The sequence below is a fragment of the Pseudomonas sp. NPDC088444 genome, assembly GCF_044900175.1.
Classification (GTDB): Bacteria; Pseudomonadota; Gammaproteobacteria; order Pseudomonadales; family Pseudomonadaceae; genus Aquipseudomonas.
Window position 1 is genome coordinate 339,967 of record NZ_JBJDNK010000004.1, and the last position, 57,040, is coordinate 397,006.

The window sequence follows — 57,040 nt, forward strand, 5'->3', positions numbered from 1 at the left end:
AGCAACTTGGCCTGTAGTGCAACGGCGATGTCTTCGGTCAACTGGCGGGCGCGGTACTGAATGTCCGCCGTGTCTGTAAACGCCACTTTCAGCCGTTCGATGTGTCGGGCCAGCCGCTTGTCGCCATGGCCATCGCCCAACTCGTCGAACAGCGCATCCAGCACGCCCGGCTCCTTGGACAACGCCCGCAGCACGTCCAGACACTGCACATTGCCCGAGCCTTCCCATGTCGAGTTGACCGGCGCTTCCCGGTACAAGCGCGGCAAAATCGTATCTTCGACATACCCCGCGCCACCCATGCACTCGGCCGCCTCGTTGATCATCGCGGGGGCGCGTTTGCAGATCCAGTATTTACCCACCGCCGTCACCAGCCGGGCGAAACGCGCTTCGTGGGCATCGCCCAGACGCTCCAGCGAACGCCCCATGCGCAGACTCAATGCCAGCGCCGCCTCGCTTTCCAGCGCCAGATCCGCCAGCACGTTTTGCATCAACGGCTGCTCGCTCAATACACGTCCGCTGACACTGCGATGTGCGCAATGATGCGCCGCCTGGGTCAGCGCCTGACGCATTAATGCGCTGGAGCCGGTCATGCAATCGAAGCGGGTCATGGCCACCATTTCGATAATGGTCGGAACGCCGCGCCCCTCCTCACCCACCATCCAGGCCAACGCGCCGCGAAACTCGACTTCACTGGAGGCGTTCGACCAATTGCCCAGTTTGTTCTTCAAGCGCTGTATGTAGAACTCGTTGCGGGTGTCGTCCGGGCGATGGCGCGGCAGCAGGAAACAGGTCAGGCCTTTGTCAGTCTGTGCCAGGGTCAGGAAGGCATCGCACATCGGCGCGGAACAGAACCACTTGTGGCCGACCAATTCGTAAGCCTGACCGGGGCCTGGCTGGCCCACCGGGTAAGCGCGTGTCGTGTTGGCGCGCACGTCGGTACCGCCCTGTTTTTCGGTCATGGCCATGCCGATGGTCGCCCCCGCTTTGTGGGCGATGCCAACGTTGCGGGGGTCGTATTGCGTGGCGAGAATTTTCGGCAGCCAGACCTCAGCCAGATCGGGTTGCAGCCTGAGCGCAGGCACGCTGGCGAAGGTCATGGTCAGCGGGCAACCGCTGCCCGCTTCGGCCTGGGAATGCAGATAGCTCATAGACGCCCGGGCCACGTGCGCGCCCTCGCGAGCGTCGGTCCAGGGCAATGATGGGATGCCGTGCTCGACGGCGGTTTGCATCAGTTGATGGTAAGCCGGGTGAAATTCCACCAGATCGATGCGGTGCCCGTAGCGATCATGGCTGGCGAACACGGGCTTGTTCTGATTGGCGAGAAACCCCGCTTCCATCAACGGACCACCGGCGAGCGCGCCGTATGCATCGATTCTCGACTCGGCCCAGCCAGCGCCAAATCGCCGGGCCCACTCCTGCAACGGCAGGTCGATGCGGTAGAGGTTGGTGCCGTCCAGCGATGGCGGCTGGTTGGTGACCTCGTGGGTCTCGGCGAACTGATGCAGGTTCATGGAGGGCTCCGGTCCGTTCGGCAGATAAGCGCCAGTGAAACACGCACCCGAACCCGAAAAAAGCGCCATAGACGACTAAATCACGGCGCTTTTGCCCTCTTTAGCGCGCTCCATTTCCACGCTCAAACGGAACTGGCTGCCATTACCCGGTTCGGACTGATGGCTCAGACGACCGCCCTGCAACTCGATCAACTGCCGACAGATTGCCAGCCCGATGCCCAGCCCGCCGTATTCCCGGGTCATGGAGCCGTCCACCTGATAGAAATTGGCGTAGAGGGTTTCTTCGTCCAGCCGGTTGAAGCCAATGCCCGTGTCGATCACGTCAACCAGCAGCCGCACCTGTCGATCATCGGTGCAATGACCGCTGACTCGAATACGGATCGACCCGGCCTTGGTGAACTTGATGGCGTTATCCATCAGGCAGTCCAGACACTGACGCAATCTGAAGGCATCGCCGTGCAGGCCGTCGGGCAGACTTGCGTCCATATCGATGTTCAGCGAAAGCGATTTGGCTCGCGCCAGAGGCTCGAAGGTGCTACGGACCTGGAACAGCAGATGACGCAGGCTGAACGTCGCGTTCTGTACCGCAATGCGCCCGGCCTGAAGCTCGGTCAAGGTCAGAATTCCGTTGACGATGCCCATCATGTTTTGCGCAGATTCCGCCGCTGTCTGGCGATACAGTTCCATTTCGCCCTCATCGCCGTCCATTTGCATTAGCTCAAGAGAGCCGATCACGCCGTTCATCGGTGTGCGCAGTTCATGGGTCAATGTGGCAAGGAACTCGTCTTTCAGGCGATTGCTGACCGCCAATTGCTGATTGAGCTTTTCAAGGTCGCGACTCGACTGAGCCAGAATCTGGGCCTCGCGATCGCGCATGGTGTTGATGCGATCCGCCAGCGCCAGAGACAGCAGCGCCACTTCCACCACCGAACCGATCTGGCTGGCGTACATGGTCCAGAAATTGTTCGGCAGGTGGCCGAGCAACATGGTGGCGTTGATCACCCCGCCCAGCAGAAAGGCGGACCAGGCAAAGATGAAATAGCGCGCCACACGACGCCCCTTGAGCCACGCCACCACACCAATCAACAGAATCACTGGGGTGAACACCAGCACCAACGCGGTGACCAGCCGCAGCGCGATGCCGTAGTCCATGCACAGCGACAGGACCATGATCACCGCCGCGCAGGCCATCATCAGCCACAGTGGCGCATCCAGCCACCACCCCAGACGCGAGGTTTGCAGGAACTTGCGGGCGAACTGGCTGGCGAAGAGGATCGCCGCCGCAATCAGAAAGGTCGTGGAGGTGTTGGCCCACCAGGGGTTGTCAGGCCAGAAATACTCGATCCCCGCGCCATTCACCGACACTTGATACAGGCCGAAACAGGTGATGTAGAGGATGTAATAGAAGTAACTGGTGTCTCGGATGCTCAGATAGATGAACAGGTTGTAGACCAGCATGACCACCAGCACGCCGTAGATCATGCCGAGAATGTATAGCCTCGCGGGTTGTTCTTCGATGTAGGCGTGGCTGGACCAGAGATTAAGAGGCGCCTGCACCGAGCCATGACTGGCCACCCGGATATAAGCCGTCTTGGTGTCATGGGGTTGAAGATTCAGATCGAAAAGGTAGTTGTTCTGTTTTATCTGACGGCTGGAGAACGGCAGCATGTCGCCGGTCTGCCAGGTCAGGCTTGGCGAGACACCATCACTGGCCAGGTACAGATCCACGTGATCCATCGGCGGGTAGGCCAGCTCCAACAACCAGTCGGCGGAGGCCACCGGATTGAGCGGCCGATAGGTCAAATCCACTTTCAGCCAGTACGCCGAGCGCGAATAGCCGGCATTCAGGGAACTGGCGTCCAGCGCATGAAACTTCGCCAGCCCCGAGGCTGACGACACCTCTTCAATGGTCGCCTCGCCAGTCGGGTCCTCGAACACCATCGTCGCCCGCCCCAATGGCAATGTGCGCGTGTGCTCGTCGAAATCCAGCGCGCTGGCCAGCGTCGGCAAGAGAACCAACAGCAACGTCAGAAATATACGCATGCGAAACCGCCCGTTTGATTGTGGGCGGCGTAGTGAATCCCCCAGTCCATTGGAGACGACATTTCAATCCGGGCAGCCCCGGCCAACTGGGTTAACGGGCAACGCACTTGCATTCACTCTTATGGAGGGGAAACAGAATCTGACCGAAAGCATAGCTTTTGATAGCTAGATGACACCATCTAAATCGTCACATTCCAAGCTTTCGTGAGTCTTTCATGACGATCGGCATGTACCAACCTGAAACCACCGGGCTAGAGCGGTCCCATCCTAATCCGCGAAATTTCCCCCAGCGACCAGCGGTCCGGCAAAAACTTTAGTGGTAAGCTCGCGCACCATGAATATCTATAGCTCCCGCCCCGTTGTCCTCTGTCTCTCCGGCCACGACCCCAGTGGCGGCGCCGGTCTGCAGGCAGATATCGAAGCCCTGCTCGCTCAGGGTTGCCATGCCGCGCCTGCGGTTACCGCATTGACGGTGCAAGACACCGTGAACGTCACTGACTTCCGGGTGCTGGACCGCGAGTGGGTATTGGCGCAAGCCAACGCCGTGCTCAACGATTCGAGCGTTGCAGCCGTGAAGCTGGGCATGCTCGGTTCGCTGGAAATGGTCGACACCGTTGTCGAACTGCTACAGGCCCATCCGCACTTGCCACTGGTCTGCGACCCGGTTCTGCGTGCAGGTGGCGGCGGTCGTCTGGGCAAGGATGAAGTGGGTTACGCCATGCGCGAACGCCTGCTGCCGCTGGCGACCATCGCCACGCCGAACCTGCCCGAAGCGCGCATTCTGGCCGAACTGCCGGAAGGCACCGCAGACGAATGTGCGGAAAAACTGCTGCCGTTCTGCGAACACCTGCTGATCACCGGCGGGCATGGCGACGAACACGAAGTCCACAACCGCCTCTACATCCGCAACGGCCAGTCACGCACCTTCACCTGCCAGCGTTTGCCGGGCAGCTACCACGGCTCAGGTTGCACACTGGCCAGCGCCTTGGCGGGTCGGCTGGCCCTTGGGCAGGACGTGATCAGCGCCGTGGAAACCGCGCTGGACTACACTTGGCGCACGTTGCGCGACGCCGAACAACTGGGCAAAGGCCAGTTCGTTCCCCGTCGTCTGCCGCTGGATTTTTGCTCGTAACGCCACGAACAAGAGGCACCCCTGATGAAACTGCGTGGCTTGTACGCCGTTACCGACAGCCAACTGTTGGCCGGAAAATTCCTGTCTTACGTCGAAGCCGCTCTCGATGGCGGCGTGACCCTGCTGCAATACCGTGACAAATCCGGTGACGAGACCCGCCGCCTGCGCGAGGCCTCGGAACTGCTGAAACTGTGCGAACGCTACAAGACCCGTCTGATCATCAACGATGACGCCGAAGTCGCCGCGCGTTTGGGCGTCGGGGTGCATTTGGGTCAGACCGACGGTTCACTGCCGGACGCCCGCGCGCTGCTGGGTCACAAGGCGATCGTCGGTGCGACCTGCCACGCCCAGCTCGAACTGGCCGAAAAAGCCAAGGCCGATGGCGCGACTTATGTGGCTTTCGGCCGCTTCTTCAATTCCAACACCAAGCCCGGCGCACCGGCGTGCAGCCTTGAGATGCTGGCCGAAGCGCGCAAGCGCATTTCGCTGCCCATCGCCGTCATTGGCGGTGTCACGCTGGAAAACGCCGCGCCCCTGGTGGCTCAGGGCGCCGACCTGCTGGCGGTGGTGCACGGCCTGTTCGGCGCAGACACCGCCCAGGAAGTCACCCGTCGCGCCCGCGCGTTCAACGATCTGTTCAAACCCGCCTGATCCTGCATCGGGCCGGTTCACCTCATTCGATTCAAACAGAGACCTCATCAATGTCCCGTTCTGAAACCCTCTTCGCCAATGCACAGAAGCACATCCCCGGTGGCGTCAACTCGCCCGTTCGCGCGTTCAAGAGCGTCGGTGGCACACCGCTGTTCTTCAAACACGCCGCTGGCGCCTACGTCACTGACGAAGACGACAAGCGTTATGTCGATTACGTAGGTTCGTGGGGTCCGATGATTCTCGGCCACAGCCATCCGGACGTGCTGGACGCGGTGCGCAAACAACTGGAACACGGCCTGTCCTATGGCGCGCCGACCGCCATGGAAACCGAGATGGCCGATCTGGTCTGCTCCATCGTGCCGTCGATGGAAATGGTGCGCATGGTCAGCTCCGGCACTGAAGCAACCATGAGCGCGATCCGTCTGGCCCGTGGTTTCACTGGCCGTGACAGCATCATCAAGTTCGAAGGTTGCTACCACGGCCACTCCGACAGCCTGCTGGTCAAGGCCGGTTCCGGCGCCCTGACCCTCGGCGTGCCAAGCTCGCCGGGCGTACCTGCCGCGTTCGCCAAACATACGCTGACCCTGCCGTTCAACGACATCGATGCCGTCAAGGCGATGCTCGCGGAAGTGGGCCAGGAAGTGGCGTGCATCATCGTCGAACCCGTGGCAGGCAACATGAACTGCGTGCCACCCGCTCCGGGTTTCCTGCAAGGCCTGCGCGAAGAATGCGACAAACATGGCGTTGTGTTGATTTTCGACGAAGTGATGACCGGCTTCCGCGTTGCCCTCGGCGGTGCGCAGGCTTACTACGGCGTCAGACCTGATCTGAGCACCTTCGGCAAGATCATCGGTGGCGGCATGCCGGTGGGCTGCTTCGGCGGCAAGCGCGAAATCATGTCCCACATCGCCCCGCTTGGCCCGGTTTACCAGGCTGGCACGCTGTCGGGCAACCCGCTGGCGATGGCCGCAGGCCTGACGACGCTGCGTCTAATCAGCCGTCCGGGTTTCCACGACGAACTGACCGCCTACACCACCCGTCTGCTGGAAGGCCTGCAACAGCGCGCCGATGCAGCGGGCATTCCGTTCACCACCACCCAGGCGGGCGGCATGTTTGGTCTGTATTTCACTGATGCGAAGAGCATCGTGACCTTCCAGGACGTGATGAGCAGCGACGCAGAGCGCTTCAAGCGCTTCTTCCATCTAATGCTGGACGGCGGCGTGTACCTGGCGCCGAGTGCATTCGAGGCCGGTTTCACCTCCATCGCCCATGGTGATGCCGAACTGCAACTCACCCTCGATGCGGCCGAGAAGGCGTTCGCCCAGTTGAAGTAACCCCGCCAGACCTTGTGGGAGCCGGCTTGCTGGCGAAAGCGCAGTGTCAGTCACTAAAAGTTTGGCTGACACGACGCCTTCGCCAGCAAGCCGGCTCCCACAATAGAGCTGCGTAACGCCTGACGCATTAACGGTTGATTTGAGTTGTTTCTGCGTTATTTTTGTTGAATCGTTATATCCGCACAGCGGATTGAGCGCCTGAAGTCAGGCCCATCAAGCCCGTGCGGCAGAATTTGAGCAAAGACTTTGTAAGGTTGGCCCTGCTTATTTCATAATGCGCAGCCAGCACGTTTTAGCTGGACGGGCATGCCCGCACCTTTTTTAGAGGTAAGTCGACTTCCATGAATCGCACCGGCCGCACCCTTGCATTGGGCTGCCTGTTGCTTCTTCATCCCCTGCTGGCAAATGCAGGTGGCAACTCGTTGTTAATCCCAGCGGTGGGTCGCTGCACCCTGAATACCCAGCCAGACAACCTGCCAGCCGCGTTGGCGGCCTGCCAGCAGGCGGCGCAGAGTGGGGATGCACAAGCACAATACGAGTTGGGACAGTTCTATTACGACGGCAAGAATGCGCCGCGCGATCTCTCTCAGGCACTCACTTACTTCGAACAGGCCTCATTGCAAGGCCATGCACAGGCGCAATATCAATTGGGCCTGATGTTCTTTAAGGGCGAAGGGGTTCAGGCCAATAACATCCAGGCGTATATCGTGCTGAAGATGGCAGCGGTCAACGGTTCTGAAGATGCACTGGATCAGGCCGACGAAGTGTCCGCGCAAATGAAGAAGGAAGACCTGGACGTCGCCAGCCAAGTGCTGGGGCAAATTTTCCGCAAATATCTGCTGGAATTGCAGACCGCTGAAGGGCGCACGCCTTTCGCACCCTTCCCGGACACCAGCAAGCCCTGATCGAGCCGGTTACTTTTCCGGCATCGGCATAGGAAACGGCATGACGTTTCCGGCCGGACGCGCCTCACTGATCTTCGCCGTCCCCATCCGCTCGACTTCGTCGATACGCACGATCGAATGCATCGGCACGAAGCTGCGCACCACGCCATCGAACTGCGCCTTCAATTTCTCTTCGCTGGGATCGACCACCACCGTTGTCCGCTCACCGAAGACAAATTCCTCGACCTCCAGAAAGCCCCACAGATCGCTTTGGTAGATCTGCTTGGCGTACATCTCGTACACCTGGCCCTGGTTGAGAAAAATCACCTTGTAGATTGGAGCTTCGCGTTTGGTCATGACAGGCAGGCAATGATCGGTGTTAAAAAGGGCGCAAACTATAGCACGCCACTCGTTAGCCAACGCTAGGAAGCCGGGGCGCGGGTCACTATAATGCGCGGTTCTTCGAATCACCTGATGAATCCGAACCCGCATGGCCAAGAAGCTTTACATCGAAACCCACGGTTGCCAGATGAACGAGTACGACAGCTCGCGCATGGTGGATCTGCTGGGCGAACATCAAGCACTGGAAGTCACCGCTCGCGCGGAAGATGCCGACGTGATCCTGCTCAATACCTGCTCGATTCGCGAACGTGCGCAAGATCGCGTGTACTCCCAGCTTGGTCGCTGGCGTGAATTGAAACTGGCGAACCCGGAGATGGTGATCGCTGTGGGCGGCTGCGTTGCCAGCCAGGAAGGCGAGGCGATCCGTGATCGCGCGCCTTATGTCGACGTGGTGTTCGGCCCTCAGACCCTGCACCGCCTGCCGGAAATGATCGACGCCGCTCGCGTGACCCGCCTGCCGCAAGTCGATATTTCATTCCCTGAAATCGAAAAATTCGACCACCTGCCCGAGCCTCGCGTCGACGGCCCGAGCGCTTATGTGTCGGTCATGGAAGGGTGCAGCAAGTACTGCACGTTCTGCGTGGTGCCTTACACCCGTGGCGAGGAAGTCAGCCGTCCATTCGACGACGTGATCACTGAAGTTTTCCACCTCGCCGAAAATGGCGTGCGTGAAGTGACCCTGTTAGGCCAGAACGTCAACGGCTATCGCGGCACCACCCACGACGGGCGCGTGGCCGACCTGGCGGAGCTGATTCGCGTGGTCGCCGCCATCGACGGCATCGACCGCATTCGCTACACCACGTCGCACCCGTTGGAGTTTTCGGACAGCCTGATTCAGGCCCACGCCGAGGTGCCGGAGCTGGTCAAACACCTGCATTTGCCGGTGCAATCGGGCTCCGACCGCATTCTGGCGGCGATGAAACGCAACCACACCGTGCTGGAATACAAATCTCGCCTGCGCAAACTTCGCGCCGCCGTGCCGGATATCTGCATCAGCTCGGACTTCATCGTCGGCTTCCCTGGCGAGACCGAAAAAGACCACCAGCAGACGATGAAACTGGTGGAGGACGTCGGCATGGACTTCTCCTACTCCTTCGTCTACAGCCAGCGTCCCGGTACTCCGGCAGCCGATCTGGCCGACGATACCCCGGAAGAAGTCAAGAAAGAGCGCCTGAAGCAACTGCAACACCTGATCGACCGTCAGGGCTTCGAAATCAGCCGTCGCATGGCAGGCACGGTGCAGCGCATTCTTGTCACCGACTACTCGAAGAAGGACCCCGGCGAGTTGCAGGGCCGCACCGAGAACAACCGCATCGTCAACTTCCGCTGCGATAACCCCAAGGTGATCGGGCAGTTCGTTGATGTGTACATCGACAGCGCACAGCCGCACTCGCTGCGCGGGTCGTTGTTGCAATAGGAGCAGACAGCAGATACCCCTGTGGGAGCGAATTCATTCGCGATGCGATGGTACAGCCGATGGAAATGTGTCGAATGTCCGGCCCATCGCGAATGAATTCGCTCCCACAGGAGTGACGCGTTCGACACAGCACCGCGCACGAATGACATCGGCTCTCTAACCATTAGTAAGCCAACCCTTTCGGACACTGCCGACAGGGGTTATCCTTCATTTCACCTTTATTGCCGTCGGGCGGCTAAAAACCACTTTGAACGCATCTATCGAACCTCATCGTTTCAGCCTCGAACCCATTGAGGCCCATCGCTTCGCCAACTTGTGCGGGCAATTCGACGAACACCTGCGTCTGATCGAACAGCGTCTGGACATCGAGATCCGCAACCGCGGCGGCCAGTTCGAAATGATCGGCGAGCCGAAAAAGACCACTTCGGCAGAGAACCTGCTGCGTCGGCTGTATCGGGAAACCAAGAGCACCGAACTGTCCCCGGACATGGTTCACCTGTTTCTACAAGAGTCCGGCGTCGAAGAGCTGGACAATCACCCTGCCGCCGACGCTGGCGTGGCGCTTCGCACGAAAAAAGGCATGATTCGCCCACGCGGCCTGAATCAGCAGCGCTATGTAAAAGAAATCCTCGGCAACGACATCAACTTCGGCATCGGCCCGGCCGGTACGGGTAAAACGTACCTGGCAGTGGCGGCTGCGGTCGATGCGCTGGAGCGCGAGCAGATTCGCCGCATCCTGCTGGTTCGCCCGGCAGTCGAGGCAGGCGAAAAGCTCGGTTTCCTGCCAGGCGACCTGGCGCAGAAAATTGACCCGTATCTGCGACCGCTCTACGACGCACTGTACGAGATGCTCGGCTTCGAATACGTCGCCAAGCTGATCGAGAAGCAGGTGATCGAAGTCGCACCGCTGGCCTACATGCGCGGTCGCACCCTTAATAACAGCTTCATCATTCTCGACGAGAGTCAGAACACTACCGTCGAGCAGATGAAGATGTTTCTGACCCGTATTGGCTTCGGCTCCACCGCTGTAATCACTGGTGACATTACTCAGATCGACCTGCCGCGCGGCACAAAGTCCGGTCTGACCCACGTCATCGAAGTGCTCAAGGACGTGCCGGGCATCAGCTTCACCCACTTCAAGCCCAAGGACGTCGTGCGCCACCCGCTGGTGCAACGCATCGTCGAAGCCTACGAGCGCTTCGAAGCGAGCCACGCCGAACAGCAGCCTCCACGGGATTACCGCCGCGATGCTTGAGCTGGATCTGCAAGTCGCGAGTGAAGCCAGCGCCCCCAGCGAAGCTCAGTTCCGCCTCTGGTGTGAAATGGGCCTGCGCCAGCGCACGGCTGACTCGGAAATGACCATCCGGCTGGTCGACGAACCCGAAGGCCGGGAACTGAATCACACGTGGCGTCACAAAGACTACGCCACCAATGTGCTGTCCTTTCCTGCCGAAGTCCCCGATGAACTCCTCGACATCCCGTTACTGGGCGATCTGGTCATCTGCGTCCCGGTGGTCGCGCGTGAAGCGGCCGAGCAAGGCAAGGCGCTGGATGCACACTGGGCGCATCTGGTGATTCACGGCTGTCTGCATTTGCTCGGCTACGATCACGTCGACGACGATGAAGCCGAGGAAATGGAAGCGCTGGAACGGGAGTTGCTTGCAGAGCTGGGCTATCCCGATCCCTACGCCGACGATGAACTCGTCGACACACCATCTACAGAAACACCAGGCAAGGACCACGAGTAAGGGCTATGAGCGAAGACCGATCGAGCAACGGGCAAAAGTCATGGTTGGGCAAACTGACCCAGGCATTTGCCCATGAGCCGAAAAACCGCCAGGAGCTGCTTGAGCTGCTGCGCGAAGCCCATCAGAACAAGCTGCTGGACAGCGAAGCACTGGCCATTGTCGAAGGCGCCATTCAGGTCGCTGACTTGCAGGTGCGCGACATCATGGTGCCGCGCTCGCAGATGATCAGCATCAAGGCCAGCCAGAGCCCTCGTGAATTCCTGCCTGCCGTGATCGATTCGGCGCACTCGCGCTACCCGGTCATCGGCGAAAGTCACGACGACGTGCTCGGCGTGCTGCTGGCCAAAGACCTGCTGCCTCTGATCCTCAAGGACAACGGCGGCGCAGGCGACGTCAAGAACCTGCTGCGTCCGGCGACCTTCGTGCCGGAATCCAAGCGCCTCAATGTGCTGCTGCGTGAATTCCGCGCCAACCATAACCACATGGCCATCGTCATCGACGAATACGGTGGTGTTGCGGGCCTTGTGACCATCGAGGACGTGCTGGAGCAGATCGTTGGCGACATCGAAGACGAGCACGACGTCGAGGAAGACAGCTACATCAAACCGCTGCCCAGCGGCGACTTCCTGGTCAAGGCGCTGACGCCGATCGAGAGCTTCAACGAGTTTTTCGACAGCGAATTCTCCGATGACGAATTCGACACCGTGGGCGGTCTGGTGATGAACGCGTTCGGGCATTTGCCCAAACGTAACGAAATCACCGAAATCGGCGCGTATCGTTTCCGCATTCTGAATGCTGACAGCCGTCGTATTCATCTGCTGCGCCTGAGCCCGATCTCCCGCTCGTAACGTCGTATCCCGTAAAAAAGGAATGAAAATGCGCTGGATCACTCGCCCCGGCTGGCCCGGTAACCTGCTGGCCGTGGCGGCTGGCGCACTGACCACCCTGGCCCTTGCGCCGTTCGATATCTGGCCACTGGCGATTGTCGCGCTGGCGGTCTTCTACCTTGGGCTGCGCGACCTGAAACCACGGCAGGCGTTGTGGCGCGGCTGGTCCTACGGCTTCGGCCTGTTCGGCGGCGGGACGAGCTGGATCTACGTCAGCATCCACACTTACGGCGAAGCCCCGGTGTGGCTGGCGGGCTTCCTGATGGTGCTGTTCTGCGCGTCGGTGGCGTTCTTCTTTGCCCTGCCCGCCTTTTTGTGGGCGCGCTGGATTCGTCGTAACGAAGCGCCGTTGGCCGACGCCCTCGCCTTCGCCGCATTCTGGTTTGGTCAGGAAATGTTTCGTGGCTGGTTCCTGACCGGCTTCCCTTGGCTTTATTCCGGTTACAGCCAGCTCGATGGCCCCTTGAAAGGCCTCGCGCCATTGGGTGGCATGTGGCTGATCTCCTTCAGTCTCGCCTTGACCGCCGCCCTGCTTTGCAACCTGCCACGGCTGCGTGCTCGCAAAAGCTTTCTCGCCGCAGGCGTCGCTCTGCTGCTGGCGCCTTGGGGTATCGGCCTGAGCCTGAAAAACCACGCATGGACCGAGCCGTCCGGCACACCGCTGAAAGTCGCGGCCATGCAAGGCAACGTCGAACAAAGCATGAAATGGGACCCGGCTGCGCTCAATGCACAACTGGCCCTGTACCGCGACATGACGTTCACCTCGCAGAAAGCCGACCTGATCATCTGGCCGGAAACTGCGGTGCCGGTGCTCAAGGAGTCGGTTGAAGGCTATTTGTCGGTGATGGGCAAATTCGCCGCCGACCGCGACTCGGCACTGATCACAGGCGTCCCCCTGCGGCAGAAAACCGGGCGCGGCGAGTACCGTTACTACAACGCCATCACCGTGACCGGCGAAGGAGATGGCACCTACTTGAAGCAGAAGCTGGTGCCATTCGGTGAATACGTGCCGTTGCAGGATGTATTGCGCGGGCTGATCACGTTCTTCGATCTGCCCATGTCGGATTTCGCCAGAGGCCCTGCCGATCAGGCCTTGTTGCAGGCCAAGGGTTATCAGATCGCACCGTTCATTTGCTACGAGGTGGTCTACCCGGAGTTTGCCGCCGGACTCTCTGCCCAGAGCGATTTGTTGCTGACGGTGAGCAATGACACCTGGTTCGGCACCTCGATTGGTCCCTTGCAGCACCTGCAAATGGCGCAAATGCGCGCGCTGGAAGCCGGCCGCTGGATGATCCGCGCCACCAACAACGGCGTCAGCGCGTTGATCGATCCGTTCGGCCAGATCACCACCACCGTCCCGCAGTTCCAGCGTGCAGTGATGTATGGCGAGGTCACGCCGATGCACAAACTCACGCCTTACCTGCACTGGCGTTCGTGGCCGCTGATCATTCTGTCGGTGCTCTTGATTGGCTGGGCGCTGCTGGCGAGCCGGATTGCCAAGACGGTTTGACACAAGGCTCGACTACAACACCAATCCCTGTGGGAGATTCCATGTTGCCTGATCAACGGCTTTCGCCACCCAGTTGGCTCCCACGAGGATCGCGCCGAGCCTAAATCTCGTGTCCGACGCAGAAACTGTGGGAGCCGGCTTGCTGGCGATTGCGATATGTCAGTCAACGCTGCTTTGATTGACCCAGCACTTTCGCCGGCAAGCCGGACTGCTACAGGTGATCTGCGTAGTTTCGATCACCGATAAAACAACCGATACCCCACCAGCCCCGCCGCTTCATTCAGCAACTGCCCACTCTGCCAGACAGCTTTAGCCTCAGGCGTCCAGCCACCGAATGGCCGGGCATTGTCGACACTCAAAAAACCGACCGGTGCAGGCACCACTTCAAAACCCGCCTTCTCGAAACTCCAGACCGAACGCGGCATGTGCCAGGCCTGCGTCACCACGACCACACGCTTGATGCCCTGCGGCAGCAGAGTCGCCGCGCTCATCGTCGCGTTTTCCCACGTCGTCCGGCTTTCACCCTCTTGCCAGCGCACCGTTACGCCAAAGTCATCTCGCAACGAGTCAGCCATGATCGCGGCTTCGCTCGGAGGCTCGCCATAATGCAAACCACCCGTAGTCAGAATCGGCAGGCCCGATGCCTTCGACAAACGAGCGGCATAGCGCAGGCGCTCAAGCGCAACACCGGTCGGAATATCCGCCCCCCAGCTCGGGTCGTTGCGCTCACGCCCCGAACCCAATACCACGATAGCGTCAGCGCGCTGCGCCAAGGTTGCCCATTCGCTCCGCGAAAGAGGCGGAACGCTTTCAATACCTTTAGCCGACCATTCGACGACAACCGGCAGACTCATTGCGGTCAGCCCCAACAACCCCACACAAAACAACAGGCGGGCCAGACGTGGCCGGGCATTTCTCAGCCACCAGGCAAACAGCAAGAGCAGCAGAAAGATGCCCGGCGGCAAAAGAATATTTTTGATGAAATATCGAACAGGCATCGGGCATCTCCAGAAGATGCCCGAAGCCTAATGGGAATGACACTAAGCAACAATGCTTAATCAGACGGGACTGACACCCGTAATCGTTACCGCTTGAAATGTTTGCTGGAACTGTAGCGACTCAACTTTGCCGACACCTTGGCGCGACGTTGATCCTTCAGCCAGATGACATTGGCCGCTGGACGCGGGGCGCGGAACGGCTCCGAAGGCTCCCGTGAAGTGTTGGAACTGCCCTTCTTTACGATGTTCGGTGTTTCCTCTTTTACGACGGCCTCATGTTTTTCGTTGCGATCCAGATACGCCTCGATCAACTGAAATTCGGCGTGGCTCAAGCCACGCAACTCCAGTTCAAGAGGATGTTCATCACGAAGCCGGACTGCTGTTTTCGCCATATCCAGGGCCAGCCCCAGACGATCAATCAAACGGTCATACAGATCAGGATTCTTTACTTGGTGCCGCAGCTCTGCCATCCGTTCACCTCACTGAAGATAAACTCATACCCTCGTCAATGAGCTTAGCGGCACTGCGAAAACCGGCGCGATGCCGCGACCAACGGCGGGCGGGGCTTGCGGGCATGTAATCAGGGTTTCCCTAGGCAGTCTGCCCTCATGTATGCTACGGCGCTTCTTGTCATTCCACTTCCGCTCACCCGGACACAAATACACCGCGTCACCGAACGGCCTTGCCCGAACAGCGATGCCCAACCGGTCCGGGAATGCAGCGAAGCGGTCAAGGGTCACCAATCTCTAGTCAAAAGTAGCCATGCACGAACTCTATCAGCCCCGTGAAATCGAAGCCGCCGCCCAGACCTTCTGGGAAGAGCAAAAGTCGTTTGAAGTCAGCGAGCAGCCAGGCAAGGACACATACTATTGCCTGTCGATGTTCCCTTACCCCAGCGGCAAGCTACACATGGGGCACGTGCGCAACTACACCATCGGTGACGTGATCGCGCGCTATCAGCGCATGCAGGGCAAGAACGTGCTGCAACCAATGGGCTGGGACGCTTTCGGCATGCCGGCCGAAAACGCCGCGATGAAGAACAACGTCGCACCGGCCAAATGGACCTACGAAAACATTGCCTACATGAAAACCCAGCTCAAGAGCCTGGGTCTGGCGATCGACTGGTCGCGCGAAGTCACCACCTGCAAGCCTGACTACTACCGTTGGGAACAGTGGCTGTTCACTCGCCTGTTCGAAAAAGGCGTGATCTACCGCAAGAACGGCACCGTGAACTGGGACCCGGTCGACCAGACCGTTCTGGCCAACGAGCAAGTGATCGACGGGCGCGGCTGGCGCTCGGGCGCGGTGATCGAAAAACGCGAAATCCCGATGTACTACTTCAAGATCACGGCCTACGCCGATGAGCTGCTGGAGAGCCTCGACGAGCTGCCGGGCTGGCCTGAACAGGTCAAGACCATGCAGCGCAACTGGATCGGCAAATCCCGTGGGATGGAAGTGCAGTTCCCGTACGATCAAGCCTCGATCGGCGAAGCCGGTGCACTGAAAGTCTTCACCACTCGCGCTGACACCCTGATGGGCGCGACTTACGTGGCCGTGGCCGCCGAGCACCCGCTGGCGACCCTCGCCGCGCAAAACAACCCTGAACTGCAAGCGTTCATCAACGAATGCAAGAGCGGCAGCGTCGCGGAAGCTGACGTCGCCACCCAGGAAAAGAAAGGCCTGCCGACCTCGCTGTTCGTCGAGCACCCGCTGACTGGCGAGAAGCTGCCGGTCTGGGTCGCCAACTACGTATTGATGCACTACGGCGATGGCGCGGTCATGGCCGTTCCGGCCCACGACGAGCGCGACTTCGAATTCGCCACCAAGTACAACCTGCCGATCAAATCGGTGGTGCGTACCAGCGCAGGCGATGCATCCCCTGCCCCATGGCAGGACGCCTATGGCGAGCACGGCGTGTTGATCAATTCCGGTGAGTTCGACGGCCTGGACTTCGCGGGCGCATTCGACGCCATGGAAGCCGCGCTGATCAAGAAAGAACTCGGCAAATCCCGCACTCAATTCCGCCTGCGCGACTGGGGCATCAGCCGTCAGCGCTACTGGGGCTGCCCGATTCCGATCATTCACTGCGACGCGTGCGGCGACGTGCCTGTCCCTGAAGATCAACTGCCGGTCAAACTGCCGGAAGACGTCGTACCGGATGGTGCAGGCTCGCCACTGGCGCGCATGCCTGAATTCTACGAGTGCACGTGCCCGAAATGCGGTGCACCCGCCAAACGCGAAACAGACACCATGGACACCTTCGTGGAATCGTCCTGGTACTTCGCCCGCTACGCCTCGCCTCACTACGAAGGCGGCATGGTCGACCCGAAAGCGGCCAACCACTGGCTGCCGGTCGACCAATACATCGGCGGCATCGAACACGCGATTCTGCACCTGCTGTACGCGCGTTTCTTCCACAAACTGATGCGAGACGAAGGTCTGGTCAGCTCCAACGAGCCGTTCAAGAACCTGTTGACTCAGGGCATGGTGGTCGCCGAGACCTTCTACCGTCTGGAGGCCAACGGCAGCAAAACCTGGTTCAACCCGGCCGATGTCGAATTCGAACGCGACAGCAAGGCCAAGATCATCGGCGCCAAGCTGATCGCAGACGGCCTGCCGGTGGAAATCGGCGGCATCGAGAAGATGGCCAAGTCGAAAAACAACGGCGTTGACCCGCAATCGATGATCGATCAGTACGGCGCTGACACTTGCCGTCTGTTCATGATGTTCGCCTCGCCGCCTGACATGAGCCTGGAATGGTCCGACTCGGGCGTCGAAGGCTCGCACCGTTTCCTCAAGCGCGTATGGCGTCTGGGCCAGGCCCATGTGACGGCTGGCCTGCCGGGCACACTGGACAAAGCGGCGCTGACGGACGATCAGAAAGCCATTCGCCGTTCGATTCACCTGGCCATCAAGCAAGCCGGCCAGGACGTCGGTCAGCACCACAAATTCAACACCGCCATCGCTCAGGTGATGACGCTGATGAACGTGCTGGAAAAAGCACCACAAGCATCGGAACAGGATCGCGCGCTGCTCCAGGAAGGCCTGGAAACCGTGGCTCTTTTGCTGGCCCCGATTACGCCGCACATCAGCCACCAATTGTGGAGCGCGCTGGGCCACGCCGATCCGGTCATCGACGCTGGCTGGCCTGTGGTCGACGACGCCGCGCTGGTTCAGGACTCGCTGCAACTGGTGGTACAAGTCAATGGCAAGCTGCGTGGCCACATCGAAGTGCCTGCCAGCGCCAGCCGTGAAGAGGTCGAAGCCGCTGCACGGACCAACGAAAACGTGCTGCGTTTCACCGATGGCCTGACGATCCGCAAAGTGATCGTGGTACCCGGCAAACTGGTGAACATCGTCGCCAGCTGATTGGATCAGGCGCCTGGTATCACCGGGCGCCGAATACACTTCCAGGGCTCGCAGATTCGGGCTCAAACGGATTCAAGGGGAGCAACAAGATGATCAAACGCAATCTGCTGGTTATGGGCCTCGCGGTATTGCTGAGCGCCTGCGGTTTCCAGCTGCGTGGCACTGGCACGAACGCCATCTCCATCAAGGAATTGGACGTAAGCGCTCGCGATGCCTATGGCGAAGTCGTGACGCAACTGCGTCAAACGCTGACCAACAGTGGTGTGCATGTTTACACCGGTGCGCAGTACAAGCTGTTTCTGGCCCGCGAGGATGAAACCCAACGTACGGCCAGCTACGTAGGTTCGGGCCGCTCGGCCGAATACGAACTGACCACCGTGCTCAAGTACGAAATCCACGGCAGCAAGAACGTCCTGCTGCTGGAAGACAACGTGCAGGCACAGAAAATCTTCGTACACGACGGCAACAACCTGATCGGTTCGGACCAGGAAGCCGAGCAAATCCGCAAGGAAATGCGCAGCGACCTGGTGCAAAAGATGATGGCCCGTCTGCAACTGCTGACGCCTGAACGTCTGGATGAACTGCAAGCCAAGGCCGATGCCGCAGCGCGCGCTCAAGCCGATGCTGAAGCGGCCGCTCAACGCATTCGCGACGAGACGCCGCAGCAGTCGCCTGTCGAATTCCCGACCAAGTGACGATATCGGGGCCGGTTCGCCGGCCCCGATCTTTTCTGACCGATGAAACTCGCCCCCGCCCAACTCGCCAAACACCTGCAGGGTGCGCTTTCGCCTGTCTATGTCGTCAGCGGCGATGACCCGTTGCAATGCCAGGAAGCGTGCGACGCCATTCGCACGGCAGCACGCCAACAAGGCTTTGATGAACGACAGGTGTTCAGCGCTGACTCCAGCTTCGACTGGGGCACCCTGCTGCAAGCAGGCGCCAGCATGTCGCTGTTCGCCGAACGCCGCCTGCTGGAACTGCGCCTACCCTCTGGCAAGCCCGGTGACAAAGGCGCTGCTGCACTGCTGGAATACTGCAACCGCCCGGCTGAAGACACACTGTTGCTGATCAGCCTGCCGAAACTCGACGGCGCGGCGCAGAAAACCAAGTGGGGCAAGGCACTGGTCGAAGGGGCGCAGACGCAGTTCGTGCAAATCTGGCCAGTGGATGCCAGCCAGTTGCCGCAATGGATTCGTCAGCGTTTGTCACAATCGGGTCTGGCCGCCAGCCCTGATGCGATCGAACTGATTGCCGCGCGCGTCGAGGGCAACCTGCTGGCCGCCGCTCAGGAAGTCGAGAAGCTCAAGCTGATGGCCGAAGAGGGCCAGATCACCGTCGAAACCGTTCAGGCTGCCGTGGCCGATAGTGCGCGATTCGACGTTTTCGGTCTGACCGATGCCATCCTCAACGGCGAGGCGTCTCACGCCCTGCGCATGCTTGAAGGCTTGCGTGGTGAAGGCGTCGAACCGCCGGTGATTCTCTGGGCCTTGTCCCGCGAACTCCGAGTGCTGGCAAACCTGGCGTTGCAGTTCAGCCAGGGCGTGCCCCTGGACAAAGCCTTCAGCCAGGCCCGCCCCCCCATCTGGGACAAGCGCAAACCACTGATGAGCAAGGCACTGCAACGGCATTCGGTACGCCGCTGGAACCAGTTGCTGATGGACGCTCAGCACATTGACGCGCAGATCAAAGGTCAGGCGCCCGGTTCGGTGTGGAACAGCCTGAGCCTGTTGTCACTGCAAATGGCTGGACAGCGACTGGCGTTGCCGTCGGAGTAACGTCCACAGAGCAACACAAATCCCCTGTAGGAGCGAATTCATTCGCGATGGCGTCGGCACAGTTGACATCATCGTTGTCTGACACCCCGTTTCGCGAATGAATTCGCTCCCACAGCAGATCACCGTCGTTTGGAGCCCGTTGCTATAGCACAGATCAATTAGACCCCAACCGCAATCTGTCCCATCATCCCGCCGCGTCATACACCACCTCAGAGAACACCGCCATGAGCAAAGCCAAAAAGCGGCCGAACAAGGCCAAATCCATCATCGCCCAGCCCCTGTTCCGCAGCCGCCAGGAACAACCCGCCAAGGGCAAAGGCAGCTACCGCCGCGAAGCCTTCCAGTCGAGAGATTGGGAGGCTTCTTCCGTTATGGCTGCGTGAAAACATGCCAGGTTACTGACTGGCGCCCCGCCGGCAGAGCCGACATGTTAAGGTCTGCACCTTACGGTTTTTCCCTGTGGACCCCAGAATGCCCCTTAGCTTTCCCCGTTGTTGGCATGTCCGCCAACTGATCGCCGCCTCCAGCCTTCTCGTGCTGGTCGCCTGCGCGGAGCAACCCACCGCTGCCGTCGCCACCCCGCTCCAGGCCGCCCCCATGACGGTCGCTAAGTCCGCACCAGGCATCCCCACCGCCGTCGCTCAGCCAGACGATTCCAATTTCGAAATCCAGCCCGCCATGAGCTTTGCCGAATGGCAGTCCATGTTTCGCGCTCAGGCATTGGCCGCCGGTATCCGCCCGGACGTGTTCGACCGCGCCTTCGCAGGCGTCACCCCGGACATGAGCGTGGTCAAGGCTGACCGCAGCCAGCCAGAATTCACTCGCCCTGTCTGGGAATACCTCGACGGCGCGATTTCGCCTGTGCGCGTGCGCAAAGGTCAGGCGCTGCTGACGCAATACGCCGACGTGCTGACCGCCATCGAGCAACGCTATGGCGTGGACCGTCAGGCGTTGATCGCCGTGTGGGGCATGGAAAGCAGTTTCGGGCAGTTTCAGGGCACGCAATTGGTGATTCGCTCTCTGGCGACACTGGCCTATGAAGGCCGTCGCCCGCAGTTCGCGCAGGATCAATTGATTGCCGCGTTGCAGATCATCCAGCACGGCGACATCGATGCTCAAAACATGCTGGGTTCTTGGGCCGGAGCAATGGGCCAGACGCAGTTCATTCCCACGACCTACAACACACACGCCGTGGATTTCGACGGCGATGGTCGGCGTGACATCTGGAACTCGCCCGTCGATGCCCTCGCCTCCACCGCGCATTACCTGCAAAGCTCCGGCTGGCAGAAAGGCCAGCCATGGGGCTTCGAGGTGCAATTGCGTCAGGGCTTCGACTACGCGCTGGCAGATGCCTCGACGCGCAAGAGCATCGGTGAGTGGCAGCAACTGGGTCTGAAACAGCCAAACGGCGCTGCACTGCCTGCCAATCTGTTGCAACAGCAAGCCGCCCTGCTGCTGCCAGCGGGTTACAAAGGTCCGGCCTTTCTGGTGATGGACAATTTCCGCGCGATTCTGAAGTACAACAACTCGTCGTCGTACGCACTGGGCGTCGGGCTATTGTCAGAACGCTTTAACGGTGGCGGTTACGTTATCGGCCAGTGGCCACGCGGCGACCGCCCTCTGAGCCGCTCTGAGCGTATTGAACTGCAAACCCTGCTCTCGGCCCGCCAATACGATGCGGGCGCGCCAGATGGGATCATCGGCGCCAACACGCGCAAAGCCATTCGTAGCGCTCAACAGTCATTTGGCTGGCCAGCCGATGGGTATCCGACGCAGGAGCTGCTGGAAAATCTGCGTAAGCCGTAACACCTCCCCTTTGGGAGCCGGCTTGCTGGCGAATGCGTCGTGTCAGGCACATCCTCGCTGAACGAAACACCGCATTCGCCAGCAAGCCGGCTCCCACAGGGTTCGTAGTACAGTCAGAATGCATTTCAAATAAAAAGGGCCGGATATCGCTATCCGGCCCTTTTTTGTACGCCTTCATGATCGTTCCCACGCTCGGCGTGGGAACGCAGCTCTGGGCGCTCCGCGCCCAAAACATTAGCCCGCCGTCAGCAACGACTTGGTCAGCTTGGCCTGCTCGTCCGCATGGTACGACGAACGCACTAGCGGGCCAGACGCCACGTTCTTGAAGCCCATCTTGTAACCTTCCTCGGCGAACCAGGCGAAGGTGTCAGGGTGCACAAAGCGCTGGACCGGCAGGTGGTTGCGCGACGGTTGCAGGTACTGGCCAAGGGTCAGCATGTCGATGTTGTGCTCGCGCATGCGGTGCATCACTTCGATCACTTCGTCGTCGGTCTCGCCCAGCCCCAGCATCAGGCCGGACTTGGTCGGTACGTGAGGGACCATTTCCTTGAAGCGTTGCAACAGGGTCAGCGACCACTGGTAGTCCGAACCCGGACGAGCGGCTTTGTACAGACGCGGCACGGTTTCCAGGTTGTGGTTGAACACGTCTGGCGGCGTGGCGGCAGTGATTTCCAGCGCGATGTCCATGCGGCCACGGTAGTCCGGTACCAGAGTTTCCAGCTGCACGTTCGGTGACAGCGCACGGATTTCGCGAATGCAGTCAGCAAAGTGCTGAGCGCCGCCGTCGCGCAGGTCGTCACGGTCGACCGAGGTAATCACCACGTACTTGAGCTTCAGGTCAGCGATGGCAACGGCGAGGTTTTTCGGCTCGTCGACATCCAGAGGCTTCGGACGGCCATGACCGACGTCGCAAAACGGGCAGCGACGGGTGCAGATGTCGCCCATGATCATGAAGGTCGCCGTACCACCGGAGAAACACTCGCCCAGGTTCGGGCAGGACGCCTCCTCGCAAACGCTGTGCAGCTTGTGTTTGCGCAACAGGGCCTTGATGCGATCAACCTCCGGGGAAACCGGAATGCGGACGCGAATCCAGTCCGGCTTCTTCGGCAACTCCACCGTCGGGATGATCTTCACCGGGATGCGCGCCACTTTTTCCGCGCCACGCAGCTTCACGCCCGCCTCTACTTTTGGACGCGCCGCACGCTCGGGAGTGTGCACGTTCACTGTCGGGATCAGGGTTTGCACGGCGTCGGCCGTCTCATGCGCAGTAGTCATATCAATCGATTCCGCCCGTTAGGGTCGTCTGCTCAGCGTAGTCGAGGTGTCTGACGAGCTGCGCACGCAGCCGGGCACTGACCTCGGCAAATTCAATCGGACCTGCCTGTTCGCGCAGCTGGGTCATCGCCAGCCCCGCATACCCGCAGGGATTAATCCGTTTAAACGGGGCCAGATCCATGTCGACGTTCAACGCCAGACCATGGAACGAGCAACCGTTGCGAATGCGAAGGCCCAGCGAGGCAATCTTCGCCTCGTCCACATAGACCCCCGGCGCTTCAGGCTTTGCGGCTGCCGTGACGCCATAACTGGCCAGCAGCTCGATCAGGCTGTGCTCGATCCGGGTCACCAGCTCGCGCACACCAAACCCCAAGCGACGCACATCCAGCAGCAAGTACGCTACCAGTTGGCCGGGGCCATGATAAGTCACTTGGCCACCGCGATCGACCTGTACCACCGGAATATCACCCGGAAGTAGTAGATGCTCGGGCTTTCCAGACTGTCCTTGTGTGAAAACCGGGGGGTGCTGGACCAGCCACACTTCATCCGGCGTGTCGCGACCGCGACCGTCGGTGAAGCGTTGCATGGCTTGCCAGGTGGGCTCGTAATCGATCAAGCCGAGATCGCGAAAGCCCAGACGCTCGCCCATCACAGCACCATGTGCACGAAACCTGTGGCCCGCAGCTCGCTGTTGATGTCGTACAGTTGATCCTGGCCAGTGGCGAAGATGTGCAGCTGGATAGTGGTGTACTTGCCGTTGCTGCTCTGGCGCTCGTCCACCCGCTCGTCATTGATCGTGGCGTGTTTCTTCACGATGTCGACGATCTTTTGCTTGATGTCCACAATGGTGTCGCCGATCACTTTGATCGGGTAATCCTTGCAGGGAAATTCGATTTTCGGAGCTTTAGCTTCGGTATCTGTCATGGCAGTAACGGCCTCGTAAGCCGGAAAACGGACAGGCCCCTGCCACGATCAGCGACAGGGGCGTACGGAACAACAGTCAATATGTGGTCAATCAGCAACCCATCAAAGATCAGTTGAACAGACTGTAGAAGAACATGCGGATGCTGTCCCACAGGCGGCGGAAGATACCACCTTCCTCAACGCTGTCCATCGCGATGAGATTAGCGGTGCGCACGACCTTGTCTTCCAGCTTCACTTCAACCTGACCGATCACGTCGCCCTTGGCGATAGGTGCAACCAGTTTCGGGTTGATGGTCATGCTGGCGGTGAGCTTCTTGATCTCGCCTTTGGGCATGGTCATGGACAGGTCTTCAGCCAGGCCGGCCTTCACTTGACGCTCGGTGCCTTTCCAGACTGGGGCTTGAGCCAGTTCGGCGCCCTTCTGGTAGAAGGTCTGGGTTTCGAAGAAACGGAAACCGTAGGTCAGCAGCTTCTGAGTTTCGGCAGCACGGGCCTGCTCGCTGTTGGTACCAAACACCACGGCGATCAGACGCATGCCATCACGAACGGCCGAGGACACCATGCAATAGCCCGCTTCTTCGGTGTGGCCGGTTTTCAGACCGTCAACGGTCTTGTCGCGCCACAGCAGCAGGTTACGGTTCGGCTGTTTGATACCGTTCCAAAAGAACTCCTTCTGCGAGTAGATCGCGTAGTGGGCCGGGTCTTCATGGATGATCGCGCGGGCCAGGATTGCCATGTCGTGCGCAGTCGAGAAGTGGTCCGGGTTCGGCAGGCCGGTCGGGTTCATAAAGTGGCTGTTGACCATGCCCAAGTCACCAGCGGTCTTGTTCATCATGTCGGCGAACGCATCTTCGCTGCCCGCGATGTGCTCGGACAGGGCAACAGTGGCGTCGTTACCCGACTGAATGATGATGCCGTGCAGCAAATCGCTGACCGTCACTTGGCTGCCCACCTTGACGAACATCCGCGAGCCGCCCGTGCGCCACGCGTTTTCGCTGATGGTCACCGGGTCGTTTTCGCCGATCTGGCCACGACGGATTTCCAGTGTCGCAATGTAGGCGGACATCAGCTTGGTCAAACTGGCCGGAGGCAGACGCTGATCGCCATTATTCTCAACCAGCACGTTACCGCTGTTGGCATCCATCAGCACATACGCCTTGGCAGCCAGTTGCGGTGCCGATGGCGTCATCTGCTCTGCCGCAAACACGGCAGGCGCGGTGAAAAGCGGGATTAATAGGCAAAGGCGTTTTGCAAAGGTGGTGATGTTCATCCGTCTCTCGAAAATGCTAATGGGCAAACATGCCCTCGCGGGCAAAGCGGTAATGCCAGGCTCCCCTGGCGGACGGGGCGACATTCTACAGGTGGCGCCGTAGATGGTCCCGTGAAAAGCTGCTGACATCGCTCGCTCTGACGGCGAGTCGTCTGCCAGAAAGCTTCGATCCGACCTTGTGACCAAGGTTCGGATCACAGATTTCTTTTTACTGGTCCGAGGTCACGACGCTTGGCGACCCCAGGTTGGCCGAGCGAACGCTGTTCTGCAGTTGCTGGGCCTCACCCGGCGTGTCGACTGGTCCCAGCCGCACTCGATAGAGCGTCTGCTGGTTGCGCGCGATCGAACTCACGAACACCGGCGCTCGTACCATCCCGCTCAGTTTCGATCTCAGGAGTTCCGCAGCGTCCGGATTGGCGAAGGCTCCCACCTGGAGAAACAGCCCAGACGCTTGTCCGGAAGCGTTTTTTTTTGCGTCGATCGGTATCGGCGATGCCGGAGCGGCGTGCTGTTGCGGTGGCGGTGTCCACTGCTCGATGGTGCCTGCCGAGGCGGTGATCACTGGCGCCGCAGGTTGTGGTTTGGCAGCAGGGCCGCTGAGTGCCACTTGCGGTTGATCCAGCATCAACGGCGCCGGTTTGCCACGTTGCGCCCAGTATTGCGCCGGGTCGATTCCTTCGACCTTCACCCGTGCCGTACCGATTTCGGCGTAACCGAGCTTTTTGGCCGCTGCGTAGGACAAGTCGATGATACGGTCCGAATAGAACGGCCCACGGTCGTTGACCCGCAGGATCACCGTGCGGTTGTTGTCCAGATTGGTCACGCGAACATAGCTGGGCAGCGGGAGCGTCTTGTGTGCCGCGCTCATGCCGTACAAGTCATAGACTTCGCCGTTGGCGGTGTTCTGGCCATGGAACTTGGTGCCGTACCAGGACGCCGTACCGGTCTGCACATAGCTGGCCGAGTCTGTGAGCGGGAAATAGGTTTTGCCCAGAACGGTATAGGGGTTGGCTTTGTAGGGGCCGGTGTGCAGGGTAGGAACGGCATCCGGGATACGCGACACATCGACATCCCACCAAGGCGCGCCGTCTTTGTGCGCACGGTTGATGTCCAACCCCGGCTGTGAGCGGATGATATTGCCCTGCTGTGTCGGTCGACTGGTGGAACAACTGACAACCAGCAATGTGAGCGCCGCGAAGGCCATCAACTGAAAGGGTTTTTGGATCGGCAATGACCGCATTACTTGACGCCCCGAGCTTGAACAAGCAGTTCAGACAGCTGATGCACGGCCATGGCGTACATCACGCTGCGGTTGTAACGCGTGATTGCGTAAAAATTCTTCAAACCCATCCAGTATTCAGGGCCAACGTCGCCTTCCAGGCGAAACGCCGTCACTGGCAAATCATCGCGCAGCGCATCATGACTCGCCCACCCCAAGGCTCGCAACTCCCCAACGGTCTTCACTGGCTCGATTCCGGGACTCAATCCCTCATCAACCCGGTCGCCGCGCACGCTGGCACGACTGACCACCGGTTCGCCCGCAACCCAACCGTGGCGCTTGAAATAACTGGCGACACTGCCGATGGCATCATCCGGATCGTTCCAGATGTTGATGTGGCCATCGCCGTCAAAATCCACCGCGTAATTGCGGAAACTGCTGGGCATGAACTGTGGTAATCCCATCGCGCCAGCATAGGACCCTTTGAGGGTCAGAGGGTCGACCTGCTCTTCGCGGGCCAGCAGCAAAAACTCGCGAAGCTCTTTGCGGAAGAATTCGGCGCGAGGTGGATAGTCGAAACTCAGCGTCGATAACGCGTCGATTACCCGGTAATTTCCGGTATTACGCCCAAAAAACGTTTCAACACCAATAATCGCGACGATCACCTGCGCGGGCACGCCGTATTCCTGCTCGGCCCGTGCAAGGGCCGCTTCGTGCTGCCGCCAGAAATCCACACCCCGCGCCACACGCGCATCGGTGAGGAACATCAGGCGATAATCCTTCCACGGCTTCACCCGCTCGGCGGGCTTGGAAATGGCGTCGAGAATCGACTGTTTGCGTTCGACGTTACGAAAAACCTCGATCAATTGCTCGCCCGCGAACCCATAGTCCCGGGTCATGTCACTGACGAACTGTGCGACCTGAGGAGAGCCTTCATAGTCACCGGCAAGCGACTCCTGCACTGAGCCGAGGATGCCCATCAGACCGACCAGCGGCACACATCGAGCAGCCCAGCCACGCACTACTTGCATTGAGTTCTTCACCTTAATCAAACCTGCGCGATCCACTTGCGGTGGGTGTGGACCGACATCAAAACCCCAAACGCTGACAGCAGCGTCACGAGCGAAGTTCCGCCATAACTAATGAAGGGCAACGGCACCCCCACCACCGGCAGCAGACCGCTGACCATACCGATGTTGACGAAAACGTATACAAAAAACGTCATGGTCAGGCTGCCTGCGAGCAACTTGCCGTAAAGGGTCTGCGCCTGAGCCGTGATGACCAGCCCGCGACCGATCAGCGCCAGATAAATCAGCAGCAGTGCACAAATACCCACCAGACCGAACTCTTCACCCAGCACCGCGATGATGAAGTCAGTGTGGCTTTCCGGCAGGAAGTCCAGGTGCGATTGCGTGCCTAGCAGCCAGCCTTTGCCAAAGACACCGCCCGAACCGATGGCCGCCTTGGATTGAATGATGTTCCAGCCGGTGCCCAGTGGGTCACTTTCGGGGTCGAGGAACGTCAGAATCCGCTGTTTCTGGTAGTCGTGCATGAAGAAGAACCACATCGCGATCGCCACTGGCACCGCCGCCGCGATCACCCCAATGATCCAGCGCCAGCGCAGGCCGGCCATGAACAGCACGAACGTTCCGGACGCCAGAATCAGCAGCGAGGTACCCAGATCGGGCTGGCGGACGATCAAAATGAACGGCAAGCCGATCAAACCCAGGCTCACGGCCACGTGCTTCAAATGCGGTGGCAGGGTGCGCTTGGACAGATACCAGGCGATGGTGGCGGGCATGATGATCTTCATGAATTCCGACGGCTGGAAGCGAATGACCCCCGGAATGTTGATCCAGCGTGTCGCACCCATCGCGTTGTGGCCCATGACGTCCACCGCCACCAACAGCAAGACACCGAAGACATAGGCCACGGGCACCCAGCGGGCCATGAAGCGCGGTTCCAACTGGGCAATGACGAACATCGACACCAGGCCGATGCCGAATGAGGTGCTTTGCTTGATCAGCAGGTCCCAGCTCTTGCCGCTGGCGGAATACAGCACGAACAAGCTGCCCGCTGCCAAGGTCAGCAGCAGGATCAGCAGTGGGCCGTCGACGTGAATCTTCTGCAGAAACGTCGCGCGACGGCGCATCACATCTTCGCTGGAGAGGATGCGGTCGAAATTACTCTTCACGGGCCGCGGTCTCCGGAGGCAGTGTGTTGGCGGCGTATTCGGGTTTCAAACGGCCATCCGGGCCGAGCAACCAGGCATCCATGACCTGACGGACAACAGGCGCCGCAATACCGGAGCCCGACTCACCGTTTTCGATCATCACCGCCACGACGATTTTTGGATTGTCGGCAGGCGCAAAACCCACGAACAGAGCGTGGTCGCGATGGCGTTCCTGGACTTTCGAGCGGTCGTATTTTTCACCTTGGCGAATGGCAACGACCTGCGCCGTACCACTCTTGCCAGCAATGCGGTATTGCGCGCCAACGGACGCCTTGCGTGCCGTACCACGAGCACCGTGCATGACCTGTTGCATGCCGTGGTTGACCTTGGCCCAGTCGGAGGGGTCGCGCAGGACGATATCCGGCATCGGATTGTTATCCACAGGTTTCTGACCTTCGATGGTCTTTGCCAGGTGCGGACGGTTCCACTTGCCCTTGTTCGCGACCAACGCCGTGGCCTGCGCCAGTTGCAGCGGCGTGGCCTGCATGTAGCCCTGACCGATACCCAGAATCAACGTTTCGCCAGGGAACCAGGCCTGACGACGGGTAATACGCTTCCAGTCGCGGGACGGCATCAGGCCGGGCGACTCTTCGAACATGTCCAGCGAAACCTTCTGCCCGATGCCGAACTTGTTCAGGTAAGCGGACAGGCGATCGATGCCGACCTTGTGAGCGAGATCGTAAAAATAGGTGTCGTTGGAACGCATGATGGCGGTGTCCAGATCGACCCAGCCATCACCTGTGCGGTTCCAGTTGCGGTATTTGTGGTCGTAGTTCGGCAGCATGTAGTAACCGGGGTCGAACACCCGGGTACTGGCCGTCACAACACCGGTGTCGAGTCCTGCGATGGCCACCGCAGGCTTGATGGTCGAACCCGGCGGGTACAGGCCACGCAGAATGCGGTTGAACAGCGGCCGGTCAACCGAATCGCGCAGTTCGGAATACGCCTTGAAACTGATACCGGTGACAAACAGGTTCGGGTCGAAGCTTGGCTGGCTGACCATCGCCAGCACTTCACCCGTGCTCGGGTCCAGCGCCACAACGGCACCACGACGCCCGGCCAGCGCGGTTTCGGCGGCTTCCTGCAACTGGATGTCCAGGCTCAGGACGATGTCCTTGCCCGGGACCGGATCGGTCCGCTTCAAGACACGCAACACCCGGCCTCGGGCATTGGTTTCGACCTCTTCATAGCCAACCTGGCCGTGCAGCTCCGGCTCGTAAAAGCGCTCGATGCCGGTTTTACCCATGTGATGAGTGCCGCTGTAGTTCACCGGATCCAGGCTTTTCAGCTCTTTCTCGTTGATTCGGCCCATGTAGCCGACCGAGTGCGCAAAATGCGCGCCCTGCGGGTAGTGGCGAATCAACTGCGCGACAACTTCGACGCCTGGCAGCCGGAACTGATTGACCGCGATCCGGGCGATTTGCTCTTCGGTCAGCTCAAACAGGATCGGCACTGGTTCAAACGGGCGACGCCCCTGCTTCATGCGCTTTTCGAAGATGATCCGGTCATCCGGGGTCAATTCCAGCACTTCGATGATGGTATCGAGCACTTTCGGCCAGTCACCGCCCGAACGCTCGCGGGTCATGCTCAGGTTGAAGCTGGGCCGGTTGTCCGCGATGACCACGCCGTTGCGGTCGTAAATCAGCCCTCGGCTGGGCGGAATCGGCTGCACGTGCACCCGATTGTTTTCCGACAGGGTCGAGTGGTAGTCATATTGAATGACTTGCAGGAAGTACAGGCGCGCCACCAGCACGCAGATCAGCACGATCACGATCACGGCACCGACCACGACCCGGTTGCGCACCAGACGTGCGTCCTTTTCGTGATCTTTCAGGCGAATCGGCTGAGACATTTAGGGCGAGTTCACAGTGAAGGCAGCGGCGCTACTTGTGATAAGGGTGACCGGACAATACCGTCCAGGCACGATAAATCTGTTCGCCGATGAGGATGCGCACCAGAGGGTGCGGCAACGTCAGCGGCGACAATGACCAACGCTGCTCGGCACGGGCACACACCTCAGGCGCAAGCCCTTCCGGGCCACCCACCATCAGGTTCACGGTGCGCGAATCCAGGCGCCAGCGATCGAGCTCCACGGCCAGTTGCTCGGTGCTCCACGGCTTGCCATGGACCTCGAGGGTGACGATTCGCTCACCCGGCTGCACTTTGGCCAGCATCGCCTCGCCTTCCTGACGGATCAGGCGCGCCACGTCGGCGTTCTTGCCTCGGGTGTTGAGCGGAATCTCGACCAGTTCAAGGGCCAATTCGGATGGGAGACGCTTGGCATATTCGTGCCAACCTTCTTCCACCCATTTGGGCATGCGTGAACCGACGGCAATCAGACGCAGACGCACGACGAGCCCTTATTCGTTGCCCGGGGTGTGGTGCGCACCGCTGGCCGCGCGGCTCTGCTCGGCACCCATCCACAGACGCTCCAGGTCATAGAACTGGCGTGCGGCGGCGGTCATCATGTGCACGATCACGTCGCCCAAGTCCAGCAGCACCCAGTCGCTCTCGCCCTTGCCTTCTTCGCCCAGTGGCTGCGCGCCCTTGGCTTTGACGTTCTCACGAACCTTGTCGAGCATGGCGTTGATCTGACGGTTCGATGTACCGGTGGCGATCACCATGTAGTCGGTCAGGCTGTGCTTGTCGCGAACGTCGATGACCTGGATATCCTGCGCCTTGACGTCTTCCAAAGCAGCCTTGGCCAGTTCAACCAGCTCTTCGCCGGTAACGATGTTTTTTTGCTGTGTCATATAAAACTCATTCAGTTCAATTGGGCGCACGGTACAGCCCGTGTGCCTCGATGTAGGCCAGTACCGCGTCTGGCACCAGAAAACGTACCGACTCACCGCTGGCCAGCAGTTGGCGGATCTGGGTGGCAGACACCGAAAGCGGCGTCTGCCAGACGAATGTAATGTGTCCGCCAGGCCCTCTGAGGGCTTTCGGATCGCTGACCGCGCGTGCCGCCAGCAGGTTACGCATGGCGTCCGGCGACTCGCTGTCGGCGTCCGGGCGTTGCAGCACCACGATATGGCAGTGCTCCAGCAACTCTTCCCATCGATGCCAGGTCGGCAGCCCGCAAAAGGCGTCCCATCCCAGCAACAAAAATAGCTGGTCATCGACGGCCAGTTCAGCGCGCATCGATTCCAGCGTGTCGATGGTGTACGACGGCTTGTCCCGCAACAGTTCGCGGTCATCCACCGTCAATGGCGACACGCCCTGTACGGCGCTGCGGACCATCGCCAGACGATCCTGCGCCGATACGCTGGGCGTATCGCGATGAGGCGGTCTGGCGCTGGGCGTCAGACGCAACTCATCGAGCTCAAGCAACGCGGCGACTTCCAGGGCGCCGCGCAAATGGCCGATGTGCACCGGATCGAACGTCCCGCCCAGCATGCCGATGCGTTTCGGCCTGCGAGTGGCGTTTTTTTCGTCAGGTTTCGCATCGTGACCTGGTTGTTGCCGATTGGCAGTCAACTCAGACAGGTCCTTGTCCGCGCAACTGACGACCATCACCGACCACGATGTACTTCTCACAGGTCAGGCCTTCCAGGCCGACCGGTCCACGGGCGTGAATCTTGTCGGTGGAAATGCCGATTTCGGCACCCAGGCCGTATTCAAAGCCATCGGCGAAGCAGGTTGGCGCGTTGATCATCACCGAACTGGAGTCAACTTCCGCCATGAAACGGCGAGTCTGCGCCTGGGAATCGGAAATGATCGCGTCACTGTGATGCGAGCCATAGTGGTTGATATGCTCAATGGCCTGATCCAGACCGGTGACCACACGAATCGACAGGATCGCTGCCAGGTATTCGGTGTGCCAGTCTTCTTCGGTCGCCGGAATCGCTTCGATCAGCTCGCGGGTGCGCTCGCAACCGCGCAACTCGACGCCCTTTTCGCGGAACTGCGCGGCCATCGGCGGCAGGAAGTCCGCGGCAATCGCCTGATCCACGAGCAGCGTTTCCATGGCACCACAGATGCCGTAGCGATAGGTCTTGGCGTTGAAGCTGATCTTTTGCGCGGCGGCCAGATCGGCGTGGGCGCTGACGTAGATGTGGCAGATGCCATCCAGATGCTTGATGACCGGCACTTTGGCATCGCGGCTGATGCGCTCGATCAAGCCCTTGCCGCCACGAGGAACGATCACGTCCACGTATTCCGGCATGGTGATCAGCGCGCCGACGGCTTCGCGATCAGTGGTCTCGACCACTTGCACCACGGCAGCAGGCAGACCGGCCTCGGCCAGACCGCGTTGAACGCAAGCGGCGATAGCACGGTTGGAATTGATGGCCTCCGAACCGCCGCGCAGAATGGTGGCGTTACCGGACTTCAGACACAGACTGGCGGCGTCGATGGTCACGTTCGGACGCGACTCATAGATGATCCCGATCACACCCAGGGGCACGCGCATCTTGCCGACCTGAATGCCGGACGGCTGGAAATTCATGTCGCGAATAGTGCCGATAGGGTCTGGCAAGCTGGCGACCTGACGCAGACCGGCGATCATGCTGTCGATCCGCGCCGGGGTCAGGGCCAGACGCTCAAGCAGAGCGGGTTCAAGACCATTGGCGCGGCCTTTGGCCAGATCCTGTTCGTTGGCGGCAGTCAGCTCATCACGGGCAGCATCCAGCGCGGCGGCAGTGGCCGTCAGGGCGCGGTTTTTCTGCGCGGTGCTGGCGCGACCGATCACGCGCGAAGCTTCGCGGGCGGCGCGACCCAGGCGGGTCATGTAGTCAAGAACGGACTCAGTCATGGTCTCAGAGGTCTTGGCAGAGAGGAAAGCGGCCGATTATAGCTGTCGGGCGTGACGAACGACAGCGGCGACAGGCGGATGGTCGATATAAGCCGGATTTGTTGGGTGAAAGCGTAATCCTGGCACTCACGATCCTTGTGGGAACCGGCGTCGGCCAGAAAGCCGAACCGTCATAACGGAGTCGTTGGCAAACGGCTGCCATTCAGCGCCAATTAAGCCCCGCATTGCTATCATCGCCATCCACGCCATCACGTAGCCGCCCCATGCCCGACACCCCTCAACGCGCCCTGCCAGACAGCTTCTTCAACCGCGACGCCCAGACCCTCGCCCGCGATCTGCTGGGCAAAGTGGTGCGTCACAAGGTCGGCCCACTGTGGCTGTCGGCGCGCATCATAGAGACAGAAGCCTATTACCTGAAGGAAAAAGGCAGCCACGCGTCACTCGGCTATACAGAAAAGCGTAAGGCTTTGTTTCTGGATGGCGGCCACATCTATATGTACTACGCCCGTGGAGGCGATTCGTTGAATTTCAGCGCTGAAGGTCCTGGCAATGCGGTGCTGATCAAATCGGCTTATCCCTGGGTCGACGCGTTCTCGGACGAGAACAGTTTGGCGCAGATGCAACTGAACAACCCCGACGCCAGTGGCAACCTGCGCTCGCCCGAACGCTTGTGCGCGGGCCAGACCCTGTTATGCAAGGCACTGGGGCTGAAAGTTCCGATGTGGGACGCCAAGCGTTTCGATCACGAACAGATTTTTGTCGAAGACGTAGGCCAGACACCCACGCACATCATCCAGACCACACGCCTGGGCATCCCCTCCGGACGAGACGAACAATTGATGTACCGCTTCGTAGACCTTGAATACGCCCGCTTTTGCACACGGAACCCTCTACGGCGCGGCCAAGTCGAAGGCCGCGACTACTTCATCATCGAGCAAGGAAACTGACCCATGGGCTCATGGCTCGACAGCGTCACCTCTTGGCTGAGCGCCAACCCGTCCTGGCTGGGCGCCGCCGTTTTTCTGGTTTCATTTCTTGAATGCATGGCCATTGCCGGGATCATCGTCCCCGGCACTGTCGCGCTTTTCGCCATTGCGGCGCTGGCCGGCAGCGGAATCCTGCCGCTGAGCGAAGCGCTGTTGCTGGGGTTGCTCGGCGGGCTGCTGGGCGATTTCGTGTCCTACTTTCTGGGCAGACGCTTCCACCAGAACATTCGCCGCCTGCCGGGGCTGCGCCATCATCCGGAATGGATCGCCGGAGCCGAGACCTATTTCCAGCGCTACGGCATCGCCAGCCTGTTGGTGGGCCGGTTCATCGGCCCACTGCGCCCGATGCTGCCCATGGTGGCCGGGATGTTCGACATGCCGTTCGTGCGCTTCGCGGTCGTCAGCGTGGTGGCAGCAGCCGGCTGGTCGGTGGCGTACATTCTGCCGGGCTGGGCGACCGGGGCCGCCATTCGCCTGCCGTTGCCAGAGGGCTTCTGGCCACAGGCCGCCGTTGTTGGCGCGGGCCTGGCCATTTTGCTGGGGATTGCGATTCAGACCAGCGTGCGCCGCAAGCCCTATGCCACGAAGCTGATCGCATGCGCCAGTCTGACCCTGCTGATTGCCGTGTTTCTGGGCTGGCCGTATCTGGCGCATCTGGATCAGGGCGTGATGACGCTGGTTCAAGAGCATCGCAGCGAAACCGCCCAGAACTTCGTGGTACTGGTCACCGGGCTGGGTGACTTCAAAACTCAATTCTGCGCCGCGGCTGTGTTGCTGATGGTGTTGGTCGCTGCCCGCCAGTGGCGACATGCGATCTTCGCCTGCTCGACCACGCTGGGCGCTGCGATCCTCAACCAGACCATGAAACACACCTTCGCCCGCGCCCGCCCTGAAGTGCTGGCTGAACCCTTGGCCACCTACAGCATGCCGAGCGGCCATGCGTCGGCGTCGTTCGCGTTGTTCATGACGCTGGCGGTGCTGGCAGGACGTGGACAACCGGTGCGATTGCGTCTGACGTGGCTGCTGTTGGGTGCGATTCCCGCTGCATCGATCTGCGTGTCACGGGTGTATCTGGGGGTGCATTGGCCAACTGACGTGCTGGCAGGGATGTTGCTGGCGTTCTTCACCTGCTCGGCGAGCCTGGCATTCGTGCAGAACAAACAGTCGCTGCCCGCGTTGCCGATGCGAGTGTGGTATTGGCTGATACCGGCAATGGTCGCGGTGTTGATCGGGTTTGCGGTGCATTCGCTGACGCACGGGCTGGTGCGTTACGAGTATTGATGCACGCAACTCCCCTGTAGCAGTCCGACTTGCCGGCGGCGGGACCCGTCAGATCGCTACCGCCGACAAGCCGGACGGCTACAGGGGGATGTGGAAAACAGCTACGCCTGCATATCCCCCTGCATTTCATCGAGCAGGTCCTGAATGGCGTCGAGCCGCTCCTCGGCGTCGTCGATTTCCAGCAGTTCGATCTTGTCTTCTTCCGTGAACGGCAGCAGGTACGCCAACTGGTTGGACAGGGATTGCTGCCCCTCTGCCGTCAGCCCCATGTTCAGGGCCGCCACCATCGGGTGCTCCGCCAGCGCCGCCAGCAAGGCAACCAGATCCTCGTCCTCTTCCTGTAGCGGACGTTCCTGCGGGTCTTCCAGCCATTCCACGTCAGCAACAAGCAGGTTGTCCTTCTGCACTTGGGCGCTGATCACGCGAAAACGCCGCCCTCCTGTCACGCGAATACCCAACAAGCCGTTGTCCTGCTGCTGAAAGTCGGTCATCAAGGCTTCGCAACCGATCTGCGAGAAGCCTTCGGGGACACCGCCCACTTCGCTGCCTTCGGTGATACACACCACGCCGAAGCCTTCGCCCTGTTTCATGCAGCGGCCAATCATGTCCAGATAGCGCGCCTCGAAAATTTGCAGATCGAGCACGCACCCCGGGAACAGCACAGCGTTCAGCGGAAACAAAGGCAGCGACATAAACCTATCCTCAAGCACCCATCGTCAAGCAACCAGCGAGACCGCCAGCGGTAGAAACAACGCCGTGGCGACACCCATCAGACTCATGGCCAACGCCGCAAAGGCGCCGCATTCTTCACCTTCCTGCAAAGCTGCGGACGTACCCACCGCATGCGCGGTCAGCCCCAGCGCCATGCCTCTGGCTTCAGGGCTGTGGACGCGCGCCAGCGTCAGCAAGCCGGGGCCGAATATGCCGCCGATCACGCCTGTGATCAACACAAACACCGCTGCGAGCGCCGCTACGCCACCGATCTGTTCAGCGACCAGCATGGCAATCGGCGAGGTCACGGACTTCGGCGCCATGGTCATCAGGATCATGTGATTGGCGCCCAGGCCCCAGCCCAGCGCGACGCACAACGCCGTCGCTAACACGCCGCCAATCACCAGCGTAGTCAACACAGGCCAGAACAACTGCCGGATTCGGCGCAGATTCAGATAAAGCGGCACTGCCAGCGCTACCGTTGCCGGGCCTAGCAGAATGCTGAGGATCTCGGTGCTCTTGCGGTACTCGGCATAATCCAGTCCGCAAAGTACCAACACACCGATCACCACCAGCATCGACACCAGCACCGGCTGCAGGAAGACCCAGCGAGTTTTTTCATACCCTGCGAGCACCAATTGATAGGCGCCCAATGTGACGGCGATGCCAAACAACGGGTGGTGGATCACCGAAAGCCACGCGCCCTGCCAGTCCAGACTCATGATGGCTCCCGGCGATTGGCCTGACGATCGATGAGTTTTTGCATCAGCCAGCCCGCGAACGTGAGCGAGATCATTAACGACAACACCAAGGACCCTACAATGGCCCAGAAATCGTCGGCAATCTGCCCGGCATACACCATGACGCCCACCGCAGGCGGCACCAGGAGCAACGGCAGGTAGCGCAGCAGACTGCTGGCGGCCAGACTGATGGGCTCGCTGACTTCACCTCTCACCATCAGGTAAATCATCAACAAGACCAAGCCGATAATCGGCCCCGGCAATATCGACAGGAACAAATGATTCAACGCCGTCCCCACCAACTGGAACAGCACCAGCCATGTCAGGCCTTTAAGCAACATAAACAACTCCAGCCAATTCGCGGCGACATTATAAGCACGCGGCTTACCCAGCTATGGTTCGGTATTCGCGCGCCTTGGGGTTCTTGACCAACCATCGGTGGCGTGCTGATCTTCAAATCCAGGCACGCCCCACGCTGTAGGAGCGGCGCCGCCCTCAGGAATTGAGTGAAGCAATAAAAGCGCCGACCGTGGCGCATGACTGAAAAACAACACCGATCCACAAGGAGAGTATCGATGCCCTATGTACCTGTTGCAGAACTCAAGCGCTACGAAGGCAAGGAACTGGGAAGTTCCGACTGGTTGCTGATCGATCAGGCACGTATCAATCTGTTTGCCGAAGCCACTGGCGATTTTCAGTTCATTCACGTCGACCCGGTCAAGGCCGCGCAAACGCCCTTTGGCTCGACCATCGCTCACGGTTTCCTGTCGTTGTCATTGATTCCGAAACTGATGGAGTCGCTGCTGGTGATGCCTGAAGGCATGAAAATGGCGGTCAACTATGGCCTGGACAGCGTGCGCTTTATCCAGCCAGTGAAAGTCGACTCGCGCGTTCGTCTAAAAGTCAGCCTCGCCGAAGTCACCGAAAAGAAGCCGGGCCAATGGCTGCTCAAAGCCACTGCAACGCTTGAAATCGAGGGTCGGGACAAGCCTGCGTTCATCGCTGAACCACTGTCCCTTTGCTTCGTGTAAATCCGATAGAACATGAAACAGTCGTAACTGACTGTTTCATGACGCTTCCCGGCTGCGGCATACTCGCTGCGGTTGTGTGAGCGAAGCGATACAAAAACGCGATCCGAGCACGCCGAAATACCTCATTCTCGGGATTTACCATGCGCGCGCTTGCCCCTCTGGCCCTGACCCTTCTGATTACCGCGTGCGGTGACGGCGAATCGCTATTGCCGCCTGACGCACGCCTGCCTGACGGCGGCCGCTACCGTGGCGACGTGGTCAACGGTGTGCTGCAAGGCAAGGGTCGTATCGACTACCCCAATGGCAGCTGGTATGCCGGTGAGTTCAGGAACGGTCAATGGAATGGCCAGGGCGAGTGGCACGCCAGCAATGGCGACGTCTATAAAGGCGGATTCCAGGACGGCCTGTTTCATGGTCAGGGCACCCTGACCACCAGCGCCGGAACTTACGTGGGCGGCTACAAACTGGGGCGACGCGACGGCGAAGGCACGCTCAAAGAGCACGGCATGAGCTATCGCGGCGAGTTCAAGGCCGACCTCTACGACGGCCTTGGCCATCTGGAGCTGGAAGACGGCAGCGAGTATCAGGGCCAATTTGCTCACGGCAAGCCCAACGGCGAGGGTCAACGCAGCGATGCGGCGGGCAATCAGTTCAGCGGCAAGTTCGTCGATGGCCAGTTGCAGGGCACCGGCAATTTCAACAGCGCCGATGGCGATCAGTACGTCGGCGGGTTTCACGACAATCAACTGAGCGGACGAGGGCGTTATGAAAACGCTGACGGCGATGTCTGGTCCGGCCAGTTCAAGGAGGGCGCCTTCACGGGCAAAGGCGAGTTGATCGGCTCGGATGGCACCAATTATCAGGGCCAGTTCCGCAACTGGCGCTTCGCAGGCGAAGGCCGTCTGAAGCTGCCGGACGGCAGCGTTTACGTCGGCCAGTTCGACAACGACAGCTATCAGGGCGCAGGCGTGCTGACGTCAGCCGACGGCAGCGTGCAAAGCGGCACTTGGTCCAACGGCCAGCGCGTGCGCGATGCAATGGGCAAACTGCTGCCCGACCCTCTGGAAGTCGGCTTGCTCGCTCAAGGTCCCTTGCTGGAAAAAGCCCTCGCGGCAGTCCCGGCTTCGACCCCAGCTACCGAGCTGTACAGTCTGGTAGTGGGCGGTGATGGCAAACAGAGCGTGTTTCTGCGCGAGGCTGACTACGTCAACAAACTGCTGGCGACCCGTTTCGGCGCGCTAGGCCAGATCACGCTGGTCAACCATCGCGATCACATAACCGACCGACCGCTGGCGACCCGGGAGAACATCAGCCGCGCCGTACAGACCCTCGCCCAACGCAGCGGTCCCGAAGACCTGATTTTCATCTACCTCACCAGCCACGGCACCCATGACCACGAACTGGTCCTTGATCAGCCTCGTCTGGAACTGTCGGATCTGCCTGCCGATGAGATGGCTGCGGTACTGGCCCCGCTGAAAAATCGCGACAAGATCGTGGTGATTTCAGCCTGCTATTCGGGCGGTTTCATTCCCGCGATCAAAGACGAAAAAACCATGGTCATCACCGCATCGCGGGAAGACCGGGTGTCGTTTGGCTGCTCGGAAGAAGCGGATTTCACGTATTTCGGCGAGGCACTGTTCGGCAAGGCGCTGGTGGAGACCGACGACTTGCAACAAGCCTTCAATGATGCGAAAGCCATCGTGGCGCAACGTGAGATCGAAGAAAGCTTCGAGGCTTCGGAACCGCAGATCTGGGCCCCGAAAGGCGTCATTGCGCATTGGCAAAAGCTGCGTAAAAGCCAGGCAGAGCGCGCGTTGAATACGGTCAAACGTTGATTGCGTCATGCCCCGGATGAAGATTTGCAACGATTTGTGAAACCCGCCTCTTCACCGGAGGGTCTGTAGCGTTAGAGCGCCTATGCTTGTGTCGTAGCTTGTGTCGTTTCAAGGGAGAAAGACCATGTACTTGACGCCGCAACACATCCTGCTTGCCGGGGCGACGGGCTTGACTGGAGAGCATCTGCTCGACCGTCTGCTCAATGAGCCCACTGTCAGCCGCGTACTGGCTCCCAGCCGTCGCCCGCTGGCGGATCACCCTCATCTGGAAAACCCCGTCGGTGATTTCACCTCGCTGCTGGCGAAGCTGGGCGGGCGTGTGGATATCGCGTTCTGCTGCCTGGGCAGCACGATCAAACAGGCAGGCTCGCAGGATGCCTTCCGGGCTGTCGACATGGACATGGTTGTGGCCTTCGGCAAACGCGCTCGTGAAATGGGGGCACGGCATCTTCTGGTGGTCAGCGCGGTCAATGCTGATCCGCAATCCAGCATTTTCTACAGCCGCGTCAAGGGCGAGATGGAACGGGCACTCAAGGACCAGAACTGGCCACAGCTCACTATCGCCCGTCCGTCACTGTTGATTGGTGAGCGGCAGGATCAGCGCCTGGTCGAACAACTGGCGGCGCCGCTTGCCAAGCTGATTCCTGGCAAATATGGCGGCATCGAAGCCTGCCAACTGGCCCGTGCGCTGTGGCGCCTGGCGCTGGAGGAACAGGACGGAGTGCGGATTGTGGAGTCGGATGAGTTGCGACGGTTGGGGAAGTAATCCGAGGTCTGCGGATCACCACAACCTGTGGGAGCCGGCTTGCTGGCGAATGCGGAGTGTCAGGCGCTATACCTGACACCGAAACACCTCATTCGCCAGCAAGCCGGCTCCCACAAAATGTGTCCCATCCAAAATTCGAGCTCGCCGCTTTCTACATCCCACCCGTCGCCTGATACCCCACACCCAGCGCCGTCAGCACCGAAAGCGGTAACAGCACCGTATCCAGCAGCGCACTGCCCGGCAGATCCAGCAGCGGATATTTCGGTGCCTCGGCGCCAAAGCGGTCTTTCTCGCAGCACCCGCCCCGAATCGCATACAGATCCAGACGCGTACCTGAATAGATCACGGGCGCACCCGGCTGATTGGCATCGAGGGTACGCACGGTCGAGCAACCGGTCGCCAACAAAAGACCGAGGGTGAGGACAAACAGCTTCTTATTCATCGGCGCCGTAATGATGCTCGCCCCAACGTGGGAGCATGTCTTGAGGGATGTTCAGCACGTTGAGAATGCGCGCCACGACGAAATCTACCAAATCGTCGATGGTCTGCGGCTGGTGATAAAAACCCGGGGCCGCCGGAAGAATCACCGCGCCCAGATTCGAAAGTTTGAGCATGTTCTCCAGATGAATGCTGGAAAAGGGCGCTTCACGGGGCACCAGAATCAACTGACGACGCTCCTTCAGGGTTACGTCGGCCGCACGCTCGATCAGGTTATTGCAGGCGCCGGTCGCAATCGCCGACAGCGTACCGGTCGAACACGGCACCACCACCATCGCCGCAGGCGAACCCGAACCAGACGCCACAGGGGACATCCAGTCCTCCTTGCCATAAACCCGAATCTGCCCATCGGCGGCGCCGGTGTACTCAGTCAGAAACGCCTGCATCATCTGCGGCTTGGGTGGCAAGGTGACGTCGGTTTCCGTCGCCATCACCAACTGCGCGGCCTTGGAGATCAGGAAATGCACCTCGCGGTCTTCACGCACCAGACAATCCAGCAGGCGCAGACCGTATTGCGCGCCGGACGCGCCGGTCATCGCCAGGGTGATGCGTTCCGGACCGCTCATTTCAGCGCCTCGGCCAGTTTGCCATGCAGACCACCGAACCCGCCGTTGCTCATGATCACCACGTGGGTGCCAGGCTGGGCCAGGCCTTTGACGTGCTCAATGATGGCCTCCAGCGAATCGCAGACCACTGAAGGCGTCGTGCACAACGCCGCCGTCGCCGCCAGATCCCACCCCAGATTCGCCGGGGCGTACCAGACCACCTGATCGGCCTGATCGACGCTTTCCGGCAAGCCGTCGCGGTGAGCGCCGAGCTTCATGGAATTGGAGCGCGGCTCGATGATGGCGATGATCGATGCGTCGCCGACTTTTTTGCGCAGGCCGTCCAGCGTGGTCGCGATGGCGGTCGGATGGTGGGCGAAGTCGTCGTAAAGGGTGATGCCCCGCACCTCGGCGACTTTCTCCATTCGGCGCTTGACGCTCTTGAATGCACTCAGCGCTTCAACGCCCTGTTGCGGAACGACGCCCACATGGCGCGCTGCCGCCAGCGTGGCCAGCGCATTGGCGACGTTGTGTTGGCCGGTCATGCCCCAGTCGACGACGCCTTGCGCCACGCCCTCGAACAGAACCTCGAATTTAGAGCCATCTTCGCTCAGCAGTTTCGCCTGCCATTGGCCACCTTCTCCGGTGGTTTGCACCGGGGTCCAGCAACCCATCTTGATCACACGCTCCAGCGCAGGCTCGGTAGTCGGATGAATGACCAGACCTTCGCTCGGGATCGTTCGTACCAAATGGTGGAACTGCCGCTCGATGGCGGGCAGATCCGGGAAGATATCAGCGTGATCGAACTCAAGGTTGTTGAGAATGGCGGTACGCGGGCCGTAGTGAACGAACTTCGAGCGTTTGTCGAAGAAGGCGCTGTCGTATTCATCGGCTTCGACCACGAAGAAAGGCGTGTCGCCCAGACGTGCGGACACCGCGAAGTTCTGCGGCACACCACCTATCAGAAAGCCCGGCGCCATGCCTGCGTGTTCCAGCACCCAGGCCAGCATGCTGCTGGTGGTGGTCTTGCCGTGGGTTCCGGCCACTGCCAGCACCCAGCGACCGCGCAGTACGTGATCGGCCAGCCATTGTGGGCCGGAGACGTAAGGCAGGCCCTTGTTCAGAACGTATTCCACCGCCGGGTTGCCCCGCGACATGGCATTGCCGACCACCACCAGATCGGGTGCCGGTTCGAGATGCGAAGGGTCATACCCCTGCATCAACTCTATGCCCTGCGCTTCGAGTTGTGTGCTCATCGGCGGGTAGACGTTGGCATCGGAGCCGGTGACTTTGTGGCCCAGATCCTTGGCGAGAACCGCCAGCGACCCCATGAACGTGCCGCAGATACCCAGAATATGAATGTGCATGACCGACCTCTTAAAACGTTCGCGCAGGTTAGCTTAGAGAGGGTCGGTTCGCACAGTTTCAATTGCCGAGATCGCTTTCTACTGTAGGAGCCGGCTTGCTGGCGAATGCGGTGTGTCAGGCGGCACTAACATCTCTGGCCCACCGCATTCGCCAGCAAGCCGGCTCCCACAAATAGATCCCATGCGCAGCACTACCGGGCGATTCCATGCTTGCGCAGCTTTCTATAGAGCGTATTGCGGCTCACGCCCAGTTCCTGCGCCACATGGGTCATGTGCCAGCGCTGCGCTTCAAGGACTTCGATCAAGGCTGAACGCTCGGCGCACTCCAACGGAGAATCGGGCGCTGCTTCTTTTATAGGAGCAGCCTTCTGGCGAATGACATGGGGCAAATCCGACAAGCCAATCCGGTTTTCCTCACACAGCGCAGCCAGCGTTCGTAACACATTGCGCATCTGTCGCACATTGCCCGGCCAGTTGAAGTCCAGCAGCGTTTGCCTGGCGTCCGGCTCGATCACGACCGGATGCCCACCCGCCTCTTCTTCCAATAAAAAGTCCAGCAACTGCGACTTGTCGCTGCGCTCGCGCAACGGCGGCAACGCGACCTCCAGACCGTTGAGCCGGTAATAAAGGTCTTCGCGGAAACCGCCGTTCTCTACCCGCCCAAGCAAATTCCGGTGTGTCGCGCTGATGATTCGCACGTCCACTGACTGAGGTTCACCGCCAATCGGCACCACCAGCCGATCCTCTAAAACGCGCAGCAATCGGGTTTGCAGGGCCACGGGCATGTCGCCGATTTCATCAAGGAACAGTGTCCCGCCATCGGCCTGCTGCAACTTGCCGCGCATGCCCTCCTTGCGTGCACCGGTAAAACTGCCACCGCGATAACCGAACAGTTCGCTCTCGATCAGGCTTTCCGGAATCGCCGCGCAGTTGAGCGCCACAAACGGCTTGCGCGCGCGCTGACTGGCCTGATGCACCGCCTTGGCGAATGCTTCCTTGCCGGACCCGGTCTCGCCATTGATCAACAACGGTACATCTCGCTCGAAGACCTTCAGCGCGCGACGGAAATCGGTTTGCAGCGCGGAATCGCCCAGACAAATGCCGTTCAACGCTGCGGGCGCAACGGGCTTGCTGCCAACAGGGGTAGAAAAGACTTTCGGCGCATGCAGTGCTTGCCCACGCAGCACAGCGAAGAATCCGCGCCCATCGCGCGTTCTCAGTGGCCAGCTGGCGGCAGGGTGGGGAGACGCCCGGCTCAGCAGGTCGTCCAGCGAACACTCGAACAACGCCTCGACCGGCTGCCCAATCAAGTCGGCACGGCCCAGGCTCAGCAGGTTCAGCGCACTCTGGTTCAGCGCACTGACTCGCCCCTCGCCATCAAAGGCCAGCAAACCCTCACTGAACAGCCCGACCGATCCGGCCTGCAAATGAAAACGCAGCAGCCATTGATCGTCGAAATGCCGCAGGAAATAACTGCTTTCAATCATCTTGGCCGAGAGGTTCACCAGCGCCATGGTGTGGAACTGGCTTTGCCGGGAGACGTCATGGCGGGCCGATGAGACGTCGAGCACTGCCAGCAGATCGCCATGGGGATCGAAGACCGGGCTGGCCGAGCACGTGAGCCCCGTATGCCGCCCGCGAAAGTGTTCGTCGCGATGAATGGTCACCGACTGCCGCTCCACCAGGCAGGTGCCTATGCCGTTGGTGCCCTCCCGCGACTCGCTCCAGTCCGCACCGAGCCACAGGCCAGCGCGCTCGAAAATCCGCCGCTCGCCGGGTTCGGTGACACAGTTGAGGATCACGCCGCGATCATCGGTCAGCAGCACCGCATGCCCGCCCGAAAGCTGTTGATGCAGGCTGTTCATTTCCCCGCCCGCGATGCTCAGCACTTGTTGCAGGCGCTCGCGACTTTCCAGCACTCGCGCGTGCTCCAGCACCGTGGGCGCCATGGGTTGAGCGGGGTCGAGGTGGTAGTCCTCAAGACAGCGCGTCCACGACCGAGCGATGGACGGGTCGGCACCGGGGCCGTAACGATGATGAGCCTTGCCTTGGGCGACGGTCAGGACCTGTTGGGCATGTCGAGTCAGGTGATTGCTGGGCACTTTTTATTCTTCCCCCTGCTGCGTTGCTGACCAGCATCCTCTTCACCCTTCGCCATTGCAATGCTTCCAAAGGCGCGATCCGATCCGCTGTCCCACATTCGATACAAAGTGTCACTCAGGCTGCGCCAGCACTGGCACAAGGACATCCGCCAAACGTCTGAAAAATCGACAAAACCCTTATAAACCGGGCACCGGACGGCAGTGGCCCGCGCTTTGCTCTACGCTTTCATCAAGCGCAGCAGCGCGTTATCCCCACACAATCACAAGAGCAAGGAGATATTCACCATGCGTTATGCCCATCCCGGTACTGAAGGCTCGATCGTTACCTTCAAGGCCAAATACGGCAACTACATCGGTGGCGAATTCGTGCCTCCGGTCAAAGGCCAATACTTTGAAAACACTTCGCCGATCACCGGCAAGCTGATCGCCGAATTTCCTCGCTCCACTGCCGAAGACATCGATAAAGCCCTGGATGCTGCCCACGCCGCTGCCGACGCGTGGGGTAAAACCTCCGTTCAGGAACGCTCGCTGACCCTGCTGAAAATTGCTGACCGCATCGAGCAAAACCTCGAACTGCTGGCCGTGACCGAAACGTGGGACAACGGCAAGGCCGTGCGTGAAACGCTGAACGCAGACATCCCGTTGGCGGTCGATCACTTCCGCTATTTCGCAGGCGCGTTGCGTGCTCAGGAAGGCACCGCCGCTGAAATCAACGAAGGCACCGTGGCGTATCACATCCACGAGCCGCTGGGCGTGGTTGGCCAGATCATCCCGTGGAACTTCCCGATCCTGATGGCCGCCTGGAAACTCGCCCCTGCACTGGCCGCCGGTAACTGCGTGGTACTCAAACCCGCCGAGCAAACACCGCTGGGCATCAGCGTGCTGGTGGAACTGATCGGCGATCTGCTGCCAAAAGGCGTGCTCAACATCGTGCAAGGTTACGGCCGCGAAGCCGGTGAAGCGCTGGCCAGCAGCAAGCGCATTGCCAAAATCGCCTTCACCGGTTCCACCCCGGTCGGTTCGCACATCATGAAACTGGCAGCGGACAGCATCATTCCGTCCACCGTTGAGTTGGGCGGCAAATCTCCGAACATCTACTTCGAAGATGTGATGAGCGCGGAACCCGAGTTCATCGAGAAGGCGGCAGAAGGCGTGGTGCTGGCGTTCTTCAACCAGGGCGAAGTCTGCACCTGCCCTTCGCGCTGCCTGGTTCAGGAATCGATCTACCCGCAATTCATGGAAGCGGTGATGAAGAAGGTCCTGAAGATCAAACGCGGCGACCCGCTGGACACCGACACCATGGTCGGCGCTCAGGCATCGCAGCAACAGTTCGACAAGATCCTCTCCTACCTCGACATCGCGCAGGGCGAAGGCGCCGAGCTGCTGACCGGCGGCAACGTGGAAAAACTGCAGGGCGATCTGGCGACCGGCTATTACATCCAGCCGACGCTGCTCAAAGGCAACAACAGGATGCGCGTGTTCCAGGAGGAAATCTTTGGCCCGGTGGTCAGCGTGACGACCTTCAAAGATGAAGCCGAAGCCATTGCCATCGCCAACGACACCGAGTTCGGCCTGGGCGCGGGCGTGTGGACCCGCGACATCAACCGTGCCTACCGCGTAGGCCGTGCCATCAAGGCCGGTCGCGTGTGGACTAACTGCTATCACCTGTATCCAGCGCACGCTGCATTCGGCGGTTACAAGAAGTCCGGTGTCGGCCGTGAAACCCACAAAGTCGCACTTGAGCACTACCAACAGACCAAAAACCTGCTGGTGAGCTACGACATCAATCCGCTGGGCTTCTTCTGATTCAGCGCTGGCGCGTCAAACGACGGCCTCTTCGGAGGCCGTTTTTATTGGATCGTATGCATCGTTTTGTGGGAGCCGGCTTGCTGGCGAAAGCGATAGACCAGACACACAGATGTCGACTGACACTCCGTCTTCGCCACCAAGGCGGCTCCCACAGTGATGTGTCTGCCCATGGATTTGCGATTGGCGCCGACTTTGTGGGAGCCGCCTTGGTGGCAAAAAGGCTGTCCAGCCACCATAGAATCTCCCACAGCGGGTCCATGTCGTCTGAAAACTGCTTTTGGATTGCGCTTTCTAAACCGCTTAGGCACAGTCGAAATCGTCTGTCCCCGTGCCAGTCGCGTCCTCCCCCTTTCATGCATTGCACAATGAAGCTGAGGCCCAACCATGCGGATCATCCAAGCCACTCTGGAGCACCTGGACCTGTTGACCCCGCTGTTCGTCAAATACCGCGAGTTCTATGGCGAGCTTCCCTACCCGGACTCCTCCCGAGGCTTTCTGGAAAAACGCCTGAAGCGCGAAGAGTCGGTCATTTACCTCGCATTCCCGGACGATGACGACAGCAGACTGCTGGGTTTCTGTCAGCTCTACCCCAGCTATTCGTCCCTTTCGCTCAAACGTGTGTGGATCCTCAACGACATCTACGTCGCCGAAGACGCCCGCCGCCAACTGGTGGCTGATCACCTGATGCAAAAAGCCAAGAAGATGGCCCGCGAAACCCAGGCCGTGCGCATGCGCGTGTCCACTAGCGCCAACAATGAAGTGGCGCAAAAAGTGTACGAGTCGATAGGGTTCAAGGAGGACACGCAGTTCAAGAACTACGTCTTGCCGATTAATTGAGCCATCCTTCAAACCTGTAGGAGTGAGCTTGCTCGCGATAGCGGTGTGTCAGTCAGACCAATTGCCACTGATGCACCGTTCGCGAGCAAGCTCACTCCTACGAAGGCTCGGTGTTCCATGCCTTCAATACCAAATGTTTCATTTCAGATACCGCCCCCAGCAACATCTCGTTTCTTCCCTCTATAATGCGGCCCACATTAGCCGTTCTCTCCGACCCCGCTCGTGACCCGCCCCGGGTCTCTCAATCAGGTGCCGTACATGGATTTCAACCCGCTTGACCTCATTCTTCACCTTGATGTCTACCTCGACATGCTGGTGACCAACTACGGCACCTGGGTCTACGCGATCCTGTTTCTGGTGATTTTCTGTGAAACAGGTCTGGTAGTGACGCCGTTTCTGCCGGGTGATTCGCTGTTGTTCATCGCGGGTGCCGTAGCCGCAGGCGGCGGCATGGACCCTGTGCTGTTGGGCTGCCTGCTGATGGCTGCCGCGATCATCGGCGACAGCACCAACTACGTAATTGGGCGAACGGTTGGCGACAAGCTGTTCAAGAACCCCAACTCGAAAATCTTTCGCCGCGATTACCTGACCAAGACCCACGAGTTCTATGAGCGTCATGGCGGCAAGACCGTGACGCTGGCGCGCTTCCTGCCGATCATCCGCACCTTCGCGCCGTTCGTGGCGGGTCTGGGCAAGATGCCGTACCTGCGTTTTCTGGGCTTCAGCGTACTGGGTTCGATCCTGTGGGTCGGCGGTCTGGTCACCCTTGGCTACTTCTTCGGCAACATTCCGTTCATCAAGAAAAACCTCACCCTGCTGGTACTGGCAATCATTCTTCTGTCGCTGCTGCCGATGATCATCGGACTGGTTCGCAGCCGCATGGGCCGTTCCGCCACCGCGCGCTGAGCCATGTTCTTGAAGGGGTGGTCGCTGAGCGGCTGGCTCAAACGCCGTACGCTGGCACGCAACCCGGTCGACCCTGCGCTGTGGGACCGGGTGCGTGAGCGTCTGCCGATCCTCGACGGTCTCAGTCCCGACGAGGATCGCTACCTGCTCGATAGCTGCGTACTGTTTTTGCAGTCCAAACACCTGACCGCACTGGAAGGCGTCGAACTCGATGACGAGTCGCGTCTGTTCCTCGCGGCACAGGCCCAATTGCCGCTATTGGCCTTGGGCGATCTGAACTGGTATCAGGGCTTTCACGAAATCATCCTCTATGGCGATGACTTCATCAGTCCGCAACGGCACCGTGACGCCAGCGGGATCGAGCATGAATGGGACGGCGAACACAGCGGCGAGGCCTGGTTGCAAGGCCCGGTCATCCTCGCCTGGCCCGGTGTGCTGTCGAGCGGCGGCTGGGAAGCCTACAACCTGGTGATCCATGAGTTGGCGCACAAGCTCGACATGCTCAATGGCGACGCCAACGGACTGCCGCCTCTGCACAACGACATGCGCATTGCCGACTGGGCCAGCGCCATGCAAAGCGCCTTCGATGACCTCAACAGCCAGTTGGACGCCGACCCGGACGCCGAAACCGCTATCGATCCCTACGCGGCGGAAAACCCTGCCGAGTTCTTTGCAGTCACCAGTGAATACTTCTTCAGCGCCCCGGATCTGCTGGTCGAGGCTTATCCTCAGGTGTACGCGCAGCTCAAAGCGTTTTACCGCCAGGACCCTCTAGCGCGCCTGACGGCACTTCAGGCCAATAATCCGGTCTATTCGACTCCTACCAACGTTCAGGGCTGATCGGCGTACATGGTAACGCTTACCAAATATGCCTATAATCCGGCCCACTTTTTGGCGTTCCGCGCCAGATTCTGAATGGTCAACCAAGGGGGCAAAGCCCAATGAGCTACAGCAAGATTCCGGCTGGCAAAGACCTGCCGAACGACATCTACGTCGCAATCGAAATCCCGGCCAACCACGCGCCGATCAAGTACGAAATCGACAAAGATAGCGACTGCCTGTTCGTTGACCGTTTCATGGCCACCCCGATGTTCTACCCGGCCAACTACGGTTTCATCCCGAACACCCTGGCCGACGACGGTGATCCCCTCGACGTTCTGGTCGTGACCCCTTACCCGGTCGCGCCTGGCTCCGTCATCCGCGCTCGTCCAGTGGGCGTGCTGAACATGACCGACGACGGCGGCGGCGATGCCAAAGTTCTGGCCGTTCCTCACGACAAACTGTCCCAACTGTACGTCGACGTGAAGGAATACACCGACCTGCCTGAACTGCTGATCAAACAGATCGAGCACTTCTTCGAGAACTACAAAGACCTCGAAAAAGGCAAATGGGTGAAGATCGAAGGCTGGGCTGGCGCGGACGCCGCTCGCGAAGCCATTACCAAATCGGTTGCTGCCTACAAAGGCTGATCCGGTTCGCAGCCTTCGAAGCGCCTGACGCTTCGAAGGCCGCTCCCCTTTCTCTGCGACACCCTCTTTATTTTCATTCCCTTCGCACTCCCGGCGTTTAAATTTACGCCACACCAAACAATCTGTTTATTCTCGTCGACCGCCTTGGCTCTTTGCGCAACAACTCATTAATGCAGGTTGCGAGAGACCTACGCCAACTCACTTACACCCCTCAAATTTATCCAACTCATTGTGGTGCAAATGCTTTTTGGCATTGTTGACGAAAGATCAATAACTCAAGAATTACCCTACACCCATGAGCGAACACTGTAGTCCCTATCGCCAAAGGCAAGTTTGATGCTGCGCGCATTTGAACACTTCGTTCATTTAAACGAAGTTGAACGGCACGTAAACTTCGGCCCATGAATACATCAGGTGATCGACTACGCGTCCTTCTGCGGGAGTGCCATCTCTCCGCAACAGACTTCGCCGCCAACCGAAAGGTAACGCCGCAACATGTGAACAACTGGTTCAAGCGCGGCATTCCCATGGCACGCATGGAAGAAGTCGCCGAACTGCTGAGCGTCAACGTGCGTTGGCTGCGCAGCGGCGATGGCCCCAAACACCCCGGAGAAGGTCGCGAAAAACACAGTGCAGACGGCGCAGCGAAACCGCGAGGCGAACGCCTCCCCGATCGCGAAGAGCTGGAGATGCCGCTCTACACCGAGCTGCCCACCCAAACCCCAGGCCGAACCGCCGTCAGTGAAGCGCCCCATCAAAAAGTGCGTCTGGCCAGGCGCGTGCTCGCGGCCATGGACGTCGAATTGCACAACGCCATCTGCGTGGCCATGGTCGGCAACAGCATGGCCGACAAAATCCAGGACGGCTCGCTCATCGGCATCGACCGCGGACGCGTGCTCGTCATCGACGGCGAAATGTATGCGCTGGAACACGACGGCATGCTGCGCGTGAAATACCTTTACCGCCTGCCCGGCGGGGGCCTGCGCCTTCGCAGCCACAATGCAGGCGAATACCCCGACGAAATCTTCAGCGCAGAACAGATACAGGAACAACATATCCACATCCTTGGCTGGATCTTCTGGTGGTCCACCCTCAACAACCGCCGTCATCCCGCAACAATGCCTTGATCCCCAAGGAAAAGGACAAAAGGCAGCGCACCCGGGCTGGGCAGATGCCATGAACATGCGTATCCTGCACGCCTTCGTTTCACCACCCGTTGGCTACCCGCCGAAGGGTGACCGACCTGACACCGGCCCTCGGCCCGTCACGTCTACCTCACAAGCGCCTGCCTGCAGCGCGCACTTTTGCGGATGGGTACGGTGAGCCAAAAACTCGCCAAACCTGTCACCGAGAAGCCGGCCACAAGCCGGCTTTTTAATGAGCGCTGCCTATTCGCCCTTGCGCGCAGTGCCTCGTCCAGAGATCACAACCCCGCCGCGCCACTACGACCAAAGACCCCCGCTTGCCCCCTCCAAAGAACCATTTAGCCCCGTTCCCGTGGCGCCTAGGATGGTCCTGTCTCGATGAGTACCCCTCCGGCCACCCGGCCGAAGCCAACAATGATAAGAAAGAGGATCAGTCAATGAGCAGCACGTTCTTCATTCCGTCCGTGAACATGATGGGTATCGGCAGTCTCGGTGAGGCGGTTGATGCGATTCGCAAATATGGTTTTCGTCACGCGCTGATCGTCACCGACGCAGGGCTGGCCAAGGCAGGGGTGGCCGACAAGGTGGCCGGTCTGCTGCGCGAGCAGGACATCAATGCCACGATTTTCGACGGTGCCAAGCCGAACCCGACCGTCAGCAACGTGGAAAATGGCCTGAAACAGCTCAAGGCCAGCGGTGCTGATTTCATCATCTCCCTAGGCGGCGGCTCGCCTCATGACTGCGCCAAGGGCATCGCGCTGGTGGCGGCGAACGGCGGGGAAATCAGTGACTACGAAGGGGTGGATCAATCGGCCAGGCCGCAGCTGCCATTGATCGCGATCAATACCACTGCCGGCACGGCCAGCGAAATGACGCGCTTCTGCATCATCACCGATGAAACCCGTCATGTGAAAATGGCAATCGTGGACCGCAACGTCACGCCCTTGCTGTCCGTCAACGACCCCTCCTTGATGGCGGCGATGCCCAAAGGGCTGACCGCTGCCACCGGCATGGACGCGCTGACCCATGCCATTGAGGCCTACGTCTCCACGGCGGCCACGCCGATCACCGACGCCTGCGCGCTCAAAGCGGTAGAGCTGATTTCCGCCAACCTGCGCACCGCGGTGGCCAATGGCAGTGACATGCCTGCGCGAGAAAACATGGCATACGCACAGTTCCTCGCCGGCATGGCCTTCAACAATGCCTCGCTCGGTTATGTGCACGCGATGGCCCACCAATTGGGCGGTTTCTACGATTTGCCCCACGGCGTGTGCAACGCGGTGTTGCTGCCCCATGTAGAGAGTTTCAACGCCAGTGTCTGTCCAGCACGCCTGAAAGACGTGGCAGCGGCGATGGGCATCGACACCCAGCGCCTGGACGACACCCAGGGCGCGGCCGCGGCCATCGCGGCCATCCGCAAGCTGTCTGGCGACATCGGCATTCCGGCCGGCCTGACCGAACTGGGCGCCAAATCCGATGACATCCCGACGCTGGCGGCCAACGCTATGAAAGATGCCTGCGGCTTCACCAACCCGCGCCCTGCGACTCAGGAGCAGATCGAGGAAATCTTCCGCACTGCGATGTAGAGAAGGGCTTCGCGATCAGGAGCCGCTTACGGTTCCTGATCGCTTCCGGCGATAAGCCTCATTCCGTCGCTACCGGCGGGACCAGAGGCGGCGCCAGGATGTGGTCGAGGAACAACAGCGCAGCGCTGGATAATCCCTGCCGCGATCTTACGCAAACGCTCAGTTCACGGCTGGCCCAGTCATCACTCAGGTTCACGGCACGGGCACCGTTGAGCTTGTAAATCGCCACGCTCCCCTCCGGCATGATGCCGACCCCCACTCCCGCCTGAACCATCAGACAGAGCGCGTCGTAACTGGACACTTCCATGCGGATTTTCAGCGAACGCCCCAAATCGTTGGCGGCCTTGATCAACTGAAAGTTCAAGTGCGTGCCGCTGCGCAGGGTGACGTGGTCGTGAGCGAGGGTTTCGCTGAAGCTCACCGACTCGCGCCCGGCCAGTGGATGACCGTTGGGCACCAGCACCACCAGCCGATCGGTGCGAAATGGGAAGACTTCGATGTCCGCCCCATGGGGCAGGCGCGTGAAGATGCCGATATCCGCGCGGTTCTCGGCCACGGCCTTGGTGATCGCAAGGCTTTGCTGTTCTTCGAGACTGACAGTGATCAGCGGGTACAGCGCCATGAACGACTGAATCAGCCCCGGCATGAACTGGGTAATGGCCGAGACATTGGCCAGCACCTGCACCGACCCGCGACGCCCATGGGAGTAATCGCGCATCTGTACAACGATCTCGTTGAGGTTGTTCAACGCACTGCGGGCCATGAACAGTAGCGACAGCCCTGCGTCGGTCGGTGTGATGCCCTTGTTGGTGCGCGTGAGCAAACGCGAATCGAGCAGCTCTTCCAGTTCGCTGAGTCGCTTGCTCACCGCTGCCGCCGCGATGTGCTCGCGCTTGGCGGCAGCGGCGATGGTGCCTTCTTCAACGACGCTGACGAACAGGCGCAGCGAAACGGGGTCGAGCTTCATGTGGGGTACCGGGCGTGCAGGCCAGAATGTCCGCCATAGTACCCCGTCAGGCACAGCGTCAGAACGCCCCGGACAACAGATGACCGGCGTTCGGCACCTGGGCTTTCAGGCCAAGGGTCTTCAGCATCTGGTAAACGGTCGCGACCGAGGCTGACAACACCGGTTTGTCGAGGCGGTCCTGGACCACTTGAATTGCCGGCAGCGACGGCATCTGCACGCAGCAGGACAGCACCACCCCGTCCGCCTGCCCGATGTTCAGTCTATCGGCGTGCGCCACCAGGTTCATTGGGTCGAGCCGCCCCACGGCGAGATTGTCCGAGACTTCCAGGCTGATGGCGTCCACGACTTCGATGCCCGCCGCTTCGATGTAATCGATCACCTGGGCGGTCAGCGGCTTCATGTAAGGGGTGATGATCGCGATTTTCTTGTAGTCGAGCATGTGCAGACTGTCGATCAGGGCGCCCGCCGAGCTCAGCACCGGAGCGCTGGAGGTATTCGCGGCAACGGTCTTGCTGAGACGCTCCTGAGAAACCGTGTGATAGCCCGCGCCCTGGCACATGATCGCCACCAGACAGGCATACGCCATGACGTCCACCCGCGCGTCGCTGAGTTCCAGCGCGCAGCGGTCGCTGTCGACATCCATCTTTTTCAGCTCTTCGGGGCTGACGTGCATCATGCGCATGCGCGAGGAGTGAAAGGTGAAACGCTCCTCCGGAAACAACGCATAACGCGAAGTCAGCATCGCCGGAATTTCGGTTTCCATGGTGGTGTTGGAGCTGGGGACGATCTGGCCGATTCGAAAGTTTTTCACGGGCTCTCCTTCATTTCGCTTGGGGCGAGGGGTCACATGGGACCGATGTTAGGAGCGCTGGAAAGGGGCGTATATCAAGCATTGGCGAGCCTGCCATCGCGGTTGGCGATGGCAGGCAATCGGTGTCAGGTGGGGAGCAGGCGGAAATCAGGCGTTGGAGAGCGCCCCCGCAGGCTCCGAAGCTTCGACCTTGTGGTTGCCGAGTATTGCCTTGGGAATCGAGAGGATCAAGCCCGCGCTGACGAACAGGCACGCGCCCAGCACGTAGGTCCCGTTATTGATGTTCCCGGTGAGGTTCTCGGCGACAGCCGTGATCATCGAACCGGTGAACCCCGACAAGTTACCGATGGCGTTGATCATGCCGATCCCCGCCGCAGCGGCGACGCCGGACAGAACGGTGCCAGGCAGGGTCCAGTAGATCGGCATCAGGCTCAGCACACCGGAGGCGGATACGCTGAGGAAGATGATCGACAACACCACGTTGTTGGCGAAGTAGGCGCTGAGGATCAGGCCGATTCCGCCAATGACCGCAGGAATCGCCGCATGCAGGCGGCGCTCACCGGTCCTGTTGGAGTGACGGGCATTGAGCGTCATCGCGATAACGGCGATTCCATAGGGAATTGCAGTCAACAGGCCGATGTCCAGCGGGTTGGAAATGCCTGCGCTTTTAATGATCGACGGCATCCAGAACGCCAAACCGTAGAAGCCTGTGTTGAAGGTCAACAGAATCAGCACCAACAACCACACCCGGCCATTGAACAGGACTTCGCGCAGGCTCGACGCCTTGCCTTTACTGTCGTGCTGCAGGTTGGCCTTGAGCATGGCTTTTTCTTCCGGCGACAGCCACTTCGCGGCATCGATGTTGTTCGCCATGAAGGCCAGCACCACGAACGCCATGACCACGGAAGGAAGGCCTTCGATGATCAGCAGCCACTGCCAACCGGCCATGCCTTGTACGCCTTGCATCTTGGTCATCAACCAGCCGGAAACAACGCCCCCCAGGGTCAGGCTGATCGGCATGGCCATCAGGAAGCCAGACATCACGCGACTCTGACGGCGCGTCGGGAACCAGTAGTTAAGGTAAAGAATGACGCCTGGGAAGAACCCTGCTTCGCAGATGCCGAGCAAGAAGCGCAGCACATAGAACATGGTTTCCGACTCGATGTGGAAAAACTTCGCCAACGGCACGGTGAAGGCCACGGCCATCGAGACAATGGCCCAACTGAGCATGATTCGCGCGATCCAGAAACGGGCGCCGAAGCGATGCAGCAGCAGGTTGCTGGGCACCTCGAAAATGAAGTAGCCCCAGAAGAAAATGCTCGCGCCCAAGGCGTAGACCGTGTTGCTGAATTGCAGGTCGTTGAGCATGTCCAGCTTGGCGAAACCAATGTTGACGCGGTCCAGGTACGCCGCCATGTAGCACAGCAGCAGGACAGGGAGAATGCGCAGGATGACCTTGCGGTAGGTACGATCTTCGAAGCTGGCGTGCCCGGCGCCCGAGTGTTCGGGCAGGCGATCAGATGCAGTTGCCATGGTAGGACCTCCAGGCACTGGTTGCGCCTGTGTTGTTTTTATGGGGTCAAGACACGAGCGGATGGTACTGACAAGCGACAGATGAAGAATAATGAGATGTTTCCATTGATCGATAACCCAAGGTTATTGATCTAGCGGGGGACCATTTTTGCGTTGGCGATCAGAATATTGGCGAATTCCGAGGCGGCACCTAACAGCGGCTCGCCGCGTCGGGTGAGAATTCCATAATCCTGAGGGGCCAGCTTCAGCGGCGTGTTGAGCACTTTCAACAAGCCCCCTTCCAGATGCGGCTGGGCCATCGACGCGGGCAACATGGCGATCATCGGGCCGGACTGCAACACCTGCAAAAACGTCTGCATGGAGATGGTATCGATGGTGTTCCGCGGCAGCGGGATGCCGGCCTTGGCGAACGCTTGCTCCATACGCGCACGGATCGGCGTGCCAACCGGGTAGAGAATCCACGGCCAGTTGCCCAGTTCCTCAAGCGGCGTCTCCTCAAGCTCGGTGAGCGGGTGACGGCTGTTGACTACCATGCAGAACGGCTCAGGCGCCAACGCCTGAAAGTCATACACTTGCTGCTGGCTTTCGTCGGTGTAACGGGCCACGGCGAGGTCGAGCTTTTTGTCGTCGAGCATTTCCATCAGATGATCGCTGGTCTGCTCGACGATCTCGATGGACAGCAACGGCCAGCGCCGTTTCAACTGCACGATGGCATCCGGCAACACCACGGCCGTGGCGGCAAAAATCGCTCCGACCTTGAGAAAGCCGTGACCGCCTTCGCGCAGGCTACTGATCTGGTCGACAAACTTGTTGGCGTCATTCAGCGCAATCTGCGCGTAACGCACCACATGCTCCCCCAGTGCGGTGGGGGGCATGTTGCGAGGCAGCCGCTCGAACAGGTCGAACCCCAATAACCGCTCGATCTCGCGAAGCATCTTGCTGACGGCGGGCTGACTCAGGTTCATGTGCAACGC

Annotated in this window: 53 protein-coding genes and 1 pseudogene (2 of these 54 running past the window's edge); 26 read left to right on the forward strand and 28 right to left on the reverse strand. The window is 60.0% G+C overall.

The genetic code is table 11. The features are described 5' to 3' along the window. Both ACI2KB_RS10670 and ACI2KB_RS10675 read right to left on the reverse strand, forming a co-directional pair. Positions 1-1,511, reverse strand: partial view of an acyl-CoA dehydrogenase family protein gene (locus tag ACI2KB_RS10670; protein WP_404634181.1) — the 5' portion only. Its footprint begins 142 nt before the window's first position; the window shows 1,511 of its 1,653 coding nt (coding positions 1-1,511); it begins with the start codon at positions 1,509-1,511; its stop codon lies off the left edge, out of view. Positions 1,512-1,586: 75 nt separating this feature from the next. Further along, positions 1,587-3,554 (reverse strand): 7TM diverse intracellular signaling domain-containing protein, encoded by a 1,968-nt coding sequence (locus ACI2KB_RS10675; RefSeq protein ID WP_404634183.1) that lies wholly within the window; start codon positions 3,552-3,554, stop codon positions 1,587-1,589. A 334-nt stretch (positions 3,555-3,888) separates the two neighbouring features. Here ACI2KB_RS10675 and ACI2KB_RS10680 point away from each other — a divergent pair, with 334 nt between their 5' ends. From ACI2KB_RS10680 to ACI2KB_RS10695, 4 genes are all read left to right on the forward strand, one after another. After that, positions 3,889-4,686, forward strand: a complete 798-nt coding sequence (locus tag ACI2KB_RS10680) for a hydroxymethylpyrimidine/phosphomethylpyrimidine kinase (protein WP_404634185.1) — start codon at positions 3,889-3,891, stop codon at positions 4,684-4,686. 24 nt (positions 4,687-4,710) lie between these two features. Further along, positions 4,711-5,337 carry a thiamine phosphate synthase gene (thiE, locus tag ACI2KB_RS10685; protein ID WP_404634187.1) on the forward strand — a complete coding sequence of 209 codons (627 nt, stop codon included), beginning with the start codon at positions 4,711-4,713 and terminating at the stop codon, positions 5,335-5,337. Between the two features lie 50 nt (positions 5,338-5,387). Continuing rightward, positions 5,388-6,671: a glutamate-1-semialdehyde 2,1-aminomutase gene (hemL, locus tag ACI2KB_RS10690; RefSeq protein ID WP_404634189.1), complete on the forward strand. Its 1,284-nt coding sequence runs from the start codon at positions 5,388-5,390 to the stop codon at positions 6,669-6,671. A 341-nt stretch (positions 6,672-7,012) separates the two neighbouring features. Then, a complete protein-coding gene (locus ACI2KB_RS10695; RefSeq protein WP_404634191.1) occupies positions 7,013-7,576 on the forward strand; it encodes a tetratricopeptide repeat protein in 564 nt (187 codons plus the stop codon). Between the two features lie 9 nt (positions 7,577-7,585). On the opposite strand, the gene ACI2KB_RS10700 is transcribed toward ACI2KB_RS10695, so the two are convergent. Beyond that, positions 7,586-7,912, reverse strand: a complete 327-nt coding sequence (locus ACI2KB_RS10700) for a DUF1820 family protein (RefSeq protein ID WP_404634193.1) — start codon at positions 7,910-7,912, stop codon at positions 7,586-7,588. 133 nt (positions 7,913-8,045) lie between these two features. Between ACI2KB_RS10700 and miaB the strand changes: the two genes are divergently transcribed. From miaB to lnt, 5 genes are all read left to right on the forward strand, one after another. Next, positions 8,046-9,374: a tRNA (N6-isopentenyl adenosine(37)-C2)-methylthiotransferase MiaB gene (gene miaB, locus ACI2KB_RS10705; protein WP_404634195.1), complete on the forward strand. Its 1,329-nt coding sequence runs from the start codon at positions 8,046-8,048 to the stop codon at positions 9,372-9,374. A 247-nt stretch (positions 9,375-9,621) separates the two neighbouring features. Next, positions 9,622-10,629: a PhoH family protein gene (locus ACI2KB_RS10710; RefSeq protein WP_404634197.1), complete on the forward strand. Its 1,008-nt coding sequence runs from the start codon at positions 9,622-9,624 to the stop codon at positions 10,627-10,629. Then, positions 10,622-11,122: an rRNA maturation RNase YbeY gene (gene ybeY / locus ACI2KB_RS10715; RefSeq protein ID WP_404634199.1), complete on the forward strand. Its 501-nt coding sequence runs from the start codon at positions 10,622-10,624 to the stop codon at positions 11,120-11,122. Before ACI2KB_RS10710 ends, ybeY begins: the two co-directional genes overlap by 8 nt. Before the next feature lie 5 nt (positions 11,123-11,127). Continuing rightward, the gene (locus ACI2KB_RS10720) at positions 11,128-11,970 is read left to right on the forward strand and encodes an HlyC/CorC family transporter (RefSeq protein WP_074757034.1); all 843 of its coding nucleotides are present in this window, start codon (positions 11,128-11,130) and stop codon (positions 11,968-11,970) included. A 28-nt stretch (positions 11,971-11,998) separates the two neighbouring features. Next, positions 11,999-13,519 (forward strand): apolipoprotein N-acyltransferase, encoded by a 1,521-nt coding sequence (gene lnt, locus ACI2KB_RS10725; RefSeq protein ID WP_404634201.1) that lies wholly within the window; start codon positions 11,999-12,001, stop codon positions 13,517-13,519. A 236-nt stretch (positions 13,520-13,755) separates the two neighbouring features. On the opposite strand, the gene ACI2KB_RS10730 is transcribed toward lnt, so the two are convergent. Further along, positions 13,756-14,517 carry a YdcF family protein gene (locus tag ACI2KB_RS10730; protein ID WP_404634203.1) on the reverse strand — a complete coding sequence of 254 codons (762 nt, stop codon included), beginning with the start codon at positions 14,515-14,517 and terminating at the stop codon, positions 13,756-13,758. 86 nt (positions 14,518-14,603) lie between these two features. Continuing rightward, on the reverse strand, positions 14,604-14,987 hold the full coding sequence (locus ACI2KB_RS10735) for a hypothetical protein (RefSeq protein ID WP_404634205.1): 384 nt from the start codon (positions 14,985-14,987) through the stop codon (positions 14,604-14,606). A 292-nt stretch (positions 14,988-15,279) separates the two neighbouring features. On the opposite strand from ACI2KB_RS10735, the gene leuS reads away from it, so the two are divergent. The 5 genes and pseudogenes from leuS to ACI2KB_RS10760 form a co-directional block, all read left to right on the forward strand. Next, positions 15,280-17,886 (forward strand): leucine--tRNA ligase, encoded by a 2,607-nt coding sequence (gene leuS, locus ACI2KB_RS10740; protein ID WP_404634207.1) that lies wholly within the window; start codon positions 15,280-15,282, stop codon positions 17,884-17,886. A gap of 89 nt (positions 17,887-17,975) precedes the next feature. After that, positions 17,976-18,581, forward strand: a complete 606-nt coding sequence (gene lptE / locus ACI2KB_RS10745; protein WP_404634209.1) for an LPS assembly lipoprotein LptE — start codon at positions 17,976-17,978, stop codon at positions 18,579-18,581. 42 nt (positions 18,582-18,623) lie between these two features. Next, positions 18,624-19,661 (forward strand): DNA polymerase III subunit delta, encoded by a 1,038-nt coding sequence (gene holA / locus ACI2KB_RS10750; protein ID WP_404634211.1) that lies wholly within the window; start codon positions 18,624-18,626, stop codon positions 19,659-19,661. A gap of 224 nt (positions 19,662-19,885) precedes the next feature. Beyond that, positions 19,886-20,044, forward strand: a complete 159-nt coding sequence (arfA, locus tag ACI2KB_RS10755; protein WP_404634213.1) for an alternative ribosome rescue factor ArfA — start codon at positions 19,886-19,888, stop codon at positions 20,042-20,044. A gap of 277 nt (positions 20,045-20,321) precedes the next feature. Continuing rightward, positions 20,322-21,467 (forward strand): annotated as a pseudogene (locus tag ACI2KB_RS10760) (lytic murein transglycosylase); the annotation flags it as partial. Between the two features lie 234 nt (positions 21,468-21,701). Here ACI2KB_RS10760 and lipA read toward each other — a convergent pair. From lipA to ACI2KB_RS10820, 12 genes are all read right to left on the reverse strand, one after another. After that, positions 21,702-22,742: a lipoyl synthase gene (gene lipA / locus ACI2KB_RS10765; protein WP_404634215.1), complete on the reverse strand. Its 1,041-nt coding sequence runs from the start codon at positions 22,740-22,742 to the stop codon at positions 21,702-21,704. Between the two features lies 1 nt (position 22,743). After that, the gene (gene lipB / locus ACI2KB_RS10770; protein ID WP_404634217.1) at positions 22,744-23,391 is read right to left on the reverse strand and encodes a lipoyl(octanoyl) transferase LipB; all 648 of its coding nucleotides are present in this window, start codon (positions 23,389-23,391) and stop codon (positions 22,744-22,746) included. Then, the gene (locus tag ACI2KB_RS10775; RefSeq protein WP_404634219.1) at positions 23,391-23,666 is read right to left on the reverse strand and encodes a DUF493 domain-containing protein; all 276 of its coding nucleotides are present in this window, start codon (positions 23,664-23,666) and stop codon (positions 23,391-23,393) included. The genes lipB and ACI2KB_RS10775 overlap by 1 nt, the downstream gene beginning before the upstream one ends. 109 nt (positions 23,667-23,775) lie before the next feature. Further along, positions 23,776-24,936, reverse strand: coding sequence for a D-alanyl-D-alanine carboxypeptidase family protein (locus ACI2KB_RS10780; RefSeq protein ID WP_404634221.1), 1,161 nt, complete (start codon positions 24,934-24,936; stop codon positions 23,776-23,778). A 208-nt stretch (positions 24,937-25,144) separates the two neighbouring features. Further along, positions 25,145-26,176 (reverse strand): septal ring lytic transglycosylase RlpA family protein, encoded by a 1,032-nt coding sequence (locus ACI2KB_RS10785; protein WP_404634223.1) that lies wholly within the window; start codon positions 26,174-26,176, stop codon positions 25,145-25,147. After that, positions 26,176-27,186: a lytic murein transglycosylase B gene (gene mltB, locus ACI2KB_RS10790; RefSeq protein ID WP_404634225.1), complete on the reverse strand. Its 1,011-nt coding sequence runs from the start codon at positions 27,184-27,186 to the stop codon at positions 26,176-26,178. Before mltB ends, ACI2KB_RS10785 begins: the two co-directional genes overlap by 1 nt. Before the next feature lie 17 nt (positions 27,187-27,203). Continuing rightward, positions 27,204-28,307, reverse strand: a complete 1,104-nt coding sequence (gene rodA, locus ACI2KB_RS10795) for a rod shape-determining protein RodA (protein WP_404634367.1) — start codon at positions 28,305-28,307, stop codon at positions 27,204-27,206. 31 nt (positions 28,308-28,338) lie between these two features. Then, positions 28,339-30,240: a penicillin-binding protein 2 gene (gene mrdA / locus ACI2KB_RS10800; RefSeq protein WP_404634227.1), complete on the reverse strand. Its 1,902-nt coding sequence runs from the start codon at positions 30,238-30,240 to the stop codon at positions 28,339-28,341. 31 nt (positions 30,241-30,271) lie between these two features. Further along, the gene (rlmH, locus tag ACI2KB_RS10805; RefSeq protein WP_400597531.1) at positions 30,272-30,739 is read right to left on the reverse strand and encodes a 23S rRNA (pseudouridine(1915)-N(3))-methyltransferase RlmH; all 468 of its coding nucleotides are present in this window, start codon (positions 30,737-30,739) and stop codon (positions 30,272-30,274) included. Between the two features lie 9 nt (positions 30,740-30,748). Continuing rightward, positions 30,749-31,141, reverse strand: a complete 393-nt coding sequence (rsfS, locus tag ACI2KB_RS10810) for a ribosome silencing factor (RefSeq protein ID WP_108239560.1) — start codon at positions 31,139-31,141, stop codon at positions 30,749-30,751. Positions 31,142-31,157: 16 nt separating this feature from the next. Further along, entirely contained in the window at positions 31,158-31,901 is a 744-nt protein-coding gene (nadD, locus tag ACI2KB_RS10815; RefSeq protein ID WP_404634369.1) for a nicotinate-nucleotide adenylyltransferase, read from the reverse strand. Next, positions 31,867-33,141, reverse strand: coding sequence for a glutamate-5-semialdehyde dehydrogenase (locus ACI2KB_RS10820; RefSeq protein WP_404634229.1), 1,275 nt, complete (start codon positions 33,139-33,141; stop codon positions 31,867-31,869). The genes nadD and ACI2KB_RS10820 overlap by 35 nt, the downstream gene beginning before the upstream one ends. A 263-nt stretch (positions 33,142-33,404) precedes the next feature. On the opposite strand from ACI2KB_RS10820, the gene ACI2KB_RS10825 reads away from it, so the two are divergent. After that, positions 33,405-34,088 carry a DNA-3-methyladenine glycosylase gene (locus ACI2KB_RS10825; RefSeq protein ID WP_404634231.1) on the forward strand — a complete coding sequence of 228 codons (684 nt, stop codon included), beginning with the start codon at positions 33,405-33,407 and terminating at the stop codon, positions 34,086-34,088. Between the two features lie 3 nt (positions 34,089-34,091). Further along, complete coding sequence (locus ACI2KB_RS10830) at positions 34,092-35,408, forward strand: bifunctional DedA family/phosphatase PAP2 family protein (protein ID WP_404634233.1); 1,317 nt, start codon at positions 34,092-34,094, stop codon at positions 35,406-35,408. A gap of 101 nt (positions 35,409-35,509) precedes the next feature. Here ACI2KB_RS10830 and ACI2KB_RS10835 read toward each other — a convergent pair whose 3' ends face one another. From ACI2KB_RS10835 to ACI2KB_RS10845, 3 genes are read right to left on the reverse strand one after another with little or no spacing between them, the layout of a single operon-like run. Next, the gene (locus ACI2KB_RS10835) at positions 35,510-36,100 is read right to left on the reverse strand and encodes an LON peptidase substrate-binding domain-containing protein (protein WP_404634235.1); all 591 of its coding nucleotides are present in this window, start codon (positions 36,098-36,100) and stop codon (positions 35,510-35,512) included. Positions 36,101-36,124: 24 nt separating this feature from the next. Then, on the reverse strand, positions 36,125-36,841 hold the full coding sequence (locus ACI2KB_RS10840) for an LrgB family protein (RefSeq protein WP_404634237.1): 717 nt from the start codon (positions 36,839-36,841) through the stop codon (positions 36,125-36,127). Further along, on the reverse strand, positions 36,838-37,200 hold the full coding sequence (locus tag ACI2KB_RS10845; protein ID WP_404634239.1) for a CidA/LrgA family protein: 363 nt from the start codon (positions 37,198-37,200) through the stop codon (positions 36,838-36,840). The genes ACI2KB_RS10840 and ACI2KB_RS10845 overlap by 4 nt, the downstream gene beginning before the upstream one ends. A 234-nt stretch (positions 37,201-37,434) precedes the next feature. Between ACI2KB_RS10845 and ACI2KB_RS10850 the strand changes: the two genes are divergently transcribed. The 3 genes from ACI2KB_RS10850 to ACI2KB_RS10860 all read left to right on the forward strand — a co-directional run bounded on the left by ACI2KB_RS10850 (position 37,435) and on the right by ACI2KB_RS10860 (position 40,491). Next, positions 37,435-37,890, forward strand: a complete 456-nt coding sequence (locus ACI2KB_RS10850) for a MaoC family dehydratase (protein ID WP_404634241.1) — start codon at positions 37,435-37,437, stop codon at positions 37,888-37,890. A 140-nt stretch (positions 37,891-38,030) separates the two neighbouring features. Then, on the forward strand, positions 38,031-39,725 hold the full coding sequence (locus ACI2KB_RS10855; protein WP_404634243.1) for a C13 family peptidase: 1,695 nt from the start codon (positions 38,031-38,033) through the stop codon (positions 39,723-39,725). A gap of 124 nt (positions 39,726-39,849) precedes the next feature. Next, positions 39,850-40,491: an oxidoreductase gene (locus ACI2KB_RS10860; protein ID WP_404634245.1), complete on the forward strand. Its 642-nt coding sequence runs from the start codon at positions 39,850-39,852 to the stop codon at positions 40,489-40,491. Between the two features lie 151 nt (positions 40,492-40,642). Here ACI2KB_RS10860 and ACI2KB_RS10865 read toward each other — a convergent pair whose 3' ends face one another. The 4 genes from ACI2KB_RS10865 to ACI2KB_RS10880 form a co-directional block, all read right to left on the reverse strand. Next, a complete protein-coding gene (locus ACI2KB_RS10865) occupies positions 40,643-40,933 on the reverse strand; it encodes a YceK/YidQ family lipoprotein (RefSeq protein WP_404634247.1) in 291 nt (96 codons plus the stop codon). Then, positions 40,926-41,555 carry a flavin prenyltransferase UbiX gene (ubiX, locus tag ACI2KB_RS10870; protein WP_404634249.1) on the reverse strand — a complete coding sequence of 210 codons (630 nt, stop codon included), beginning with the start codon at positions 41,553-41,555 and terminating at the stop codon, positions 40,926-40,928. Before ubiX ends, ACI2KB_RS10865 begins: the two co-directional genes overlap by 8 nt. Continuing rightward, positions 41,552-42,901: a UDP-N-acetylmuramate:L-alanyl-gamma-D-glutamyl-meso-diaminopimelate ligase gene (gene mpl, locus ACI2KB_RS10875; RefSeq protein WP_404634251.1), complete on the reverse strand. Its 1,350-nt coding sequence runs from the start codon at positions 42,899-42,901 to the stop codon at positions 41,552-41,554. The genes ubiX and mpl overlap by 4 nt, the downstream gene beginning before the upstream one ends. Positions 42,902-43,092: 191 nt before the next feature. After that, positions 43,093-45,003, reverse strand: a complete 1,911-nt coding sequence (locus ACI2KB_RS10880; protein ID WP_404634253.1) for a sigma-54-dependent Fis family transcriptional regulator — start codon at positions 45,001-45,003, stop codon at positions 43,093-43,095. Between the two features lie 285 nt (positions 45,004-45,288). Between ACI2KB_RS10880 and ACI2KB_RS10885 the strand changes: the two genes are divergently transcribed. The 7 genes from ACI2KB_RS10885 to yiaY all read left to right on the forward strand — a co-directional run bounded on the left by ACI2KB_RS10885 (position 45,289) and on the right by yiaY (position 52,755). After that, complete coding sequence (locus tag ACI2KB_RS10885; protein ID WP_404634255.1) at positions 45,289-46,809, forward strand: aldehyde dehydrogenase family protein; 1,521 nt, start codon at positions 45,289-45,291, stop codon at positions 46,807-46,809. Positions 46,810-47,196: 387 nt separating this feature from the next. Further along, positions 47,197-47,649 carry a GNAT family N-acetyltransferase gene (locus ACI2KB_RS10890; protein WP_404634257.1) on the forward strand — a complete coding sequence of 151 codons (453 nt, stop codon included), beginning with the start codon at positions 47,197-47,199 and terminating at the stop codon, positions 47,647-47,649. Positions 47,650-47,907: 258 nt separating this feature from the next. Continuing rightward, positions 47,908-48,555 (forward strand): DedA family protein, encoded by a 648-nt coding sequence (locus ACI2KB_RS10895; protein ID WP_404634259.1) that lies wholly within the window; start codon positions 47,908-47,910, stop codon positions 48,553-48,555. A 3-nt stretch (positions 48,556-48,558) separates the two neighbouring features. Continuing rightward, on the forward strand, positions 48,559-49,395 hold the full coding sequence (locus tag ACI2KB_RS10900; protein ID WP_404634261.1) for a zinc-dependent peptidase: 837 nt from the start codon (positions 48,559-48,561) through the stop codon (positions 49,393-49,395). A gap of 101 nt (positions 49,396-49,496) precedes the next feature. Beyond that, positions 49,497-50,024, forward strand: coding sequence for an inorganic diphosphatase (gene ppa, locus ACI2KB_RS10905; protein WP_404634263.1), 528 nt, complete (start codon positions 49,497-49,499; stop codon positions 50,022-50,024). A 401-nt stretch (positions 50,025-50,425) separates the two neighbouring features. Further along, positions 50,426-51,151 (forward strand): helix-turn-helix transcriptional regulator, encoded by a 726-nt coding sequence (locus ACI2KB_RS10910; RefSeq protein ID WP_404634265.1) that lies wholly within the window; start codon positions 50,426-50,428, stop codon positions 51,149-51,151. A gap of 455 nt (positions 51,152-51,606) precedes the next feature. Next, a complete protein-coding gene (gene yiaY / locus ACI2KB_RS10915) occupies positions 51,607-52,755 on the forward strand; it encodes an L-threonine dehydrogenase (RefSeq protein ID WP_404634267.1) in 1,149 nt (382 codons plus the stop codon). A 58-nt stretch (positions 52,756-52,813) separates the two neighbouring features. Here the strand turns inward: yiaY and ACI2KB_RS10920 are convergent, their stop codons facing one another. The 4 genes from ACI2KB_RS10920 to ACI2KB_RS10935 all read right to left on the reverse strand — a co-directional run. After that, a complete protein-coding gene (locus ACI2KB_RS10920) occupies positions 52,814-53,722 on the reverse strand; it encodes a LysR family transcriptional regulator (RefSeq protein WP_404634269.1) in 909 nt (302 codons plus the stop codon). A gap of 58 nt (positions 53,723-53,780) precedes the next feature. Beyond that, entirely contained in the window at positions 53,781-54,533 is a 753-nt protein-coding gene (locus ACI2KB_RS10925; protein ID WP_108239539.1) for an Asp/Glu racemase, read from the reverse strand. Between the two features lie 147 nt (positions 54,534-54,680). Then, a complete protein-coding gene (locus ACI2KB_RS10930) occupies positions 54,681-56,066 on the reverse strand; it encodes an MFS transporter (RefSeq protein ID WP_404634271.1) in 1,386 nt (461 codons plus the stop codon). A gap of 131 nt (positions 56,067-56,197) precedes the next feature. Then, positions 56,198-57,040, reverse strand: partial view of a LysR family transcriptional regulator gene (locus tag ACI2KB_RS10935; RefSeq protein ID WP_404634273.1) — the 3' portion only. The gene runs 99 nt beyond the window's last position; only the last 843 of its 942 coding nucleotides appear in the window; its start codon lies off the right edge, out of view; it ends in the stop codon at positions 56,198-56,200.

Bases quoted from the DNA above. Each gene is read 5' to 3' on its own strand.
- ACI2KB_RS10675 (WP_404634183.1), bottom strand. From the start codon at position 3,554: ATGCGTATATTTCTGACGTTGCTGTTGGTTCTCTTGCCGACGCTGGCC.
- ACI2KB_RS10680 (WP_404634185.1), top strand. From the start codon at position 3,889: ATGAATATCTATAGCTCCCGCCCCGTTGTCCTCTGTCTCTCCGGCCAC.
- thiE (WP_404634187.1), top strand. From the start codon at position 4,711: ATGAAACTGCGTGGCTTGTACGCCGTTACCGACAGCCAACTGTTGGCC.
- hemL (WP_404634189.1), top strand. From the start codon at position 5,388: ATGTCCCGTTCTGAAACCCTCTTCGCCAATGCACAGAAGCACATCCCC.
- ACI2KB_RS10695 (WP_404634191.1), top strand. From the start codon at position 7,013: ATGAATCGCACCGGCCGCACCCTTGCATTGGGCTGCCTGTTGCTTCTT.
- ACI2KB_RS10700 (WP_404634193.1), bottom strand. From the start codon at position 7,912: ATGACCAAACGCGAAGCTCCAATCTACAAGGTGATTTTTCTCAACCAG.
- miaB (WP_404634195.1), top strand. From the start codon at position 8,046: ATGGCCAAGAAGCTTTACATCGAAACCCACGGTTGCCAGATGAACGAG.
- ybeY (WP_404634199.1), top strand. From the start codon at position 10,622: ATGCTTGAGCTGGATCTGCAAGTCGCGAGTGAAGCCAGCGCCCCCAGC.
- ACI2KB_RS10720 (WP_074757034.1), top strand. From the start codon at position 11,128: ATGAGCGAAGACCGATCGAGCAACGGGCAAAAGTCATGGTTGGGCAAA.
- lnt (WP_404634201.1), top strand. From the start codon at position 11,999: ATGCGCTGGATCACTCGCCCCGGCTGGCCCGGTAACCTGCTGGCCGTG.
- ACI2KB_RS10730 (WP_404634203.1), bottom strand. From the start codon at position 14,517: ATGCCTGTTCGATATTTCATCAAAAATATTCTTTTGCCGCCGGGCATC.
- ACI2KB_RS10735 (WP_404634205.1), bottom strand. From the start codon at position 14,987: ATGGCAGAGCTGCGGCACCAAGTAAAGAATCCTGATCTGTATGACCGT.
- leuS (WP_404634207.1), top strand. From the start codon at position 15,280: ATGCACGAACTCTATCAGCCCCGTGAAATCGAAGCCGCCGCCCAGACC.
- lptE (WP_404634209.1), top strand. From the start codon at position 17,976: ATGATCAAACGCAATCTGCTGGTTATGGGCCTCGCGGTATTGCTGAGC.
- holA (WP_404634211.1), top strand. From the start codon at position 18,624: ATGAAACTCGCCCCCGCCCAACTCGCCAAACACCTGCAGGGTGCGCTT.
- arfA (WP_404634213.1), top strand. From the start codon at position 19,886: ATGAGCAAAGCCAAAAAGCGGCCGAACAAGGCCAAATCCATCATCGCC.
- lipA (WP_404634215.1), bottom strand. From the start codon at position 22,742: ATGACTACTGCGCATGAGACGGCCGACGCCGTGCAAACCCTGATCCCG.
- lipB (WP_404634217.1), bottom strand. From the start codon at position 23,391: ATGGGCGAGCGTCTGGGCTTTCGCGATCTCGGCTTGATCGATTACGAG.
- ACI2KB_RS10775 (WP_404634219.1), bottom strand. From the start codon at position 23,666: ATGACAGATACCGAAGCTAAAGCTCCGAAAATCGAATTTCCCTGCAAG.
- ACI2KB_RS10780 (WP_404634221.1), bottom strand. From the start codon at position 24,936: ATGAACATCACCACCTTTGCAAAACGCCTTTGCCTATTAATCCCGCTT.
- ACI2KB_RS10785 (WP_404634223.1), bottom strand. From the start codon at position 26,176: ATGCGGTCATTGCCGATCCAAAAACCCTTTCAGTTGATGGCCTTCGCG.
- mltB (WP_404634225.1), bottom strand. From the start codon at position 27,186: ATGCAAGTAGTGCGTGGCTGGGCTGCTCGATGTGTGCCGCTGGTCGGT.
- rodA (WP_404634367.1), bottom strand. From the start codon at position 28,307: ATGCGCCGTCGCGCGACGTTTCTGCAGAAGATTCACGTCGACGGCCCA.
- mrdA (WP_404634227.1), bottom strand. From the start codon at position 30,240: ATGTCTCAGCCGATTCGCCTGAAAGATCACGAAAAGGACGCACGTCTG.
- rsfS (WP_108239560.1), bottom strand. From the start codon at position 31,141: ATGACACAGCAAAAAAACATCGTTACCGGCGAAGAGCTGGTTGAACTG.
- nadD (WP_404634369.1), bottom strand. From the start codon at position 31,901: ATGGTCGTCAGTTGCGCGGACAAGGACCTGTCTGAGTTGACTGCCAAT.
- ACI2KB_RS10820 (WP_404634229.1), bottom strand. From the start codon at position 33,141: ATGACTGAGTCCGTTCTTGACTACATGACCCGCCTGGGTCGCGCCGCC.
- ACI2KB_RS10825 (WP_404634231.1), top strand. From the start codon at position 33,405: ATGCCCGACACCCCTCAACGCGCCCTGCCAGACAGCTTCTTCAACCGC.
- ACI2KB_RS10830 (WP_404634233.1), top strand. From the start codon at position 34,092: ATGGGCTCATGGCTCGACAGCGTCACCTCTTGGCTGAGCGCCAACCCG.
- ACI2KB_RS10835 (WP_404634235.1), bottom strand. From the start codon at position 36,100: ATGTCGCTGCCTTTGTTTCCGCTGAACGCTGTGCTGTTCCCGGGGTGC.
- ACI2KB_RS10840 (WP_404634237.1), bottom strand. From the start codon at position 36,841: ATGAGTCTGGACTGGCAGGGCGCGTGGCTTTCGGTGATCCACCACCCG.
- ACI2KB_RS10845 (WP_404634239.1), bottom strand. From the start codon at position 37,200: ATGTTGCTTAAAGGCCTGACATGGCTGGTGCTGTTCCAGTTGGTGGGG.
- ACI2KB_RS10850 (WP_404634241.1), top strand. From the start codon at position 37,435: ATGCCCTATGTACCTGTTGCAGAACTCAAGCGCTACGAAGGCAAGGAA.
- ACI2KB_RS10855 (WP_404634243.1), top strand. From the start codon at position 38,031: ATGCGCGCGCTTGCCCCTCTGGCCCTGACCCTTCTGATTACCGCGTGC.
- ACI2KB_RS10860 (WP_404634245.1), top strand. From the start codon at position 39,850: ATGTACTTGACGCCGCAACACATCCTGCTTGCCGGGGCGACGGGCTTG.
- ACI2KB_RS10865 (WP_404634247.1), bottom strand. From the start codon at position 40,933: ATGAATAAGAAGCTGTTTGTCCTCACCCTCGGTCTTTTGTTGGCGACC.
- ubiX (WP_404634249.1), bottom strand. From the start codon at position 41,555: ATGAGCGGTCCGGAACGCATCACCCTGGCGATGACCGGCGCGTCCGGC.
- mpl (WP_404634251.1), bottom strand. From the start codon at position 42,901: ATGCACATTCATATTCTGGGTATCTGCGGCACGTTCATGGGGTCGCTG.
- ACI2KB_RS10885 (WP_404634255.1), top strand. From the start codon at position 45,289: ATGCGTTATGCCCATCCCGGTACTGAAGGCTCGATCGTTACCTTCAAG.
- ACI2KB_RS10890 (WP_404634257.1), top strand. From the start codon at position 47,197: ATGCGGATCATCCAAGCCACTCTGGAGCACCTGGACCTGTTGACCCCG.
- ACI2KB_RS10895 (WP_404634259.1), top strand. From the start codon at position 47,908: ATGGATTTCAACCCGCTTGACCTCATTCTTCACCTTGATGTCTACCTC.
- ACI2KB_RS10900 (WP_404634261.1), top strand. From the start codon at position 48,559: ATGTTCTTGAAGGGGTGGTCGCTGAGCGGCTGGCTCAAACGCCGTACG.
- ppa (WP_404634263.1), top strand. From the start codon at position 49,497: ATGAGCTACAGCAAGATTCCGGCTGGCAAAGACCTGCCGAACGACATC.
- ACI2KB_RS10910 (WP_404634265.1), top strand. From the start codon at position 50,426: ATGAATACATCAGGTGATCGACTACGCGTCCTTCTGCGGGAGTGCCAT.
- yiaY (WP_404634267.1), top strand. From the start codon at position 51,607: ATGAGCAGCACGTTCTTCATTCCGTCCGTGAACATGATGGGTATCGGC.
- ACI2KB_RS10920 (WP_404634269.1), bottom strand. From the start codon at position 53,722: ATGAAGCTCGACCCCGTTTCGCTGCGCCTGTTCGTCAGCGTCGTTGAA.
- ACI2KB_RS10930 (WP_404634271.1), bottom strand. From the start codon at position 56,066: ATGGCAACTGCATCTGATCGCCTGCCCGAACACTCGGGCGCCGGGCAC.